Source organism: Blautia sp. AF17-9LB, from assembly GCF_003479185.1.
In the GTDB taxonomy this organism is placed as follows: Bacteria; Bacillota; Clostridia; order Lachnospirales; family Lachnospiraceae; genus Fusicatenibacter; species Fusicatenibacter saccharivorans.
On the sequence record NZ_QUGU01000001.1, the window covers coordinates 1 to 57,000 of the forward strand.

Here is a 57,000-nt window from a genome sequence, read left to right on the forward strand (position 1 = left end):
GGCAGAACCAACAGTTTTGCCCTTTTTAGGCTCAAGGAGGTTGCCTTGAAACACGTGAAATGCGTTTAAAAAAGCGGGAGATTACAGATCCTGAAATTTTAAGAGAAATTCTGGAAAGCTGCGAGGTTGTGCGGATCGGGGCGATGGATGAGGAAGGCATGTTTATCGTGCCGATGAATTATGGATATGATGTCCGGGAAGAAGATGGAACTCTTCACGTCTGTCTGTACCTGCATGGGGCAAAAGAAGGGCGGAAGGCGGCTGCATTTGCAGCGGATCCGCGCGTGGCGGTGGAGATGGATTACAACCATGAAGTGATTACAGGTGACTATACGTGTGCGTATTCCTATGCGTACCGCAGTATCATGGGAAACGGAACCATCACGGAGGTGACAGATCCGGAGGTAAAGAAGAAAGGCCTGGAAAAAATCATGGCGCATATCGCACCGGAGGCGAAGATCGCTTTTCTGCCGGAGATGGTGGAGCGCGTTGCCGTATGGCGCATAGACATCGATATATTTACCGGCAAAGAGCGCAGACGAAAATAGAGTGTTCGAAGCTCCGCAGGCTGCAGACGGAAAAAGACAGCAGAAAGGACAGCAGAAATGATTAAAATTGATCTGATTACAGGCTTCCTTGGCTCAGGGAAGACGACTTTTTTGAAACAGTACGCAAAGTATCTGATGGCACAGGGAAAGAACATCGGCATCCTGGAGAATGATTTTGGGGCAGTCAATGTGGATATGCTGCTTCTGCAGGAACTGCGCGGCGATCAGTGCGAGCTGGAGATGATTTCCGGCGGATGCGACAAAGAGACACACCGCAGACGATTCCGCACGAAACTGATCTCGATGGGCATGAGCGGCTACGACCGCATTCTCGTGGAACCGTCGGGGATTTACGATGTGGATGAGTTCTTTGACACGCTGTATGACGAGCCGCTGAACCGCTGGTATGAGGCGGGAAGCGTCATCACGATTCTGGATGCCGGGCTCGATGAGAAGCTGTCGGAGGAAGAAGAGTATCTGCTGGCTTCCGAGGCGGCGAACGCTGGTAAAATCGTGCTGAGCAAAGTACAGAATGTTTCGGAGGAAAAGAAAGAAGAAACGATTGCCCATCTGAACCGCACGCTCGAGCAGGCAGGCTGCAGAAGACAGTTTTCTGATGCAGAAATTTTACAGAAAAACTGGGATGATCTGACAGAGGATGATTTCAAAATGCTCTCCGAATGCAATTACCGTTCGGAGGATTACCGGAAGCTGGATTTCGGCGAGCAGCAGACATTTGATTCGCTCTGCTTTCTGGAGCCGAAGATTACGGAAGAAGCGCTGAAAAAGGCAGCAGAAGCAATCTTTGCGGATTCATCATGCGGCAATGTATTCCGGATCAAAGGAATTGTAAAGACGGGCGAAACTGTGTGGAGCGAAATCAATGCGACGCGGGAACAGATGACATTCCAGGCAGTGCCGGAGAGCCAGGAAGTGCTGATTGTAATCGGCGCGGGGCTTTCGAAAGAGCGGATTAGTGGAATTCTCGGAATTAAGTAAAAAATGGAGCATGACGGAAAGGGGTATTTTCCATCATGCTCCTGCTGGTTTGGCTAAATAGCAGTTACTGTAAAATGCGCTGCCGTTCTGACAGTGTGGGGAACGGAATGATTTTGGAATCCCGTGCATCATCCGGTGTACAAAGAGCAGTCAACGGTTGCGGCTGATTTTCCATGGTCTGGAAGGAGAGAATGCCATCTTTCCATAAAACGACATCATCCGGTGAATGGACGGCAAAATAGCGGTGCAGCACATCGAAAAGAGAGGATGGAACTGCCGCAAGATCGTGCTCGGGATCGCTGGAATATAGAAAGATCCGGCTTCCCGGAAAACGACGGGAATGGATACCGGCAGAGGGAGCGGTAAAATCCGGGTTTTCGGTAAAATATAAGGATCTTTCTGCGGGTCCGGAAAACGGAATAGACAGCGTTGTGGAAACAACTGGCGCTTCTTCTGCAAGGGCTGGCTGCTTCTGAAATTTGCACAGGAATGGGATATTTTGAAAAAATGTATATTTCTTTCTCATAAGACTCACCTTTCAGCCGGAAAAGATCTGGCATTTGGCAGGGTGGATGTTATCGTTTACTTTAATTTTATCTTATCAGAAGTGCAGAAATAACAGGGTTAAACATTTGTAAAAAGCGTGTAAAACATCTTAAAGAGAAAGAAAAGAGAGGGGAAATCATATGGAACAGGAAGTAATGCAGGCCATTCGGGCAGAACTGGAAAGCAATATAGATGCAAAATACCGGGAATTTCACAGCTCTCTTGTTCCGGGACAGAACTGTCGGATTCTTGGTGTCCGCATTCCGGTTTCGCGACGGATTGCAAAAGCGACAGCAAGAGACCATTATGAAGTTTATACCGAACAGTTTAATCCGGAAGTCTACGAGGAGCTTCTGATCCGCGGAATGATGATCGGCTACGGAAAGCTGACCCGTGAAGAACAGACGGCAGAACTGGACCGCTTCGTGCCGATGATCAACAGCTGGGGAATCTGTGACAGCTCCTGTGCAACGTGCCATTTTATGAAGAAAGACCAGGAGTATTGGTATGGATATCTGCAGAAATGGCTGAAAAGCAGCCGGGAATATGAAATCCGGTTTGGTGTTGTGTGTCTGCTGGACTTTTTTATCAACGAAGCGTATATCGATGCTGTGCTGGAGGAGATGAAAAAGATTCATCACGATGGCTATTACGTAAAAATGGCCGTCGCCTGGGCAGTATCGATCTGTTATATTCATTTTCCGGAAAAAACACAGAAACTGCTGAAAGAAAACAGTCTCGATGACTGGACACATAACAAAACAATTCAGAAAATCAGAGAGTCGCTGCGGATCAGCAAAGAAGAAAAAGAGATGCTGAAAACCTGGAAGAGATAAAAAGAAAACCGTATCGCCGCGTTTTGAATATCGCAGCAATACGGTTTTCTTTCTCTTTTTTGAACTTATTCGTCCCATCCCTCAAAAAGCCGGATGTTGACGGCAATATTTCTTGCAATTTCACCTTCGCTTTTCCCGAGATCTGCCACATCCGATACCGGCGGAAAATCAGGTTCTTCTTCCGTCAGTTCCAGAGAGATCCAGTCATAGGCGGAGTGAATGGCATCTTCCAGCGCCTCGTCGAGGGTATCCCCTTTTGCATAGCAGCAGGCGAGATCTGGAAAATAACCTTCGTAGGTTCCCTGTTCGGTTTTATGAAAAACGGCTGGATAAGTAAATTTCATAGTGTTTCTTCCTTCTTCCTTTTCTTTTTCACGGAAATTCTTTTTTATCGTAGCACTTTTTCTCAAAAGATACAATGCCTAAAATACAATTGATCGTATTTGTAATCTATGCTAGAATGAAAAACAGATAATTGGAAAATACAAATGAAACCAAGGGAGGATTTCTCTTTGATAAAAGTAATTTTGTGGGACATCGACGGAACACTTCTGAATTTTAAGATGTCGGAACGATATGCAATTGAGTACTGTTTCAACAAGTTTCATATGGGAACCTGCACGGACGAAATGCTGCAGCGCTACAGCGTGATCAACCGCGGTTACTGGGAGCGGCTGGAGACGGGAGAGCTTACGAGAGAACAGGTGATGCTTGGACGATTCCATGAATTTTTTGAATCGGAAGGACTGCCGACGGATCAGGTAAAGGTATTCAATGATGAATATCAGATCCGCCTCGGCGATAAGGCTTTCTTCTGCGATCACGGAGATGAACTGGTAAAACGGCTGAAAGCTACCGTAAAACAGTATGCAGTAACAAATGGAACCACTGTTGCACAGGAGCGTAAACTCCGCTTTTCCGGGCTTGATCAGCTTCTGGACGGCGTTTTTATCTCGGAACAGGTCGGTGTGGACAAGCCGCAGAAGGCTTTTTTTGATGCGGTATGGAACGAAATCGGAAGTTATGCACCGGATGAGGTTGTGATCGTCGGCGACTCCCTCACAAGTGATATCCGCGGCGGAAAAAATGCAGGAATCCTGACCTGCTGGTACAACCCGGATCATCTTCCGAACAAAATTGAAGTTACACCGGACTGTACCATCGACAATCTTCAGGATATCCTTTCGTATCTGGATGAAAGCAGGTGATTTGCTAATGAGAACACGCGTATTACAGGAAAAAAATTACGCGGAGCGGATGCAGAATGGTGTGGAGCCGTACCTCGCCGCTCATGCAGAAGAATTTTACTGGGAAAGGGAGAGCGGTCATCCGATTCATGTTCTTCGTTACCGCGCATTCCGCCCGAGAGGTGTTGTTGTAATCTCACACGGTTTTACGGAAAATGCAGAGAAATATAAAGAGATCGTGTATTATTTTATCAAAGAGCATTTTCATGTTTATCTGCCGGAACACTGCGGCCACGGAAAGAGCTACCGTCTGGTGGATGATCCGTCGCTTGTTTATGTCGATTCCTACCATCGTTATGTAGAAGATCTGCTCTTTGTTGCACGAAAAGCAAAAGCAGAGGCATGCGGTCTTCCGCTCGTTCTCTATTCTCACTCGATGGGCGGCGGAATCGCAGCAGCAGCGGCCGCCAAAGCGCCGCATCTGTTCCGGAAAGTGGTCTTGAGTTCGCCGATGATCCGTCCGCTGACCGGAAAAGTGCCGTTCGCCGATGCAAAACGGATCGCAGCTTTTGCCTGTGCCACAGAACGAGGCACACAGTATGTGGTAGGACAGAAACCATACCAGGGAATCGAAAGCTTTAAACAAAGTTCGTCCCTCTCCCGTCCGCGCTTTCTCTATTACCAGCAGAAGCGGGAAAAAGAGCCGCTGTATCACCTAAATGCCGCTTCTTACGGATGGCTCCATGCCGCCGCACATCTGTACCGCGATCTGATGCGGAGCGGATGGAAACGGATCGAGGCTCCTGTCCTTTTATTTCAGGCGGAGAACGATCATCTTGTGTCCAACCGTGCCCAGGAGCGGATGATCCGGAAAATGGCAGAACGCCGTCCCGGCATGGCAAAAATGGTAAAAGTACCGGGCGCAAAGCATGAATTGTTTGGAACCAGAGGGCGCATGCTCCAGACGTACTGGAATATGGTATTTGCTTTTTTTGAAAAAGATCTGTAACAAAAGAGAAGGGATGACAAAATGACACAGACAGAAATCGAAGAATATATTACCCAGTTTCCTATCTATCAGTATGCATTTGTAAAACCGGAGGACATCGAATTCAATGACCGGGTCCGCCAGATCTGCAAAAAGGAGTGCTCCCGCTACGGAGCCTCCTGGTCCTGCCCGCCGGCGGTCGGCACTGTTGAAGTCTGTAAGGAGCGTTGCATGAACTACGATCACGTTCTGTTCTTCTCCAGCATCGCAGAAGTGGACAACATCATGGATATGGATGAGACATTAAAAACAAAATCGGAGCACGAAAAAATCACACGCGAAATCGAGCAGCATTTAAAAGACAAAACCCTGCTCACCTTCGCCCTTTCCTCCGATTCCTGCCAGCTCTGTGATAAATGTACCTACCCGAGAGGCGGCTGCCGCCATCTTGAACTGATGCATCCATGCATCGAGAGCCACGGCATCGTTGTTGCAAACCTGATTGAAAAAAACATGATGGATTATTACCTCGGCGAGCATATGGTCATATGGTTCAGCATGATTTTCTATAAAGAATCGTAATCTGTGATGTAATTTTCCATTCTTTCAAACGTATTTATAATAGAGGATTTCGCTGTAAGAAATTCAGAAAATACACAGGAGGGGGAATGAAGCATCTGCGGAGTCTGTTTCCGTCAGCGCTACGGCAGAGCCGGCGAAAAAAGCGACGCCGACCGAAACACCAACACCGACAGCGACTGAGACACCAACTCCAACGGCTGCTCCAACCGAAACGCCGACCCCTGAGCCAACCATAGAAGCTGCGGCGGAAGAAACCGTTGAAACGCAGGCAGCGGAAGAAACGCAGCCGGCAGTGACTGCTGAAGAACCACAGGTAACGGAAGCTCAGATGACGAGAGAAAATGCAGAAGCCCAGGGGTATGAACCCTGCAAAAAATGTTTTTAAAAAAGAGAAATGAAACCCCGCAGCCTGATCGGGCAGGAAACCCCAGCGGCTGTGGGGTATTTTTGTGCTTTTTTCTGCATAAAATAGCGATAGAACAAAAAGCAGACCCGCAAAGCGGAGGAGGTTTTGGATGCGAAAAAAGAAAAAGCAGAAAAAATCACTCCATCCGCCGGGCGGGGAGCTGCTTTCGGCGATGCAGGTTCCGTCAGATCTTGCTTTTGGCGAGCCGGTTGTGACGTTTTACGGCGGGAGAGAAGTGCAGATTGAAAATTTCCGCAGGATTCTGGAATATAATGCGTGCCGCCTCTGTGTGCTTACACAATATGGCAGGCTGCTCCTTGTGGGAGAGGGAATCCGGATTGTTTCGTATTCCGGGGAGGAGATGCGGGTGGAAGGGAGAATCGATCAGGCGACGTTTCAATAAGTGTAATGATTCCAATCATTCCAATGCTGAAAAGGGGGTGTGCGTTTGCAGAGGGGAAAGGTTTTCTGGAAAGGCAGTGTGCGGATTCGTGTGACGGGCCGTGAACCGGAGCGTTTTTTCAATCTGTGCGGGCACCATAACATCACACTGTGGGACGTGACAGAACATCAGGGCTGCTTTGAGATGAGCCTTCTGCCGGAAGATTTTTTCCGCCTCCTGCCGATCCGCCGCAAGAGCGGTGTGCGCATCCGAATACAGAAAAAACAGGGACTGCCTTTCTTTTACCGGCGAAGTTTAAAAAGAAAGGCATTTTTTATTGGTATTTTTCTCTGCCTGGCGGGACTTTACACGCTGTCGCAGTTCATCTGGAATATTCATGTGGAAGGAAATTACGCGAACAGTACGCAGACGATCTTAAACAGCCTTGACGCGGCCGGGATTCATCATGGAAGCTGGAAAAAACGTGTGGACTGCAGCCAGACCGCATCGTATTTGCGGGAGCAGTTTCCGAATCTGACCTGGGTGTCCGCAAAAATAGAAGGGACGCAGCTTGTCCTTGCGGTAAAAGAAAACGTAGACGGCTATGTGATCGAAGAAAAAGCAGATGATCCGCAGAATCTTGTGGCGAAAAAAGAAGGGACGGTCGTGCGTATTATCACACGGAACGGCATTCCGCAGGTGCTCCCCGGTGATACATGTCAAGCGGGAGACATTCTTGTAAAGGGCGAGATTCCGCTTGTGAATGACAGTGGGGAAACGTATGATTATTCTTATGTTCACGCAGACGCGGATATTGACCTTGAGACGACGTGGTACTATTATGATACCTTTCCGCTTTCCCATACGGTACGGACATATCAGAAAGCAGAGAAAAAAACGCCGGTATTCCAGATTTCTGCTTACCGATTTTTCCTTGGAAATCTGCTGCCGGAGAATTTTGTGGAGAGTTTGCGGAGCATGACCGGAACGGCGGATCAGAAAACAGAGAAAAGGGAAAATGGAGCAGACGAGGAAGTGTCCCTTCAGCAGCTTTATCTGACAGAAAACTTTGCCCTTCCGTTTTATTTCGGCTACCGTCAGAAATTTCCTTTTGAAGTTCAGAAAGAAACCTACTCAGAACACGAGGCAAAAGAAAAAGCCTCGCAGAATTATCAGAAATTCCACAGAAATTTATCAGAAAAAGGACTTCAAATATCGGAGAATCATGTTACAATAGAACTTAACGATACGTCATGTATCACAAAAGGGACACTTCGCGTGATAGAACGGGCCGTAGAAGCACAGCCCTGCGAAATGCAGAAGATGTCGGATGGAAAGGAAACAATGGTAGATGAACAGCAATAACAACATGATAGAACTGCAGATGGAACTGCCCATCGAACATGAAAAGAAAGTATTCGGCCAGTTTGATGAACACATCAAAATCCTGGAGAGATCCCTGGCGGTTACGCTGATCTCCCGGGACGGCGTTTTAAAAATTGTGGGCCCGGCATCGAATGCAGCGCGCGCAAAGGAATGTCTGACACAGCTTCTGGAGCTCTCACGCCGCGGAAATGATATCAACACACAGAACGTCAATTATGCAATCTCACTTGTTATGGAGGACAGCGGAAGCAGCCTTGCTGAAATCGACAGTGACTGCATCTGCCACACGGTCGCAGGCCGTCCGGTCAAACCGAAAACACTCGGTCAGAAAGCGTACGTGGATGCGATCCGGGAAAAGATGATCGTCTTCGGCGTCGGCCCTGCCGGAACCGGAAAAACGTACCTTGCGATGGCGATGGCGATCACGGCATTCCGAAACGATGAGGTAGGCCGTATTATCCTGACGCGTCCGGCGATTGAGGCGGGTGAAAAACTCGGTTTCCTGCCTGGCGACCTGCAGAGTAAAATTGACCCGTATCTGCGGCCGCTCTACGACGCGCTGTATCAGATCATGGGAGCAGAGAGCTTCCAGAAAAACATGGAAAAAGGCCTGATTGAGGTTGCGCCGCTCGCGTACATGCGAGGCCGTACGCTCGACAATGCGTTTATTATCCTTGATGAGGCACAGAATACGACACCGGCGCAGATGAAGATGTTCCTGACCCGTATCGGTTTCGGTTCCAAAGTCATTGTAACCGGAGATGCCTCTCAGAAGGACCTTCCTTCCGGTACACGCTCCGGCCTTGATGTGGCAATGCAGGTACTGAAAAAAGTAGACGGAATTTCCTTCTGCGAGCTGACGAGCAAGGACGTTGTCCGTCATCCGCTGGTGCAGAAGATTGTACAGGCTTACGATGAATATGAAAAGAAAGCAAAGCCGGAAAATCACAGCGGCAGAGCAAAAAGTACGACGAGAAAACGGAGGGAAAATAAATGACACTGACGTTTGAAAATGAACAGGATTTTGACCTTGGATTTGATCCGGAAGAGGTTGCAGCAGCGGTAATCAATGGTGTGCTGGATCAGGAAGCGTGCCCGTATGAGGCAGAAGTAGAACTGATTCTGACTGATCCGGAAAATATCCGCACCATGAACCGGGAACACAGAAACATTGACCGGGAGACAGACGTGCTTTCTTTCCCGATGGTAGATTATCCTTCTCCGGCTTCGTTCGATTTTCTGGAGACGGAAGAGGGAGATGACTGTTTTAACCCGGACAGCGGTGAGCTGATGCTGGGTGATATTGTGATTTCTGTTGCGCGCGCAAGAGCGCAGGCGGAGGAATACGGTCATTCTTTAAGACGCGAATTTGCTTTTCTTGTTGCACACAGTATGCTGCATCTTCTGGGTTATGATCATATGACACCGGAGGAAGCAGCCGTGATGGAGGCAAAGCAGGAAGAGGTGCTGCAGCGTCTCGGTATCACAAGAGACTGATTGAAAGAAGAAAAGGAGGGGTCTTTATCAAAAAGAGAGGGTTTTACACATTGGGGATTGCTCTGCTGGGAAGCATGATGCTGTTCGGATGCCGGAAAATTGGGGAAACGGCACCGGAAACTGCATCGGCAGGAACTTCTTATGTCTCAGAAGAGACAGCAGGGGAAAGCAAGACAGAAACGAAAGCTACGGAACCACCGGCCCCGACCGAAGATCCGGCACCGGAACCGCTGGTTCCGGAAGCGATTGAGCCGACACCCGCGGAGGATGCGCTGCCGGAAGGTATGGTGAAAAGTTATCTGACAGGAGAACCTGTCGCCGAAGTACAGGGAAGAAGGCGCCCGGTGGCGGTTATGCTGAGCAATATCATCAGCGCCTGCCCGCAGAGCGGTATCAGCCGTGCGGGAGTGATCTATGAAGCGCCGGTCGAAGGCGGCATTACGCGCCTGATGGGGCTGTTTGAAAACTATGATGATCTCGAAAAGATCGGATCGGTGCGGAGTTGCCGCGAATATTATGTGTATCTGGCAGCGGGATTTGACGCTCTGTATTACCACTATGGACAGGCGGCGTATGCGATTCCGCTGCTCGAATCGGATCACATAGACAATGTGAATGGCATGGAGTATTCGGAACAGGTGTATTACCGGACGTCGGATCGTCCGTCGCCGCACAATGCGTATTTGGATGCGGCCGGGATTGCAGCGGGAATCGATCTCTGCGGCTACCGGACATCTTACAAAGACGGTTATGACGGATTTTTCCAGTTTGCATCCGAGACAGAACCGGAAACGCTGGAACAGGGACGAAATGCCGCCTATGTGGCACCGGGCGGATATTTCCACAATAATCCATGGTTTTCGTACGATGAGGCGAGCGGCACGTATTTGCGTTATCAGTTCGGGGAACCGCAGATCGATGAGATGACACAGGAACAGCTTGCGGTGAAGAACATTATCGTGCAGTACTGTTCCTGGAAAAAGTATGATGACAATGCGGAATATCTCGATATTGATGTGGTAAACGGCGGAATGGGAACGTATATCACAAGCGGAAAGGCCATCGACGTGACATGGAGCAAGGATGATCCGTGGGGTGTCACAAAGTACCGGGACAGCAATGGAGAGGAGATTAAACTGAATCTTGGAAAAACATGGGTTCTGATTGTTTTAGATAATTATGCAGATGAGACTGAAATCCGGTGATAAAGCTGGATTTCAGGATTTTTCTCAGATCGGCTGGACAGATCCTGTGTTTTGCGGTAAGATAAAAAGAAAATCCGGTCATTTAACCGAATCAAGCAAGTCCCTCGCTTCTAAAGCGGTGGGATGAATTGTTAAAAGAAACATAACGGTAGTGGCAGGCGGAGAGAAATCGGTATCCTCCACTGACATGAGGCGAGTCACAGTCGAACTATTTTCGACATGTCAGACTCTGTGAAAATACCGACTGTGAGTTGAAACAAAGGAGAAAAATACAGAAAATGGAAATTAATATACAGAGAATCAACGAACTTGCCCGCAAGGCGAAAGCAGAGGGGCTGACACCGGCGGAGAAAGAAGAGCAGCAGAAGCTGCGGAGAGAATATATTGCAGCCGTGAAAATGAACCTCCGTACCCAGCTCGACAATATTGATGTGCAGGAGAAAGACGGAACAATTGTAAATCTGGGGGAGCGCTATGGAAGCAAAAGGAAACATTAGAAAAGAAGTTTTTGCCCGAAGAAGAGCAGCCACACAGGAAGAAATTCAGGAAAAGAGCCGTATGATTTATGAAAAAATCACGGCTCTGCCGGAGTTTCTGGATGCGGACTGCTTTTTTGCGTATATGGACTTCAAAAAAGAAGTCATGACACGGGATCTGATCGAGAAGGCCCTGCAAATGGGAAAGACGGTCGCTGTGCCGCGCGTGGAAGGCGATGATATGGTTTATTATGAGATCAAAGATTTCTCCACGCTGAAATCCGGCTATTTTGGCATTATGGAGCCGGACGGCGGAAAGGTCTGCACGCGGGAAGAGGGCTTTCTGCTGGTACCCGGTGTGGCCTTTGATCCGGCGCGCCACAGAGTCGGATATGGAAAAGGATTTTATGACCGCTTTCTTGCTGCACATCCAGGGTTTACAACGGTTGCAGCGGCGTTTGAGTTTCAGCTGTTTGATGCGGTGCCGTTTGAAGAGACGGATGTTCTGCCGCAGATGCTGGTGACAGAGCAGAAGATTTACCGTTAGCAGCCAATCACGATAAGACAACACGAGGAGGAGACGAATATGATAAGTCTGGAAGAAATCGGAACAAGAGCCCGTTGGGCGGAACCTGTGCTTCGCATCATGGGGACAGAGACGAAAAACCGTGTGCTGAAAAAAGCAGCGGAAAATCTTGTGGCGGATGCCGATGCGATTATCGCGGCAAATGCGCTGGATATGGAGCATGGAAGAGAAAAAGGAATGTCCAAAGGTCTTCTGGACCGGCTGTTTCTGGATCAGAGTCGCATCGAGGCGATGGCGGAAGGTCTCTGTCAGGTATCCGAGCTGGACGATCCTATCGGGGAAGTTCTCGGTATGAAAAAACGGCCGAACGGTCTTCTGATCGGGCAGAAACGTGTTCCGCTTGGTGTTGTCGGAATCATCTATGAAGCACGTCCGAATGTAACAGCGGATGCGTTTGCACTCTGCTTTAAGACGGGAAATGTCGTGATTTTGAAGGGCGGAAGTGATGCGATCCACTCAAATATGGCGATTGTTGCCTCACTGCGGAAAACACTGAAGGAGGAGCAGGTGCCGGAGGATGCGCTGCTTCTGATCGAAGATACTTCACGTGAGACAACGGCACAGTTTATGAAGATGAACCGCTATGTCGATGTTCTGATTCCGCGCGGCGGTGCCGGACTGATCCGCACTGTAGTGGAAAACAGTACCATCCCGGTTATCGAGACGGGAACCGGAAACTGCCATATCTATGTCGATGAGACGGCAGATCTTTCGATGGCGGTTGATATTATTCTTAATGCAAAGACACAGCGTGTCGGCGTCTGCAATGCGTGTGAATCCATCGTAGTGCATGAAAACGTGCGTGAAAAACTGTTGCCGGTTCTCGCAGAACGATTGAAAGAGAAACAGGTGGAGATGCGCGCAGACGAGAAGGCAAGAGAATACATGCCGGGAGCAGAAGCAGCGACAGAAGAGGACTGGGGAAAAGAGTATCTCGACTATATCGTATCCATTAAAACGGTTTCCTCTATCGACGAAGCGATCGCGCACATCAACCGCTACAACACAAAACACTCCGAGGCGATCATCACCAACGACTACACCCACGCCCAGAAATTCCTGGACGAAATCGACGCAGCGGTGGTCTACGTCAACGCCTCCACCCGCTTCACCGACGGCTTCGAATTCGGCTACGGCGCCGAAATCGGAATCAGCACCCAAAAACTCCACGCCAGAGGCCCGATGGGACTGCTGGCGCTGACCTCGATTAAATTTGTGGTATATGGGAATGGACAGGTACGGTCATAGAAAGGAGACAAAAACATAATGACAGCAATGAGAGAAGAAGCATTTGAATTATTGGAAAAAATGCCAGAAGATAAACTAGTGTTTATTATTCAGATTATGCAGGGTGTAAACAGTCTTTATAATAGCGGTGCTGTTGAATCGAAAAAAGATGCTTTTTTACGAATGGAGCAAATAAGAAAAAAAGGAAATGTTCAGGATGACGATGCTGAATTGGCATCTTATAGAGAGGAAAAATAAATGCGTGCATTGCCGCACACTCTGTTTCTAATATGTTTTTTATTTTAAGAAAGACATATGATGTAAAAGAAAGAAGAGAACTTCTCCTTAGCTTATTTGAAATTTTTGATGTAGAAGGAATTGATTCAGAAAAACTAATGAAAGGCCTGAAAAATGAAACATTTTCAGATTTTGAAGACTGTTTGCAGATGGAATGTGCCGAATCATTTTGCGCACAATATATTGTTACAAGAAATACAGCAGATTATGTGACTTCAAACATACCTGCGGTTACTCCGACGGAATATTTGGAATCGGAACGGTAGCAGCTGCTTTTACGATGGGAAAAGGTATTGTGCTGATGGGAAAACTGCTGGATAAAAAGTTTGCGTTTGTCTCCGTTTTATCACCGGAAAGACCGTAAAATGCAGGGCTGATATTTGATCGTAAAAAATTAGAAAAAAATGTAAAATCCTCTTGAAACCAAGGGGATTTTACTATATAATGAGCAGGACAAAAACAACTGCAGAGTAAGTTCATATGCGTAAAGTGCTCCCGGGATAGAGAGTAGCCAGGGAGACGAAAAGAGAAAATCTTGCGGTATATGAATTGCATCTCGCTGCAACAGAAGATAGAGACAAGAGATTATCTCCTATTGTAGTCAGATATCTGTAAAGGAGGTAATTTTTTTATGCAGAAAAATGCAAATGAAACAGCAAAAGAAACAAAAAACATGTTTCTGCAGTCAGCAAAAGAGCTGAAAGCAGTCACAACCCTCGCAGCCTGTGCCATGTTCGCAGCGCTGGCGATGATTCTGAACCAGGTAGCATCGATTGACATCGGACCTTATGTCCGCATCGGATTTTCCGGAATCCCGAACCGCCTTGTCGATTACCTGTTCGGACCAGTGACAGGATGTCTTTTCTCCGGCATTCTTGATGTCGTAAAATACTTCCTGAAACCGAGCGGCCCGTTCTTCTTCGGATTCACCTTTAATGCGATGCTGGCATCTTTTATGTATGGATGCTTCTACTATCGCAAAAAACTGACCATCAAACGTGTGCTTGCAGCCAAGTTCATCGTTATGCTGACTGTCAACGTACTGCTGAACACCCTGTGGATCAGCATGCTGTATGGAAAAGGAATCATGGTGCTTCTTCCGGCACGTGCCTTAAAGAACCTGATTATGTGGCCGATCGATTCCATCATTTTCTATAGCCTGACGAAGTTGATCGAGCAGACCGGCGTCTTCCGCATGTTCCATGCAAGAACCGCTGCACAGGCACAGAGATAAAGAAAAATTCAGACACCATCAAAACGATACATTTACCAATCTGCAGAAAAGGTACTGTCCGCCAGAACAAAAAGGAAGCGGATGGGTTTTGTCGGAAAAGAAAAGCGAAAAAGAACTGCGGCAGGAACTTCCCCAAAAGGAAGCCTGCCGCAGTTCTTTTTGTATGAAAATCCCATCAGGCGGACAGCGATTTTACTGATATCCGTGATCTGACCAGTCCTGGTTTTTGATCCGCTCGTAATCCTCCTCTGTAATCGGAAGAATCGTTCCATGCTTGTAGCCGTATGGGAACGAGAAGGAAGCATCAGAACGAACAAATTTTCCGGAAGCAAGGCTGTCTGCAACAAACGGCACATATCCCTGGCCGGCACCCGGAACGCCGTCGTTGACAGCTTCCCAGTGGAAACCATCGCGGCTTATGCCGAAATAAACCTGTTCGCCGTCCGGTGTTGTTTTTTCCCGAAAATGAACAAATAAATATGCCTGTGCCATAAAATAAAACTCCTTTATGCATATGTTTGGATGAAAAATTCAGATGTTCTGTTTTTCAGGCCATACCTTATACGGTTCCATTATTTTGTAAGACGGATCACATTCCAGCTGTGTTTTCCAAGAACGGTGTGCATTTTTCCATTCTCCAGTTTGGTGGCATCGGAATGGGTCGGAGTAACGTGGTTCGGATCTGCTTCGGTGTTGACCGCTTTCATATCGTCGTTTGTCAGCACGATGTGCTCAGCCAGACGGCATCCTTCGAACTGACGCAGATCGCAGGAAACCTCCATATCCTCATCCAGACTCTTGTTGACTGCAAAAATGGTCAGTGCATCGTTTTCCTCATCCCAGATGCAGACAGAATCGAGATACGGAGCTTCGCCGTACGTTTTGCTCTCGTAAACCGGTGTCAAAACCTGTGTATTTAAGACGGTTCCGCGGCCGTGTACGCTTGCATGCATGTATGGATAGAAGATCGTCTGACGCCATGCACCGGTATCGGATGTCATGATCGGAGCGATAACGTTGACAAGCTGTGCGAGGCAGGCGATTTTGACACGGTCGGCGTGGCGCAGGAGTGTGATCAGCATGCTTCCGACGAGAAGTGCATCCTCAAAGTTGTAAACATCCTCAAGCTGATGCGGTGCGCGTACCCATTTCTCCAGCTTCTGATCCTGCTCATTGCTGTGATACCATACGTTCCACTCATCGAAGGAAAGGTTAATCTGCTTTTTGCCGTGTTTTTTCGCTTTGACTGCATCACAGATCGCAACTACACCGGAGATGAAATCATCCATGCCCTTGGAGCTTGCCAGGAAATCGACAGTATCATTTGCATAATTTCCGTAATACTGGTGTAAAGAAAGGTAATCCACCTCATCATAGCATTCGTCCAGAACCGTATATTCCCAGGAACCGAAGGTTGGCATCGTAAGATTGGAGCTTCCGCAGGCAACAGTTTCAATCGTCGGATCCATGAATTTCATCAGACGGGAAGTCTCTGCTGCAATACGTCCGTACTCAGAAGCGGTCTTATGTCCCATCTGCCACGGTCCGTCCATCTCATTGCCGAGGCACCAGAGTTTGATGTTGTGTGGATCTTTGTAACCGTGGGATTTTCTCAGATCACTGTAGTAGGTGCCGCCCTTGAAGTTGCAGTACTCCAGCACATTTTTTGCATCTTCCGGTCCGCGGGTTCCGAGATTGACGGCCATCATGATGTCACTGCCGGCTTTTTTCGACCAGTCCGCAAACTCATTCAGACCGAATTCGTTTGTCTCAATCACGCCCCAGGCAAGATCCGGTTTTGCAGGCCGTTTGTCTTTCGGACCTACGCTGTCTTCCCAGTGATAGCCCGAGACAAAGTTTCCGCCCGGGTAACGGACGATCGGTACCTGAAGCTCTTTGACAAGATCCAGGGTATCTTTTCGGAAGCCCTGCTCGTCGGAGAGAGCACTTCCTTCCTGATAGATGCCCTCGTAAACGGCGCGTCCCAGGTGCTCGATAAAGGAACCGAAGATTCGTTTGTCAACTTTTCCGGTAAGAAAATATTTGTCAATGATAATCTCTGCTTTTTTCATACTTAAAAATCCTCCTGTTAAAAGAAATGTTCGTTTTCAGACACGATCCAGAAAAACAAAGGATCACCGGCGTGTCTATGATTTTATTCCACCGTTTCGCTTTCGCTTTGGATAGTTTCAATTTTAGCAGGAAGATAGAAAAAAACCAGAGATTTTTGTCCGGCAAATTTGACTTTTTTTCCGGTTTTGCGGTAAAATAGGGAGAAGAAAAGAAAAGGGGAAACGAGAAGAATGGAATTTTCAGTTCATATTTGTGAATATAATAGATCCAACGCCGATTATGAGACGATATATCGGCCGGAGGGCAGCGGGGACTATCTGTTTCTGTTGTTTAAAACGCCGATGAAGGTGTATGACAGAACTGCGTTTTTCATTGCACAGGAAAATGCCTGCCTTTTTTACACGCCGGATCACGAGCAGCATTATCAGGCTGTTCAGAAGTTTCGCAACAGCTATGTCCATTTCTGGTGCGGTGAGAATCTGGGTGAAACGTATGGAATTCCGCAGAATACTGTTTTTTATCCGCAGAACACGGAAGCAATTGATGAGCTGATTCGCCTTTTGCAGAGGGAATACATTGTGAAAGATCCATACGCAGTGGAATATGAGGAAGCACTGGTTCGTCAGATGATGATTACGGCATCGCGTGGTATGCGGCTGTACAAGAAAGCGGCAGAGGAGCCGGCCGGACTGTATCAGGAATTCCAGGAGCTGCGCCTTAAGATGTTGAGCCATTATGAGAAAGACTGGACGACAGAAAAGCTTTGCCAGATGGCCAATATGGAAAAAAGCCAGTTTTATTCTTATTATAAACAGTTTTTCAGCAGCACCCCGCACAGCGATCTGATTGAAGTACGGCTCGACAAGGCGAAAAATCTTTTGACAAATCAGGCACTTTCCATCGGACAGACCGCGGAAATCTGCGGTTTTTCCAATCTGTCTCATTTCAGCCGCTATTTCAAACGCCACTGCGGATGTTCTCCGCGGGAATGGCAGCAGCAAGGCGGAAAAAGCATAAAATATAAAGTGAAGTTGCAGGAAGATGAGAAATGCTATAGCTTTTCCCAATAGCTTATGCTAAAATATTCAGAAGATGTTGGAGTCAAAAGGTACTTTGGCCATGATATCTTCAGAAAAAGTAAGAAAAAGGGAGAGCAGTATGAAAAAGAGAGAGTCATTTAACAGTCGGTGGGGATTTATCCTGGCCTGCATCGGTTCTGCAGTTGGAATGGGCAACATCTGGATGTTCCCTACCCGGGTTTCCTTGTACGGAGGAGGTTCCTTTCTGATTCCGTATTTCCTGTTCGTTGCACTGATCGGCTTTACCGGTGTGAGCGGGGAGATGAGTTTTGGCCGTGCCACAAGATCCGGTCCGGTTGATGCGTTCGGTTTTGCATGTGAAACGAAAGGAAAACGAAAAGCCGGAGAGGCGCTTGGTCTGATTCCGGTGCTGGGTTCCCTGGCAATGGCGATCGGTTATACGGTTGTCATGGGGTGGATTTTCAGGTATATGATCGGAACCTTTACCGGAAAGACACTGTCAGCTGTGAGCGTAGAGGATTTTGCCGGAGCGTTTGAATCCATGGCATCTGCGTTTGGAAACAATTTCTGGCAGATCGTAGCTCTTGTGGTTGCGATGGTCATTCTGGCATTTGGTGTTGGTAAGGGAATTGAGAAGGTCAATAAGGTGCTGATGCCTGTTTTCTTTCTCCTGTTTGTTGCACTTGGTATCTATGTTGCCTTTCAGCCCGGTGCAGCGGATGGATACCGTTATATTTTCCGTGTGGAACCAAAAGCACTTGCAGATCCGAAGACCTGGATTTTTGCACTTGGTCAGGCATTCTTTTCCCTGTCTGTAGCCGGAAACGGAACACTGATCTATGGTTCCTATTTGTCAGATGGAGAAAATATTCCGGCCGCCGCCGGAAGAGTAGCATTTTTTGATACGCTCGCTGCTATGCTTGCTGCGCTGGTTATTATCCCGGCGATGGCAACTACGGGAGCACAGTTAAATACAGGAGGACCTGGACTTCTGTTCATTTTCCTTCCGAATTTGATAAAGTCTATGCCGGGTGGCGCGCTGATCGCAATCGTTTTCTTTGTCGCTGTCTTTTTTGCCGGCCTTACCTCTCTGATTAACCTGTACGAAGCACCGATTGCAACGGTACAGGAAAAATTTCATCTCGGAAGAGTAGCAGCCTGCGGTGTGATCGGGGTTATCGGTGTGGTCGTATCTCTTCTGATCCAGGGCATTGTATCCCAGTGGATGGATGTTCTGTCGATCTACATCTGCCCGCTCGGCGCCGGCCTTGCCGGAGTCATGTTCTTCTGGATCTGCGGAAAGAAGTATGTGCAGTCCCAGGTAGACAAGGGAAGAAGCAGCAAATTCACGGATCTGTATTATCCGATCTGCAAATATATCTACGTGCCGATCTGTGTGCTGGTTCTGATTCTCGGAATCGTGCTGGGTGGAATCGGCTGAAACGATGTTGATAGAAAACGCGCCTGTCGTGCGGAAAAAAAATCCGGCGGCAGGTGCGTTTTTTGATAAAATTTTTCAAATATATAAATCCGATTGAAATACTCGGAAAAAAGGTCTACAATCGGAGGCGAAAACAGAGATTTTAACCTCGAAGCAAAATAAGGAGGATATCAATATGGGAAAAAATCTTTTAACAGTGAAAGATTTAACGGTAAATGTAGAAGAAAAAGAGATCCTGCACGGCGTAAATCTTACGATTGGAAAAGGGGAGACGCATGTGCTGCTTGGACCGAATGGTACCGGAAAGTCGACGCTTGGCAATACGCTGCTCGGCAATCCGAAATATAACGTGACACGCGGCGAAATCTGGTTCCAGGGAAAGAACATCACAGAAGAGCCGGTCAATGAACGCGCCAAAATGGGACTGTTTCTCTCGTTTCAGAATCCGCTTGAGGTGCCTGGCGTAACCTTAAGCTCTTTTATCCGCAGCGCCGTCGAGTTAAAAACCGGCAAACGGATGCGTCTGTTTGAGTTCCGGAAAGAACTGGAAAAAGCAATGGAAGTTCTGCAGATGGATCCGTCGTATGCAGACCGTGATCTGAATGTCGGATTTTCCGGCGGTGAGAAAAAGAAAGCCGAGATCTTGCAGCTTCTGATGCTCGAGCCGTCCCTTACCATTCTCGATGAGACCGACTCCGGCCTGGATGTCGATGCGGTCCGCACCGTTTCTGCCGGAATTGAGGCATACCGCAGAAAATGCGGAGGAAGTCTTCTGATCATCACGCACAGCACGAAGATTCTGGAATCACTGATGGTGGATCAGACCCACATCATGGTGGAAGGTGAAATCGTCAAAACCGGCGATGCATCTCTTGTAGAGGAGATCAACCGGGACGGATTTGGAAAATACGAAAAGTCACTGGCGTAAAACCGAAGGTACAGAAAGGATGAAAACGCTGTGAGAGAAAAAAGTTATGTAGAGGATATTGACCGAAGCATCTATGATTTCAAAGACGATGAAAAGGATGCCTATAAAGTAAAAGCCGGCCTGACGCCGGAAATTGTACAGAAAATTTCGGATGAGAAGAAAGACCCTGCCTGGATGCAGCTGTTCCGTCTGCGTTCTTTACAGATCTACAACCAGATGCCGATTCCGGATTGGGGTCCGTCGATTGAGGGTCTGAACATGGATGACATCGTAACGTATGTCCGCCCGAATACGAAAATGAAAGCAAAGTGGTCCGATGTGCCGGATGACATCAAAAATACGTTTGAGCGTCTTGGCATCCCGCAGGCAGAGCGGAAATCACTCGCCGGCGTGGGCGCACAGTATGATTCGGAGCTGGTCTATCACAACGTCCGCGCGGAAGTTGCGGCGCAGGGTGTTGTCTATACCGATATGGAGAGTGCGCTGCATGGTGAGTACGCGGATATGGTGCGGAAACACTTTATGAAACTGGTGAAACCGACCGACCACAAATTTGCCGCACTGCACGGAGCCGTCTGGTCCGGCGGTTCGTTTGTCTATGTGCCGAAGGGGGTTTCCGTGGAAATCCCGCTGCAGTCGTATTTCCGCCTGAATGCGCCGGGCGCAGGCCAGTTCGAGCATACGCTGATTATTGTCGATGAGGACGCGGACCTTCACTTTATCGAGGGCTGTTCCGCACCGAAATACAATGTGGCCAACCTCCATGCCGGATGTGTGGAGCTGTTTGTCGGAAAGAATGCAAGACTCCGTTATTCTACGATTGAAAACTGGTCGAAGAATATGTACAACCTGAACACGAAGCGCGCGCAGGTCGAGGAGGGCGGAAAAATCGAGTGGGTTTCCGGTTCATTCGGCTCCCACGTTTCCTACCTGTACCCGATGAGCGTGCTGAAAGGAAGAGGCGCAAAGATGGAATTTACCGGCATCACGTTTGCCGGTAAGGGCCAGAATCTCGATACCGGAGCGAAGGTTGTCCACAGCGCGCCGGATACGAGTTCCTATATTAACACGAAATCGATCTCGAAGGACGGCGGCATCAGCACCTTCCGTTCGTCAGTCTCTGTAACAAAAGCGGCAAAGAACACGAAATCAGCCGTTTCCTGCCAGTCTCTGATGCTCGATGATATCTCCCGGTCGGACACGATTCCGGCGATGGATATCCGTACAAAAGATGCGAACATCGGCCATGAAGCACAGATCGGAAGCATCAGCGATGAAGCCGTCTTTTATCTGATGTCGCGCGGCATGACGGAAGAGGATGCGAGAGCGTGCATCGTCAGCGGATTCGCGGATGATGTTTCAAAAGAACTGCCGCTGGAGTACGCGGTGGAGATGAACAATCTGATCCGCCTCGAGATGAAGGGCAGCATTGGATAAGGAGGCCAGACACATGGAAGAACAGAACAGCATGAAAATCAACCAGCTTCCATCGAAAACATGGTACTGGCTGGGATTAAATGATACAAAAGTAAAATGGGCGGCGGGTGCGCCGTGTGAAATCTGCGCGGAAGAGCCGTCTGCGGATGATGAGATAACGGGTTTTCCGGAAGCTATGAATACCGGGGCAGGAAAAGAGACGGATGTCCTTTTTGCACCGGAGCAGACGAAAAACTGGAATGTCTCTGCAAAGGAGGGGCAGACGAAACAGGTCACGCTTTCCATCGGACAGGGAAAAGAGACGGTTTCATCCGGAAAGATCCGCGCGGTGGCAGAAGAGGGAGCTTCCCTTACCGTTTTCGAGGTATTTGAACCGGCACAGGCAGCGGGACAGCTCGCGGTGCGGACAGAACTTTACGCGAAAAAAGACAGCCGCATCCGGCTCGTGCAGGTGATGATGCGCGGTGAGGGACAGGAGCTTTTAAATGATGTCGGATGCATCTGCGAGGAAAATGGTGCACTGGATCTTTTACAGGTCGTTGTCGGAAAAGGCGATGTCTATGACGGTATCTGGACCGAACTGCAGAAGGATCACGCATCACTGCAGGCAGAAATCGGCTATCTTCTGCAGAATCAGCAGAAATTTGATGTCAATCTGAATGTGCGCCACTTCGGAAAAGTAACCGAGAGCACGATCCAGGCAGACGGAACGCTGATGGATGCGGCGGAAAAGATCTTCCGCGGCACAATCGACTTTGTGCGCGGTTCGGCAGATTCCGTCGGAGCAGAGACAGAACAGGTATTGCTGCTCGGCGATGATGTAGTCAACAAGACGATTCCTGTGATCCTCTGTGCAGAGGAAAACGTACAGGGAAGCCACGGCGCGGCAATCGGAGAACTCGATGAAGAGACACTGTTTTACTTCGGTGCGCGCGGCATGGACCGTACACAGGCAGAAAATACGATGGCGCGGGCGAAACTGGAAGCAAAAATCCAGAAGATCGGCGATGCGGACATCGAACAGAAAGTAAAAACACAGCTTGCGGAGGTGCTTGACCGTGACAACAGATAACATCAGAAAAAATTTCCCGCTTCTGCAGCAAATGGACACGATCTATCTGGACAACGCGGCGACGGCACAGCGCCCGTCATGCGTTCTTGTTGCAGTACAGGAATTTTACGAACAGAAAAATGCAAATCCTCTGCGAGGATTCTATCCTTTAAGCCTGGAGGCGACGGAGAGCTATCAGGAGGCAAGAAAGACCGTACAGGAGTTTATTCATGCAGAAGAGCCGGAGGAGATTATTTTTACCCGGAATACAACGGAAAGCCTGAACCTTGTGGCATACAGCTATGGCCTGAACTTTTTAAAGGAAGGCGACGAGATCGCTGTAACAATCATGGAGCATCACAGCAATCTGCTTCCGTGGCAGATGGTGTCGCGTATGACTGGGGCGAAGCTCCATTATCTGGAATGTACCAGTGAGGGCGAGCTGACCGATGAGGAGCTCCAAAAGGGCATTAATGAGAGAACACGTCTTGTGGCTGTTACGCAGGTATCGAATGTGCTCGGCTGCGTGAATCCGATCCAGAAAATCACGGAGATGGCGCACCGCGTGGGAGCCGTTGTCGTTGTGGACGGCGCCCAGAGCGTTCCGCATATGCCGGTCGACGTACAGGCGCTGGATGCAGATTTTCTCGCCTTTTCCGGCCATAAGCTGATGGGCCCGATGGGAATCGGCTGTCTGTATGGAAAACGGGAACTGCTGGAAAAAATGCCGCCGTTTTTAACCGGAGGCGAGATGATCGATTCCGTTTACCGCGACGGAGCCGTTTTTGCACCGGTTCCGCAGAAATTTGAGGCGGGAACGGTAAATGCAGCCGGTGCGGTGGGGCTGGCCGCAGCGATCCGGTATCTGCAGGAAAAAGGATTTGATTATATCCAGAAAAAAGAGCTGGAACTGACGCAACGTGCTATGGAAGGACTCGGCGCGCTGCCGTACGTTCATATCCTCGGTTCCAAAGATCCGGCCAACCACACGGGCATCGTTTCGTTTACGATTGACGGCGTGCATCCGCACGATGTGAGCGAAATTCTTTCTTCTGACGGCATCGATGTGCGGGCAGGCCACCACTGTGCACAGCCGCTTCTGGAATATCTTGGCGTCCGAAGTTCGACAAGAGCCAGCATGATGTTTTATAATACACCGGAAGAGATTGATGCACTGATCGAAAGTGTATCCACAATCAGAAGGAGAATGGGCTATGGAGAGTAGAGGATTTTATAACGAAATTTTGACGGAGCACAATCTGCGTCCGGAATTCAAGCATGATCTGCCGGATGCGGACATCGTACTCGAGGGCGTCAACCCAAGCTGCGGCGATGATATCTGGCTGAAATTAAAAGTCGACGGCGATGTGATCACGGACGGTGCGTTCGTGGGCGACGGCTGTGCGATTTCGCAGGCATCGGCGGACATTATGCTCGGCATGATCATCGGAAAGACGAAGGACGAGGCACTGCGCCTGGGAAATCTGTTTCTGCGCATGATCAAAGGAGAAGCATCCGACGAGGAGATTGACGAACTCGAGGAGGCTGGTGCACTGAAAGATATCTCCCACATGCCGGCAAGAGTGAAATGTGCAGTGCTTGGATGGCATACGCTGGAAGAGGCATTTAAACAGGAAAAATAAGAACAGAAAAACTTTTTGCATTTCTGAGAAAAAGTATCACTTTACCCACTTGCAATTTTCAAAAAAATTAGTTATAATGAATTACAGTTAGTAAAGACTAACCAAAGCGAATCAATCATTGTTATCTCCCGTCTGCGGATCTTGGACACTTCGCAGGCGGGAAACTCCAGAAACAAACGAGAAAGGAGCACACGAAAAGTGAAGAGCCTGAAAATTGAGGAAGTAAAAGGAAGAGAAATTCTGGATTCCAGAGGAAACCCAACCGTAGAAGCTGAGGTTGTTCTTGCAGGGGGCGTTGTAGGGCGCGGCATGGCACCAAGCGGCGCATCTACCGGTGAGTTTGAGGCACTGGAATTACGAGATGGAGATAAAGCAAGATACCTTGGAAAAGGTGTGCAGAAAGCAGTAGAAAACATCAACACCGTCATCAACGATACCTTAAAAGGTATGGATGCATCCGATACCTACGCTGTAGACAAAGCCATGATCGATGCAGACGGAACAAAAGATAAATCCCGCCTGGGTGCAAACGCCATTCTGGCTGTATCCATTGCCTGCGCAAGAGCAGCAGCAAACGCACTTGAGATTCCGCTGTACCGCTTCTTCGGCGGCGTTTCCGGAAATCGTCTGCCGGTTCCGATGATGAACATCATCAACGGCGGATGCCACGCACTTTCTTCCGGCCTGGATGTACAGGAGTTCATGATCATGCCGGTTGGAGCATCTTCTTTCAAAGAGTGCTTAAGATGGTGCGCTGAGGTCTTCCATGCACTGGCTGCCATCTTAAAAGAGCGCGGACTGGCAACATCGGTTGGAGATGAAGGCGGTTTTGCACCGGCTCTGAAATCCGATGAAGAAGCCATCGAGACCATTCTTGAGGCAGTGAAAAAAGCAGGCTACGAGCCAGGCAGAGACTTCAAGATCGCGATGGATGCTGCTTCCTCCGAGTGGAAGACAGGAACCAAGGGTGAATACAAACTGCCGAAAGCCGGCACTGTATTTACTTCCAAAGAGCTGATCGCTCACTGGAAAGCACTGGTAGAGAAATATCCGATCATCTCCATCGAGGATGCTCTGGATGAAGAAGACTGGGAAGGCTGGAAAGAGCTGACCGCAGAGCTTGGCGGAAAAGTACAGCTTGTCGGTGACGACCTGTTTGTAACCAATACTGAGCGTCTGGCAAAAGGTATCTCCCTTGGCTGCGGAAATTCCATCCTGATCAAACTGAACCAGATCGGTTCTGTATCTGAGACCCTTGAGGCAATCAAAATGGCTCACAAAGCAGGCTACACCGCAATTTCCTCCCACCGTTCCGGTGAGACCGAGGATACCACCATCGCAGACCTGGCTGTTGCCCTGAACACCTGCCAGATCAAGACCGGTGCACCGAGCCGTACCGAGCGTGTTGCAAAATACAACCAGCTTCTCCGAATCGAAGAAGAACTTGGAACGGCCGCTGTATACCCTGGTGCAAGAGCATTTAATGTGACACAGGACTAAGCAGTAAATAACATAATACCATAAAAAAAGACAAGATCCTTCCTCTTAAAACCAACCATAAATAAGTGTCCCCGGGGCCGTTGAAAAACGTGTTTCCCGGGGATTCTTGCATGCGGGGGAGGGGTATATGAAAAAACACTTGACTTGAAGCGGACTTGAAGTGTTATCCTATCTAGGAAAATGTAAAAATAAGGGGGATATATCGAAATGAGCGAAAGATTATGGAATATTCTTCTGGATTCTTTCTGGAAAATCTTTCTGCCGGGCCTTAAGGTGACGATTCCGCTTACTGTAATCTCGTTTTCCATTGCACTTGTAATTGCGACGGCAATGGCTATGGTACAGTTTGCAAACATCAAAGGCCTTCGTCAGATTGCACGTTTCTATATCTGGATTTTCCGCGGAACCCCGCTTCTGGTCCAGCTTTTCGTTGTGTTTTACGGACTTCCGCGCGCCGGTATTCTGATCGATCCGTTTCCGGCGGCAGTTCTCGTCTTTTCCCTGAATGAGGGCGCCTACAGTGCCGAGACGATGCGTGCGGCCCTGGAAGCCGTTCCGGCAGGCCAGCTCGAAGCCGGCTACTGTGTCGGCATGTCGTATCTGCAGATCATGCGGAGAATTATCCTTCCGCAGGCGATGCGCACCGCTTTCCCGCCGCTTTCCAACTCTCTGATCGCCATGGTAAAGGATACTTCCCTTGCCGCAAATATCACCGTAACGGAGATGTTTATGGTAACGCAGCGGATTGTAGCGCGCACCCATGAGCCGCTGGCACTGTATATTGAAGTAGGACTGATCTACCTGCTGTTCTCCACTGTGCTCACGAAGCTGCAGGGAATCGGAGAGAAGAAACTGAGTACATATCAGAAAAAAGGGGAATAAGCCATGCTGGAAATTAAAGGATTAAAGAAAGCGTTCGGCAGCCTGGAAGTATTAAAAGGTGTAGATTTAAAAGTAAAACAGGGCGATGTTGTTGCAATCCTCGGTCCGAGTGGTTCGGGAAAAACGACGATGCTGCGCTGTGTCAACTTTCTGGAGCATGCGGACGGCGGCAGCCTGATCTTTGACGGGAAAGAATATCCGTTCCACAACATCAGCAAAAAAGATATCGCGGCGATCCGTCAGAAAACCGCATTTGTATTTCAGAACTATAACCTGTTCCTGAACAAAACAACCCTTCATAACGTAACCGAAGGCCTGATCATCGGCAGAAAAATGCCAAAAACCAGGGCGGAGGAAAAAGCGCGTGCAGCGCTTGAAAAAGTAGGCATGCTGGACCGTGCGGACTACTATCCGCATCAGCTTTCCGGCGGACAGCAGCAGAGGGTGGCAATCGCCCGTGCACTGGCAACCGATCCGGAAATTATCTATTTTGATGAGCCGACCTCAGCACTCGACCCGGAGCTGACCGGCGAGGTGCTTGGTGTTATGCGCCAGCTTGCCAAAGAGGGAATGACAATGCTCGTTGTCACGCATGAGATGGGCTTTGCAAGAAACGTTTCGAACAAAGTTGTCTTTATGGAAAACGGCGTTGTCGTTGAGGAAGGTCCGTCGAAGGAATTTTTCGCAGATCCGCGGGAAGAGCGGACGAGAACATTTTTGCAGAATATTGAACAGCATTACGAGTAAGGTATCCCGCAAAGCGGCAAATCCTGCCCGGAGCACGGAATCCGGACAGTTTGCAATAAAGAAAACAGAAGAAGCAAAGGCAGCTTCTTCCAGAACAAAACAAAAAAGGAGTGGCGAATATTATGAAAAAGAAAATGGCAGCAGTATTTCTGGCAGGTATCCTGACATCATCCTTTTTACTGACCGGATGCGGAAACAGCACGGCAGATAACAGCAGTGCTTCTTCCTCTTCATCAGCATCTTCTGCAAGTGCGTCTGGGGATCTTTTAGAGCAGATCCAGAGCAAGGGTGAGATCGTTGTGGCAATGGAAGGAACCTGGGCACCGTGGACGTATCACGATGAGGACGACAACCTGGTCGGCTATGACGTAGAAGTGGCACAGCAGATCGCAGAGAAACTCGGCGTGAAAGCAACCTTTGTAGAGGGTGAGTGGGACGGCCTTCTTGCAGGAATCGATTCCGGCCGGTACGATATCATGGTAAACGGCGTAGATATCACAGAGGAGCGCGCTGAGAAATACAGCTTTTCCGATCCATACGCATACAACCGCACCGCTGTTATCGTAAACTCTGCTAACGATGAAATCCAGTCCATGGAGGATCTCGACGGAAAGAGCACCGCGAACACCATTTCCAGTACGTATGCAGAAGTTGCCGAGAAATATGGCGCAGCCGTTACCGGTGTTGACGATCTGGAGCAGACTTTCGAGCTTCTCTTAAGCGGCCGTATCGATGCAACTCTGAACGCAGAGGTAACGTATTACGATTATATGAAAGCACACCCGGATGCAGAGATCAAAATTGCATGTCTCGATCCGGAATCCACAAAAGTCGGTATTCCGATGAAAAAAGGCGATGAGACCAAGACGCTGCTTGAGGCAGTCAACAAAGCACTTGGCGAGCTCGCAGAAGAAGGAACACTGACAGAGCTTTCGGAAAAATATTTTGGAACGGATATCTCCAAAGAAGCAGCAGAATAAGATACAAAATAAAGAAGGTTACAGATCATGATTGCAAATTATCATACCCATACATGGCGGTGCCGCCATGCGGACGGAACGGAGCGGGAGTATGTGGAGCGCGCGATTGAGGGCGGCCTTAAAATTCTCGGTTTTTCCGACCATTCGCCTTATCCGTTCCCGGACGGCTACGATTCCGGCATGCGGATGCGGCTCGATCAGGTGGAAGGCTATGTAGACACCGTGCTGGCATTGAAAAAAGAGTATGACAAGGATATTGAAATCCATCTCGGACTCGAAACAGAGTATTTCCCGAGATTCTGGGATCAGCTGATTGATTTTTTGTCGGACTATCCGTTTGAGTACTTTGTGCTTGGCCAGCACAGCCTGGGAAATGAGATCGAAAAGATTCTCTACAGCGGCCATGGAACAACAGACGGAAGCTACCTGAAACAGTATGTGGACCAGTGCCTGGCAGGCATCGATACCGGAAAATACCTGTATCTGGCACACCCGGATCTCTTTTTATTCAACGGCGACGAAGCAGTGTTCGACCGGGAATACCGGAGACTCTGCCGTGAGGTGAAAAAGAGAAACATTCCGCTGGAGATCAATTTCCTTGGTCTGATGGAAGAAAGATGGTATCCGAACGAGAAGTTCTGGAAGATCGCCGGCGAAGAAGGAAACACCGCCGTTTTCGGCTGTGATGCCCATACGCCGAAAGCCGTCTGGAATCCGGAGACGGAACAGAAGGCACTGCAGCTGGCAGCAAAATACGGTCTGAAAGTACAGGAAACCGTTCCGATGCCGAAGACATTTTAACAGAAGCAGAAAAAGCTGTTCTTTTCTGGTGAGAGTTTTGAAAACTCCGCGGAAAAGAACAGCTTTTTTGATATGAGATTTTTTATGCTTTTTTTGTGTGCATCAGCCGTACCGCCTCTTCCCGCTGTTTCAGAATCTTCTGAATCGAAGTCCAGTAAACAATCATTGAGACAACCGGCCCGATCAGGTCGGAAATAGGTTCCACGTAGAAGATGTTTTCCAGTGCAAAGAACCGCGGCAGAAGAAACAGAGCGGTAAAGTAGACGAATTTCCGGAAGAAGGAGAGTGCAAACGAATAGCGCACGCAGCCCATTGCAGTAAAGCCGTCTACAATCTCGTACTGAATGCCGAGCGGAATGACTGAGAGTGTCGAAATATGGATCGCGCGGACCACCATCGAGACGATCTGCGGATCGGAAGTAAAAAGCTGCGCAAACAGCGTTCCGGCGGCATTGGAGACGAGGAACATCAAGGTCGTAAATCCGGCACAGAGTGCGATGATGGTTTTCTGTGCCTCAAGAATACGCCCGGAATTTCCAGCTCCATAATTGTATGCGAGGATTGACTGCGTTCCGCCGCTGATTCCGCCGAGCGGTATCGTAATAATCAGCATAAAGCTCTGAACGATCGTTGCACAGGTGATGAAGCTGTCTCCTTGTCCGGCGGGTGCATACCGCTGCAGGACGGCGTTCATCGCAATGATCATCACATTGTCGATGGCAATGATTAGAAACGGAGTAAAACCGACTGTCAGAATGCGTTTCATGATCGCAAATGAATACCCGCCGAAGGTGATGCGGATCGGAATCGTCTTTCCGAACAGAATATGCAGCACATACAGACAGCTTGCGATCTGGGAGAGCACGGTTGCAATTGCTGCGCCACGCACGCCGAGATGCAGAACGAAGATAAACACAGGGTCCAGCAGCAGATTCAGGACGGCGCCTAGCAGAACAGATTTCATTCCCTCACTGGCAAAGCCCTGGCAGATCACAAACTGGTTCAGGCCGGTCGATAAAAGCGCAAACACAGAGCCGGAAACGTAGATCATAAAATAGGCTCTGGCGTAAGGATACGTAACGGTGCTGGCTCCGAATGCCATCAGCATCGGGCGGGTTAAAAAAAGCGCCGCGGCTGTCAGAACGAGAGACAGGGAAACAAGCATCAGAAACGCATTAGCCAGGATGCGGGATGCCTCTTTTTCATTTTTCTCTCCGAGCCGGATGCCGAGCAGCGGTGCGCCGCCGACCCCGATGAGGGAGGAGAACGCGCCGATCATGGTGAGAATGGGACCGCAGACGCCGACACCCGCGAGCGCCAGATCACCGACAGAGGCAATGTGGCCGATGTACATACGGTCTACAATGCTGTACAGAACACTCACGAACTGTGCCAGCATGCTCGGAAAAGCAATACGGGGAACCAGTTTTCCGATCGGGTCGGTTCCGAGATGGTTTACAGTTTTCATAGAAAAATACCTTGTCGTTTTTTAGGTTTGGGAACAGACAGCAAAAAACATGCCCGAAACAAAATCCGGAAGACTTTGTTTCGGACATGCCGCTTTTGGTCTGTTCTGATAGATCAGCTGACAGAAAAATTATTCAGCAAGAGTGGTCAGATCTACTTTGAAATCGTCAGATCCCTGTCCGTCTACGGTGTAGTAAGCGGCTCTCTGCTCTGCGTTCAGGTAGATTTTGATCTCGCCTTTTAATCCGTTTGCTTTTACTTCTTTTTTGATGACTGCTTCGAGGTCTTTCATAGATACTTTTGTCTCGAAGATCTCAAGAACGGTATCAGATACTTTTGTCATTTTACGTGGGGTTTTGGTTGCTTCTGCCATGGTTTCCGTGGTCTCCTTTTTTATTGTTTTTTTAACGGTTTCTTTTTTGGTTGCTTTTTTCGGCTCTTTTGCAGCTTCTGCTTTTCCTTCGGCTGCTTCTGTATGTAAGGTTTTTTCAGTCGTTGGTTTTACTTCTTTTGCCGGTGCCGCTGTCTTTACAACGGTTTCCGCTGTTTTTGCAGCTTCTGCAGCCTGCTGTTTCGCTTTGGCCATTTTTTTCATGGTTCTTTTATTCATTTTATTCACTCCTCTATGCGATATCTCTAATAAATTACCATGTTTTTTGCCTTCTGTCAAATTTAAATTCGAGAAAACAGCGGCTTTAGGATTGTACACGGCGGAGCACAGAAAAGATTTTTTCAGAATCCCAGATCTGCGGAACAGGGTAGGTGGGATTTGCTTCTTTTAAAGCACGGCGTGCTATTTCTGTGTAATCATTCGGCGAAAGGTGCGGCAGAGTGGATGGAATGTCAAACGAATCGCGCATAGCCTCGATAGCTGCAATCATCCGCTCAGCCTTTTCAGAAACGGTATCTCCGCCGAGAGAAAGCGCATCGGCGAGAACGGCAAGTTTAGGCGCAATGCAGGAACCGTATTCGCGCAGAACAGCAGGCAGCAGAACCGCGTTGGCTCTTCCATGCGGAATGTGGTACAGTGCGCCGACGGCGTGGGCAATGGCATGGACGTAGCCGACAAAGTTGTTGGTAAAAGCGAAACCGGCCAGGTACGATGCATGAAGCATTTCCTGCCGTGCAGCAAGATGGGTGCCGTCTCGCCAGACTTCGGGCAGGGCATGGAAATTTTCGCAGACTGCCTCGATGGATGCATTCTGCACGCTGCGGGAGGCGAAGAGGTTCAGAAAAGCTTCCATGGCATGGGTCAGGGCATCCATACCGGTATCTGCGGTCATAGAGGACGGGAGGCTGATCGTAAGACGCGGATCGAGAACTGCCGTATCCGGGATCAGACAGAGGTCATTGACGGCGTATTTGTATGGTTTCCCGTCGATACAGTCTGTGATGACAGCTGCCGCCGTTGTCTCCGAACCGGTTCCGGCTGTCGTCGGCACGGCAAACAGCGGCGGAAGTTTCCGACGGACTTTCAGGAGGCCCCGCATCGCAGGAACCGTCTTTTTCGGACAGCAGACGCGGGCACCGATCAGCTTTGCTGCATCGAGAACGGATCCGCCGCCGATGGCGAGGATAGCCTGCGCCTGAATCTGCTGATAAAGACGGAAACCCTGTTCCACGCTCTCAATCTGCGGATCCGGGGCGATTTCGGAGAAAATGGTGACGGAAATGTTTTCTTTTTTACAGCCATCCAGCAGAGACGTCAGTGTTCCGCGGCGGACAAAGCCGGGGGTAGTCACCAGGAGAATCCGGGAGATCCGGCGTTTCCGGAATAACGCGGGGAGCAGCAGAACAGCATCCGGTGCTGCAAGGAGTGTCTGTTTCTTATGCTCTGTCAGATGAAGAACGCGGCTCAACACCCACTGCCGGGTGCGGAACCAGAAAATGGAATGCATCAATCAAGTACCTCCATAAAAAATCGTGAGAATCGTATATCTCTTATTGTAACAGTGCACGGCAGGTTTTTCAATTCGTATAGGAATTTTGAATCTTCCGTGAAAAGAATTGACAGTGTGAAAAATGCGTGTTATAGTACGAATAGAACAGATAAAAAGAGCCAGGAATTGTTCACCTGGGAAATCAGGAAAAGGCTTGACTGGAGGTGCCTGATGATGGAAACAAAGAGAGATTATTATGAAGTATTAGGCGTCAGCCGGAATGCAGACGAGAAAGAAATCAAGCGTGAATACCGGAAACTGGCGAAAAAATATCATCCCGATACGAATGCGGGAAACCCGGATGCGGAAAAGAAATTTAAGGAAGTGACAGAAGCGTATTCTGTCTTAAGCGATCCGGAAAAGAAGAAAATGTACGATCAGTTCGGATTCGCGGCGTTCGACCAGGGAGCCGGCGCGTACGGCCAGCAGGGCGGTGGAAATCCGTACGGCAGTGCGTATGGAAACCCGTTCGGCGGAAGCGGAAACAACGGCGGCTATCACGAATTTCACTTTGAAGGAAACGCGGACGATATGTTCGGCGATTTCTTTGATCAGATGTTTCATGGCAAAAGCCGTGGATTCGGAAGCGAGCGGTATACGCGTTCGGGAAGTAGCAGACATCCGTTTGAGGATGCATTTTCCGGCCGCGGTACGGCAGAGGATCTCGATCTGCACGCTGAGGTTTCGATCCGCCTGGAGGAAGCGGCATCGGGCTGTGAAAAACAGATTACCCTGCGGAACCCGGATGGAACGACCAATACGCTGCTGGTTAAAATCCCGGCCGGTATCGAGAGCGGAAAGAGCATCCGTCTGCGCGGCAAAGGCCATACAGGATCAAACGGCCGCCGCGGCGATCTGATTTTGAAGGTCAATGTAGAAGAAAAGAAAGGCTTTGAACGGCGCGGAATGGACATCTACACGACGATTCAGATTCCATACACAACGGCAGTCTTTGGCGGTGAAGCGCGTGTCTCGACACTGTACGGAGATGTGGTCTGCAAAATCAAGGAAGGAACACAGTCCGGCAGTAAGCTCCGTCTGCGCGGCAAGGGCATGGTATCGATGAAAGATGCGAACGTGCACGGTGATCATTATGCGACGATTGAGATTGCTGTACCGCGCAGTCTGAACCGCACAGCACGCCAGAAACTGATGGAATATAAGGAAGCGTGCTGAAAATGTGAAGAAACTGTGAAATCGGAAAATCCGGGTTGACAAATCGTGTTTGTGGTATTATATTACATCTAGAACAAAGAAAAGGAATCAACAAGAAACCAATTCTTCCTTGCATGTTCCCAAACATCCTGTTCCAAGAAACTTATTCATAGCCACAAGGCAAAGCAAACTTAACACCCTTCACAAGATAAGAAGCCTGCTAAGAATCAGATTTTTGGAGGAAAAGGTAAATGAATACTTTAAAAGCTGAAAAGAGAAGTTTGGATGTAAAAGCAAAAAGACTTAGAAGAGAAGGATACGTTGTCGGCAATGTATTCGGCAGAGAGATGAAAGAATCCATTCCAGTTAAGATGGTAAAAAGAGATATCGAGAAACTGCTGAAGACAGACCACAAAGGCAGCCAGATTATGCTGGATGTCGACGGAACCGCATACGATGTCCTGATCAAAAATGTTGATTATAACCCGGTAGCCGGACAGATTGATTCGATCGAGTTCCAGGCACTGGTCAGCAACGAGAAAGTTCATTCCGTTGCAGAGATTGTCCTTGTAAACCATGAAAAGATCGCAGAAGGCGTTCTGCAGGAGGATCTGAACGAGGTTGCCTACATGGCATACCCGGCATCCCTGGTCGATCAGGTAATGGTCGATGTCGGAGAGATGAAGATTGGTGATGTCATCCGCGTCAAAGATCTGTCCCTGGCCGCTGACCCGGATATCACCATAAAGACCAATCCGGAATCCATTGTCGTAAGTCTGATGGCTTCCCACAACGTAGAAGCACCGGCAGAAGATACCGAAGAAGCAGAAGAGAAATAAACAGAATAAGCACATACAAAGAGATCCGAAGGCGTCAAAAACCTTCGGATTTTTTGCGTGAAAAATATGGTTTGAATCGATCAGATATAACTCATGAAGCCTTTTCCGATAATTTCGCTGCTCTTTGTGATCGCAATAAACGCGGTCGGCTCGGTATCATGAATAAACCGCTGAAGATAGACGGCCTGCTTGACATCCACAACCGTGAGAATGACTGTCCGCTGCTGGTCGGAGTAAGCGCCGACGGCGTCGTAAAGGGTTGCGCTGTGATTGAGATCCTTTGTGATGAAATCGCAGATCGGCTGCGGATTGTTGGAGATAATCGTAAAAAATTTATTCAGCTTCATCCGCTCAATCGTTTTGTCAATCAGCAGTGTTTTCGCTATCAGACCGAGAACCGAACAAAGTCCGGTTAAGGTATCGAAAATCAGGAAAGCAAGGATGACAACGATGAGGTCGGTCACCAGCAGGGCAGTGGAAATATTCATTGTAGAATATTTTTTAATAATCATGGCGATGATGTCTGTGCCGCCGCCGGAGGCATTCTCAAAAAACAGCAGTGCTGCCGCCAGTGCCGGAAGAATAATGGCAAAGCAGAGCTCCAGCATGATCTCATCGGTAAGCGGATGTGCCATCGGAAACAGCTTTTCAAAAATGTTCAGAAGAACCGAGGAAAGCACGGTCACGTAGGCTGTCTTGACGCCGAAGTTCCGCCCCAGCACAGCAAAACCAACCAGCAGAAGCAGCAGGTTGATAAAAAGGTTGATCTGTGAGGCAGTGAACGGAAGAAACCGGCAGATGACAACGGCCATACCGGATACACCGCCGAAAGAAAAATTATTGGGGAATTTAAAAACATAAATTCCAATGTCCATGATCAGAACAGCTGCGGTAATGACAGCATATTCTTTTAACGTTTGTAATGCAGGCTGCGATGCCTGTTCTTTTGTGTCCATTTTTTTGCTCCTTTATTTGAATTTGAGGCGACCTTTATTTTATTATAGAAGAAACTTTTTTGAATAACAGCTAATAATGTATCCCCCTCTTCAAACATAGCATGGCATATGGTAGTTTGTCCAGTTACATTTTCCTTATTTCCATTTTTCCGTTTTCCGATGGTTGTATCCAATTTATTTCTGTGGTATGATGAAGGGCAGGATCTTTTTTCGGAAAGAAAAAATCTGCAGTTTCTGTTTCAAAATGTTTCGAAAAAAGAAGAAAAAACAGAAACAAAAATGGAGGAAGAAACATGAAAAATACAAAGGTTTATGTTGATTTTATAACAGAGAAACTGAAAAAACTGCTCTCCATCGACAGCCCGACCGGCTACACGAAAGATGCCATTGCATGGCTGAAAGCAGAGTACGAAGCGATGGGCTATGCGCCGGTGATCACCACAAAGGGCGGCCTTCTGGTGCAGCTTGCCAAAGGCTGTGAAGGAAACGGCGGTGTCCTTGTGGAGACACATACCGATACGCTCGGCGGCATGGTAGCGGAAGTGAAAGGAAACGGCCGTCTTCGTCTCACCGCGCTCGGCGGTATGAATCCGAACAATGCGGAGACGGAAAACTGCGTTGTCATCACAAGAGACGGAAAACGGTACGAGGGCTGCTTCCAGATGAACAACCCGTCGATCCATGTCAACGGTTCCTACGACCAGCAGGACCGCACCTACGACAATATGGAGGTCGTTCTGGATGAGATGGTCTTCTCCAAAGAGGAGACAAAAGCGCTCGGCATCGAGACCGGTGATATCGTCTGCTTTGAGACGAGAACCCGCATCACCGAGAAGGGATACATCAAGAGCCGTTTTCTCGATGATAAACTGAGCGTTGCAATCCTGCTCGGCTATGCGAAGTATTTAAAAGAAGAAAATATCACACCGTCCCGTCCGGTTTATCAGCACATCACCGTGTACGAAGAAGTCGGCCACGGCGGATCTGCTTCCGTGCCGGAGGGTGTGACGGATATCCTTTCTGTTGATATGGGCTGTGTCGGCGACGGACTGGAGTGTAAAGAGCATCAGGTATCCATCTGCGTCAAAGACAGCGGCGGCCCTTACAGCTACGATTTTACCGGTGAGCTGATTGCGGCAGCAAAAGCAAACGGAATCGACTATGCGGCGGATGTTTACCCGCACTACGGCTCTGACGTGGAGGCAACGCTCCGCGGCGGCGCAGACGCACGCCATGCCCTGATCGGCGCCGGTGTGTACGCATCCCATGGATATGAGAGAAGCCATGTGGACGGCGTGAAGAATACGCTGGAACTGCTTGCGGCGTATCTGGACAAATAAAAATAAGAACAAGTGAGAGAATTGCATGAGAAAATTAGCATTGCCAGAAGAAGTGCTGCTCCAGATTGAGCAGCCTGCGCGATACATTGGAAATGAATTCAACAGTGTCGTAAAAGACAAAGAGAAAGTAGCCCTGCGCGGCGCATTCCTGTTCCCGGATGTGTATGAGATCGGTATGTCCCACCTTGGCATCCAGATCCTGTACGATATGTTCAACAAACGCGAGGACATGTGGTGCGAGCGAGTTTATTCCCCATGGCCGGATCTGGACCGCGTGATGCGTGAACAGAACATTCCGCTGTTCGGCCTGGAATCCCAGGAGTCGGTGAAAAACGAGGATTTCCTGTTCATCACCCTGCAGTATGAGATGTGTTATACAAACGTTCTGCAGGCGCTCGACCTTGCCGGAATCCCGCTGCATGCGGTGGAGCGTACCGGCGAGGACCCGATCGTCATCGGCGGCGGCCCGTGTACGTACAACCCGGAGCCGATCGCTCCGTTCTTCGACCTGTTTTACATCGGAGAGGGTGAGGTTGTGTACGACCAGCTTTTCGACACGTATCTGGAAAATAAAAAGAACGGCGGAACCCGTCTGGATTTTCTGAAAAAGGCATGCCAGATCCCGGGCATTTACGTACCGCAGTTTTATGAAGTAACGTACCACGAGGACGGAACCGTTGCAGCCTTTACGCCGTCCATCCCGGAAGCGCCGGAAAAGATCAAAAAACAGCTCGTCATGGATATGACCGAGGCAACGTATCCGGAGAAACCGGTCGTGCCGTTTATCAAGGCAACACAGGACCGTGTCGTTCTGGAGATCCAGCGCGGCTGTATCCGCGGCTGCCGTTTCTGCCAGGCGGGTATGGTGTACCGTCCGACAAGAGAGCGCGATGTGGAGAAGTTAAAAGAACTTGCGACCCATATGCTGCGCAATACCGGCCACGATGAGATTTCGTTGAGTTCTTTGAGCTCGAGTGATTACAGCCATCTTCCGGAGCTTGTCAACTATCTGATCGACAGCTGCCCGGAAAAAGGTGTCAATATTTCCCTTCCGTCTCTTCGAATCGACGCATTTTCCCTCGATGTCATGAGCAAGGTACAGGATATCAAAAAGAGCAGCCTGACCTTCGCACCGGAGGCGGGAAGCCAGCGGATGCGGAATGTTATTAATAAAGGTCTGACCGAGGAAGTCATTCTCGACGGAGCCGGAAAAGCGTTTGAGGGCGGCTGGAATAAAGTAAAACTGTATTTCATGCTGGGCCTTCCGACCGAGACCGAGGATGATATCAAAGGAATTGCGCATCTGGCGGAAAAGATCGCAGAGCGTTACTATGAGATTCCGAAAGACCAGAGAAACGGAAAATGCCAGATTACGGCAAGCTCCTCGTTCTTTATTCCGAAGCCGTTCACTCCGTTCCAGTGGGCACCGATGAACACGGAGAGGGAGTTTCTTGACAAAGCGGCGATTGTAAAGGCAGAGGTCCGCGCACAGCTGAATCAGAAGAGCATCCGTTACATTTATCATGAGGCAGATATTTCCCTTCTGGAGGGATTCCTTGCACGCGGTGACCGGAAATGTGCCGAAGTTATTGAAAAAGCGTACAGAAAAGGTGCTATTTTCGATGCCTGGTCCGAGTATTTCCGGAAAGATGCCTGGGAAGAAGCGTTTGCAGAGACCGGCATTGACGTTTCGTTCTATGCCTGCCGTAAGCGCAGCACCGATGAGATCCTTCCGTGGGATTTCCTTGATATCGGCGTGACGAAAAAATTCCTGATCCGCGAATGGGAGCGGGCACAGCAGGAAACCGTTACCCCGAACTGTAAGATGCAGTGTTCCGGCTGCGGAGCAAAATCATTCGGAGGAGGTGTCTGCTATGAAAATCAGAATTAAGTTTGCCAAAACAGGTGTGATGAAATTTGTGGGTCATCTGGATGTGATGCGTTACTTCCAGAAAGCAATCCGCCGTGCGGAACTTCCGATCGCTTATTCCGAGGGCTTCAGCCCGCACATGCTGCTGTCGTTTGCTTCTCCGCTCGGTGTCGGCATCAGCAGCACCGGTGAATATTTCGATATGGTGCTCGCGGAAGATATGAAAACCGACGAGATTGTAAAACGTCTGAATGCGACGATGGTTGAGGGAATGGAAGTGCTTTCCGCCCGCCATGTGCCGGATGGAAAAGCAAGCAAGGCAATGTCTCTCGTAGCAGGAGCCGATTATCTCGTGCAGTTCCGCGAGGGAAAAATGCCGGAGATTGATCTGGAAACGAAAGTACCGGTGTTTTTTGCACTTCCGCAGATTGAGATCATGCGAAAGACAAAACGAAGCGAAAAGCTGACCGATATCCGCCCATGGATTTACGATATGAAAGCAAAGAAAAGCGGTGTCTGGATGCAGCTCTCCACCGGAAGTGTTTCGAACCTGAAACCGGAGCTCGTGATGGAAGCGTTCTGCAAATGGTGCGGGGTTGAACTGCCGCCGTTTGCATACACGATTCTGCGCGAGGAAGTTTACGCAGACATCGGAACGGAAGAAGAGCGAAAGCTGGTTCCGCTGGAAGCATTAGGAGAAGAAGTTGAGTAAACGAGTTGTCATTGCCCATCTGCCGTGGGAGGGAAAAGATTACCTGGTACACACGCTGGTGGAAGGAGAAAGACCGGTCGAACTGACGGCCCTCTGCAGGGAGAAGGAAACGCTGCTTGGCAATATCTATGTCGGCCGGGTGGAAAAACTGGCGCCCGGGATCCGCGGGGCATTTGTCTCGTTTGCGGAGCAGCAGAGCTGTTTTCTTGATCTGTCCCGTGTAAAAGAAGGGTATCTTCTGAAAAAAGCACCGGGAACGGAACTGCATGTCGGAGATGAAATTGTCGTGCAGATCCAGCGGGAAGCGCAGAAAACGAAGCTTCCGTCGGCGACAGCAGAACTTTCTCTTTCGGGAAGTGCCCTGGCGCTCTATTATGGAAAGCCGGAAATCTCATGCTCGGGACGCCTTCTGCCGGAGCAGAAAAAACGGTTAAAAGAACTGGGAAGCCGGATGTTTCCAGAGCTTTCCGGCGGAAGCCTTCCGTTTGGCGTGATCTTCCGCACCGCATCCGCTGATGCTTCGGAAGAAGAGATCCGGCAGGAATATCTCGAGCTGTCCGAAAAACTCGCGCGGATTGTCCAGTATGGAACGATGCGGAGCCTGTACTCCTGCCTGTATCGGGCGTCAGATGCCGTGCCGGAGCTCGTCAAACGGTATGCACCGTCAGTTTCAGAACTTGTGACAGATGACAGAGAAACGTATGAGATCTGCAGAGAATATCTGGAGCGCCATGATTTTCACGACTGCCGCCTGACCTGGTATGAGGATCAGCTTACCACACTGACAAAGAAAGAAAATCTCGAAAATCACGTAAAACAGGCACTCGACAAACGTGTGGATCTGCCTTCCGGCGGATTCCTCGTGATCGAACCGACCGAAGCGCTGACCGCGATCGATGTGAACAGCGGAAAGCAGCTCGGCGGACGGAAAAATACGTTTCTGTACAGCGTAAACCAGGAGGCAGCCCGCGAAATCGCCCGCCAGATCCGCCTGCGCGGGATTTCCGGTCTGATCCTGGTTGACTTTATCAACATGCCGGAAAAAGAGCAGGAGGAGCGCCTTCTCGGCTTCCTGCAGGGTCTTGTGCGGGAAGATCCCGTCCAGACCAAAGTTGTGGATATGACGGCGCTTCATCTCGTGGAACTGACGAGAAAGAAAATCCGCCGGCCGCTGGCAGAACAGATGAAATGACGGTGACCTTACAAAGGAGGAATGAATATGGAACCACAAAAGAAACCGATTCACCTCAATGAAAATGATACCCCATATCTTTACGAACCCTTTCGAAACCAGATGCCGGCAAAACGGCCGCATCCGGCGGAAAAAGAAAAGATACTGAAACCATGGCAGGGCCTGCTGGTGTTTGCCTTTCTGATGGTTCTTTTTAATCTCGCCGGAATCCCGCTGGTTCTTGCAGGCGGGATGTATGGAAATGCGCTGGACGAGATCATTGTATTCCTGATCGGATCCATTCTCGTCGTACGGGCACTTCATATTCCGTTAAAAGAAGTGTTCCCATTAAAAAAGCCGGATGGAGCCGGAATCCTCGGAACCATTCTGATGTGGTATGTGACGTACCGCGGTGTGCTTGCCCTTTTCCTTCTGATGGAATGGATTTTCCCGCAGGAATACGCAAGCCTCTCGGAATCCATGGACAGCAGTATGGCGGGCCTTTCCTATTTCGGCGAGCTGCTTGTCGTTGCGCTGACACCGGCCATCTGTGAAGAAGCACTGCACCGCGGTCTTCTGCAGTACAGCCTGCGCGGAATCAAAAAGAAATGGGTGATGCTGCTTCTGATGGGCGTTTATTTTGGCGCTTTCCACATGAGCATCGTCCGTTTTCTTCCGATGATGATGATGGGAATCGTTCTCTCGTATGTTCGGATGAAGACCGACAACATGTTTTACAGCTCGCTGTTTCATTTCGTCCATAACGCATCGACGATTGTGGCGAGCATTGCGGCAAGCTTCCTCTATATGTTCTCGCAGGGGAACGCAGCAGCAGGCAGCGGATACGCAGCGGAAACGTACATCGGCATGTATCTGATCGAAGCGGCGCTGATGCCGATCGGTCTTTATATGGGAAGCCGTCTTCTGATGTACCAGCAGACAAAAAGCGATGGATTTTTCCCGAAGGAGAGAAGAAAAAAGACCATTGCAAAAATCGTAATTCCGACCATTCTGCTGATCCTTGGCGGACTGTTTTTTCTTGGTATTGGTATGATGTAAAAAGAATCAAAAGCAGTTTGAGCAATTTTGCAGAAATGTCCAAGCCGGGTAGAAAACAGGTACGATTTATGATAGAATAACAGCAAATCAAGCGTTACACGATATTACAGAAAGGAAAAGCTGTTTCTCTAAAAAGAGACAGCAGGAATAAGAACTATGGCAAGAACAGCTATTGCTACCGACAGCAACAGCGGTATTACACAGAGTCAGGCGAAAGAGCTGGGCGTTTTTGTCCTTCCGATGCCTTTCTTCATGCGCGGAAAAATCCAGTTTGAGGATATCGACCTGACACAGGAACAGTTTTACGAGATTCTGGCAGAGGATGCGGCTGTTTCCACATCTCAGCCGTCTCCGGGAGATCTGATGGATTTCTGGAACAAAATTCTCGAAGAGTACGATGACATTGTTTACATTCCGATGTCAAGCGGCCTTTCCACCTCCTGTGATACAGCGACCGTGCTGTCCGAGGACTATGAAGGAAAAGTGCAGGTTGTCAACAACCAGAGAATCTCCGTTACGCAGCAGCAGTCTGTTCTGGATGCAAAGAAAATGGCAAACCGCGGCGTGGCAGCAAAAGACATCAAAGCAATTCTGGAAGAGGATGCGCTGGATGCAAGTATCTATATTATGGTAGATACGTTAAAATACCTGAAAAAAGGCGGCCGCGTTACGCCGGCAGCAGCCATGATCGGAACCGTTTTAAATATCAAACCGGTGCTGACGATCCAGGGAGAGAAGCTTGACGCGTTTGAAAAAGCGCGCGGTGTGAAACAGGCAAAGAAAGCCATGATCAAGGCTATGAAAAAAGATATGGACAAACGCTTCGCAAAAGAGCGTGCAGCCGGCATCATGGGACTTCACATTGCCTATACCGCAAACGACAAAGAAGTAATCGATGGATGGATTGTCGAAGTAAAAGAAGCCTTCCCGGATTTTGAAGTCGATGCGCATCCACTGTCCTTAAGCGTTGCCTGCCACATCGGACCTGGCGCACTGGCAATTGCATGTGAAAAAAAATCTGCAATTTCCTGAAAAATACTATTGACAAACAGCAGACGTGATGATATATTGTAGAAGTATGCCGCACAGAGAGGTAAAAGAGTCGAAAGACCACCGAATCTGGCGAGTAATTGATAGGGAGGTGCCATATGTACGCAATTATTGCAACAGGTGGTAAACAGTACAAGGTAGCTGAAGGCGATGTTATCCGAGTAGAGAAACTTGGCGTTGAAGCTGGAGAAACCGTAACTTTTGATCAGGTACTTGCAGTAAGCAATGACGGACTGAAAGTTGGCGAGGACGTTAAAAATGCATCCGTAACCGCATCTGTAGTTGGAAACGGTAAAGGCAAAAAAGTTATCGTTTACAAGTATAAGAGAAAAACTGGTTATCATAAGAAAAACGGTCACAGACAGCAGTACACTGAAGTGAAGATTGAAAAAATCAACGCTTAAGTCTTATGATTTGTATAACCGTAACAGAGTCTGACGGCGAGTACATCTCCGTGGAGTCAAACGGTCATGCAGGCTATGCAGAGGAAGGGCAGGATATCATCTGTGCCGCTGTCTCCGCATTGATTGTAAACACCGTAAATTCCGTGGAAACATTGACAGAGGATCTGATTATAAGTGAGGCTGGAGATGGATACGTGTATTTTTCATTCCCGAATGGGTATTCTGAAAGTACCGCACTTCTTGTAAAATCACTTTTGCTGGGCCTCGAAAGTATCCGCCGCGATTATGGAGCACAATACTTAGAGATCGCATTCAAGGAGGTGTAATACCATGTTAAATATGAACCTTCAGATTTTCGCTCATAAAAAAGGAGTTGGTTCTACCAAGAACGGTAGAGATTCCGAGTCCAAGAGATTAGGAGCAAAAAGAGCTGACGGACAGGTTGTAAAGGCTGGAAACATTCTTTACAGACAGCGTGGAACCAAGATTCATCCAGGCGTGAACGTAGGAATCGGAAAAGACGATACCTTATTCGCTATGGTTGACGGACGCGTAGCTTTCGAAAGAAAAGGACGTGACAAAAAACAGGTTTCCGTATATCCGGTAGCAACAGAAGAGTAAGACAAAGGTGCGGCTTCAAATCTTAAGAGGTTTGAAGCCGTTTTTGTTAATAATAATTAAAGGTCCAGCAGACCGATTGGGATTTAGATAAAACAAGACAGGAGAATACCATGTTTGCAGACAGAGCAAAAATTCTGATCCGCTCCGGTAAGGGCGGAGACGGACATGTCAGTTTCCGCAGAGAGCTTTTTGTACCGAACGGCGGGCCGGACGGCGGCGATGGCGGCAAAGGCGGAGACGTTATTTTTGAAGTTGACGAAGGACTGAATACACTGGTTGATTACCGCCACAGAAGAAAGTTTTCTGCTACCGACGGCGAGCCGGGCGGAAAACGCAGATGCCATGGCGGAAACGGCGCAGATATTGTCCTGAAAGTACCGGAAGGAACCGTCATTATGGACGCTGCGAGCGGAAAAGTCATCGCAGATATGTCCGGTGAAAACCGCCGTCAGGTTGTATTAAAAGGCGGAAAAGGTGGAAACGGAAATATGCATTACGCAACCGCTACCATGCAGGTTCCGAAATACGCCCAGCCAGGCCAGCCGGCACAGGAGCTGGAAGTAAGAATGGAACTGAAAGTCATCGCGGACGTCGGACTCGTCGGTTTCCCGAACGTTGGAAAATCGACCCTGCTTTCCCGCGTGACAAATGCAGAACCGAAAATTGCAAATTATCACTTTACCACACTTTCCCCGAACCTCGGTGTCGTAGACCTTGAGGGCTGCAGCGGATTTGTTATCGCAGATATCCCGGGACTGATCGAGGGTGCATCGGAAGGAGTCGGCCTCGGCCATGAATTCCTGCGCCACATCGAGAGAACCCGCGTGATGATCCATGTAGTAGACGTTGCATCGACCGAGGGAAGAGATCCGGTGGATGATATCAACAAGATCAACAAAGAGCTCGAAGCCTATAACCCGGAGATCGCAAAACGCCCGCAGATCATCGCGGCCAATAAGACCGATGCGATCTATGTAGAAGAGGGCGAAGAGGATCCGGTGGAACGTCTGAAAAAAGAGTTCGAGCCGAAAGGCATCCCGGTTTATCCGATTTCTGCCGTCAGCGGAAAAGGCTTAAAAGAGCTTTTATATGCCGTACAGAAAAAACTCGATGAGCTTCCGAAAGAGCGTATGGTCTTCGAGCAGGAATTCTTCCCGGAGGATATGCTTCTTGCCGAGAACCTGTCGTACACCGTCGAGCAGGACCCGGAGGACGAGCACCGCTTCATCATCGAGGGACCGAAGATCGAGAAAATGCTCGGCTACACCAATCTGGATTCCGAGAAAGGTTTTGCTTTCTTCCAGCGGTTCTTAAAAGATACCGGTATCTTAGACGAACTCGAGCAGGCCGGCATCCAGGAAGGCGATACCGTCAAGATGTATGGATTTGAATTTGATTATTATAAATAGAACGAATAAATAACGAAGGAGGAGACGTATGACCAGCAAGCAGAGAGCATACCTGAAAGGCCTTGCCATGACCATGGAACCGATCCTGCAGGTAGGAAAAAGCAGCATCACGCCGGAGCATACCGCTGCTGTAGCAGAGGCACTTGAGGCGAGAGAACTAATTAAAATCAATGTACTGCAGAACTGCCTCGATGATCCAAGAGAGATCGCAGAAGTTCTGGCAGAACGCACCAATTCCCAGGTCGTACAGGTGATCGGCAAAAAGATCGTGCTGTACAAAGAGGGCAAAAAAGAGAAAAAGAAAATTCAGCTTCCGAAATAATCCGCAGGAAAGAACCGCCGGGACCGGAGCATACCGCTGCAGTTCCGGCGCTTTTTGAGGAAAACGTATGGAAAAGAAAAACAGAAAAATTGGCATTATGGGAGGCACATTCGATCCCATTCATATCGGTCATCTGATCCTTGGCGAGGCGGCGTACGAGCAGTTCGGGCTTGATGAAGTCTGGTTTCTTCCGGCCGGAAATCCGCCACATAAGCGGAACCGGGCGGGACAGGCAAAGGATGCACAGCGTGTCGAGATGGTGCGCCGTGCCATCGCATCCAATCCGCATTTTGTGCTCTGCACCAAAGAGATGAAAGATGAGGGCTATACCTACAGTTATCGGACGCTTGAGGCGATGCGGAAGGAACATCCGGGCACGGAGTTTTACTTTATCATTGGAGCGGATTCCCTGTTCTATTTTGATGAGTGGAAAAATCCAGAGCGGATCTGCGCCGCGGCAAAGATCCTTGTGGCGACCAGGGATCGGGCAAAAGAGGAAGAGCTTCTGGCCTGTATGGAACGAAATGCAGAAAAACTTCACGGTACCTTTCTGAAACTCGACACACCGAATCTGGATGTTTCTTCCCACGAACTGCGGGAATGGATCCGGGAAGGAAAATCCGTGAAATACTATCTGCCGGATTCTGTGATTTCCTACATTCAGGAGCAGAAAATCTATCAGGATTAGAGGAAGAGCAGGATGGAACAGTACGATTTATGGAAACTGGACAAAAAACTCCAGAAGGAAGTCGATGAAGACCGCTATCATCACACGCTCGGTGTGATGTTTACCGCATCATCCATGGCGATGGTATGGGGCGAGGATCTCGAAAAAGCCCGTGTCGCGGGACTGCTTCACGACTGTGCAAAATGCATTCCGAATAAGAAAAAAATCACCATGTGTGAGAAAAATAAGATTGAAATCACTGAGTTTGAGCGGAACAATCCGTTTTTGATCCATGCCAAGCTCGGTGCATTTCTGGCGAAGGACAAGTATAAGGTGGAAGATCCGGAGATCTTAAGCGCCATCACCTGGCATACGACAGGAAAAGAAGATATGACATTGCTGGAGAAGATCATCTATATCGCAGATTATATCGAGCCGGCACGAAACAAGGCGCCTCATCTTACCCGCCTTCGGAAGCTGGCATTCACCGATATCGACGAATGCATGTATGAAATTTTAAAAGACAGTATGGCGTATCTGTCGGAAAACCCGAAGACGATGGACCCGATGACGGAGCAGGCATATCAGTTCTATGAGGCACTGCACCGGGAACGGACGGCAAAGGAGGAAGTATAAATGAGCGAAGCAAAACAGACTGCAAAACTTGCACTGGAAGCACTGGAAGATAAAAAAGCAATGGATGTCCGCATTCTGGACATTACCCATGTTTCTACCCTGGCAGATTATTTCATGATCGCCAGCGGAAGCAACCGTAACCAGGTGCAGGCAATGGCAGACAACGTGGAGGAGGTACTCGGAAAGGCCGGCGTACATCCAAAACAGATCGAAGGCTATCAGACCGCAAACTGGATTCTGATGGACTACGGCGATGTTGTCATCCACATCTTTGATGAGGAGAACCGCCTGTTCTACGATCTGGAGAGAATTTGGAGAGACGGTAAAGTCGTAGAAAAAGAAGAGATTATGTAAGTTAGGTGGAAAAAGGCGCAGAAAATCCGGAACCGTGCAGAGAAAGGCGGACGGGTTCTCTGCGCCTTTCTGGTGTTTGGAACGCATATGATAAAGAAAAAGGGGAATATCACACGATGAAAAAAATAGAAAGCGGATCGCTTGCTGTGATGCTCGATGAAGAGACGCTGGGACTTAGGATCGAAAAAGACGGCGTTGTCTGGAATACGGATCCGAAAAAGACACCGGAACTGATTTTTGCAGAGGGAACATACCGTTTCCTGGATGCAGAGGAGATTTCCCATGAGGTCTATTCCTTCGGCGTCGGATGCGGCATCCGGAGCCGTTATGCGGGATTTGCGGGAACACCGTATGCCTTCGAGACGATTATCTGGATCGAAGCTGTGGATGAAACATTTTGGATGGAGTGGATTCCGCTCTGCGAGGAGGGACTGCATCCGGTAAAGGTGCTGTGGCCGACGGCAATGGAGTTTACAAACGGGCGCGATGACTGGTATACACTCCTTACCGAGGGACAGGGACTTCTGATTCCGAATACCTGGAAGACGGAACTTGGAAAGCTTTCGTTTGACGGCAGATTTGAGACCTCCGGCGGCTATATGCCGTGGTTTGGCCAGGTGAAGGAAAGATGCGGCTATACAGCGATCTGTACAACACCGTGGAACGTCGGTTATCAGGCAGAGCACCCGGCAGGCGGCCCGTATACCAGCGTGGGGGCATGGCTGGAGCCAAGCCTTGGAACAATGAATTACCGCCGCGTATTCCGTTATACGTTTTTAAATAACTGCGATTATAACGACCTCTGCAAAACATACCGTCAGTATGTACGGGAACAGGGCCATCTGCGCACTTTGAAAGAAAAGGCAGTACAGAATCCGTCCATTCACGATCTTGTGGGAACGTGTTTTGTTCATACGGGAATCAAGACGGTTGTGCAGCCGGAGTCCGGCTTTTTCGATCCGCAGAATCCGGAGAAAAATAACCGCGTAGTGCCGTTTTCCGTGCGCGAACAGCAGATCCGCGAAATTCATGATCTCGGCGTAGAGAAAGTCTATCTTCATCTGGACGGCTGGGCAGAACCGGGGTATGACAACCAGCATCCGGACTACACACCGGCATGCCAAGCGGCCGGCGGATGGGAAGACATGAAATCGCTTGTCGATACGATGCATGATTTCGGCTACAAATTCGGTATTCACGACCAGTACCGCGATTATTACCATGCAGCGCCGAGCTACGATGAAAATTATGCCTGCCGCCTTCCGGATAGAACGATACCGGGACACAGTTACTGGGCGGGCGGACCGCAGAGCTATCTCTGTGCAACGCAGGCACCGTTCTATGTGAAACGGAATTTTGCCGAGCTGAAGAAAAACGGAATCCGGCTTGACGGTGCATACCTCGATGTGTTTACGTGCAACGAGGGCGACGAGTGCGCAAATCCGGAGCATGTGATGACGAGAAGAGACTGCTATACGTACCGCGGAAACTGCTTCTCCTGGCTGCTATCACAGGGGATTCTCTCAAGCTCCGAGGAGGTCAGCGACTGGGCCGTTCCGTATCTGGTATTCTGCCATTATGCGCCGTACGACTTTATGCTGCGCCCGGCAGAGACACCGAAAAAAGGAATCCCGGTGCCGCTCTTTAATCTTGTGTATCATGACTGTGTGATCGAGCCGTGGATGATGGACCGTGTTTCAAAAGACGAGGACTATATGCTGTATGCGCTTCTTGCAGGCGGTGCACCGTATCTTGTACGGGACGGCGCATATCCGAATACAGATGGTGCATTTGACGGGGAGAAAATCAGTCTGGAAGAGATGACAGAAAGATGCCGCGTTGTAACGGAGCTGCATGAAAAAACGGCACTCCTGGAACTGGTACGCCACGAGTGTATGACGGTGGACGGAAGCGTACAGAAGAGTGAATTTTCCGATGGAACATATGTTATTTGTGACTTTGCAGAGCAGATATATGAAATCGGATACGGGGCATAAAAGAAAAGCGCCACATGTAGATTTTGTTCTTATAAAAATACAAGATTTTGTGGTTTTCCTTGTATTTTTTCAAGTGCATATCTTGCGCGGAAAGCAGAGATTTGTTATATTATGCATGCGGAGGTGTTCATGCCCGGTGCAAAGAAGATGCCGGAGCGTGACGAAACAAAATAACACCAGAAAGGAACAAAGCAAATGAGAGAATTTGAACAGTGGGATGGCTTTACCGGAAGACTCTGGAAAGAAGGCATCGACGTACGTGACTTTATTCAGAACAACTATACTCCATATGACGGAGATGAGAAATTCCTGGAGGGACCAACAGAGGCTACAGACCGTCTGTGGGGCAAATTACAGGAACTCCAGAAAGAAGAGCGTGCAAAAGGCGGCGTTCTGGATATGGAGACAGACGTTGTAAGCGGAATCACAGCTTACGGCGCAGCATATATCGATGACAGCATGAAAGATCTGGAGCAGGTAGTTGGTCTTCAGACAGACAAACCGCTGAAACGTGCATTTATGCCGTATGGTGGAATTAAAATGGCTGAGCAGTCCTGCGAGACTTACGGCTACAAACCAAGTGAGAAGCTTCATGAAATTTTCACTAAATATCACAAAACACATAACCAGGGTGTATTCGACATCTACACACCAGAGATGATGAAAGCCCGTCATAATAAAATCCTGACCGGTCTGCCGGATACCTATGGCCGTGGCCGTATCGTAGGCGACTACCGTCGTGTTGCTCTGTACGGTATTGATTACCTGATCGAGCGCAAAAAAGCAGACTTCGCTGCAACAAATCGTCAGGGAATGCGTCGTGGTGACTTCCAGTTAAGAGAAGAGATCGCTGACCAGGTCAGAGCACTGCAGGATATGAAAGTTATGGCACAGTCCTATGGCTATGACATTTCCGAGCCGGCTAAGAACGCAAGAGAAGCTGTTCAGTGGCTGTACTTCGGATACCTTGCAGCTATCAAAACTCAGAACGGTGCTGCAATGAGCGTTGGCCGTGTATCTACTTTCCTTGACATCTACATCGAAAGAGATATCGAAAAAGGAATCCTGACCGAGAAAGAGGCTCAGGAGCTGATCGACCATCTGGTAATGAAATTCCGTATGGTTAAATTCGCAAGAATTCCGTCTTACAATCAGCTGTTCTCCGGTGACCCGGTATGGGCTACTCTGGAAGTTGCCGGTATGGGAATCGACGGACGTTCTATCGTTACAAAGAACGATTTCCGTTTCCTGCATACACTGGAAAACATGGGACCGTCCCCAGAGCCGAACCTTACTGTTCTGTACTCTGAGAATCTTCCGGAAGCTTTCAAGAAATATGCAGCTCATATTTCTGTACAGACAAGCTCCATCCAGTATGAGAACGATGATGTAATGCGTCCGGTATGGGGCGATGATTACTCCATCTGCTGCTGTGTATCTGCTACCGAGACCGGTAAGGAGATACAGTTCTTCGGCGCTCGTGCAAACCTTGCAAAATGCCTTCTGTACGCGATCAACGGCGGTAAAGACGAGAAGACAAAACAGCAGGTTGCTCCGGAATATCAGCCGATCACTGCTGAGTATCTGGACTATGATGAGGTTATGAAGAAATACGACGTTATGATGGACTGGCTGGCTCATCTGTACGTTGGAACTCTGAACATGATCCACTACATGCATGACAAATACTACTATGAGGCAGCAGAGATGGCTCTGATCGACACCGATGTAAGACGTACCTTTGCAACCGGTATCGCAGGATTCTCTCACGTAGTAGACTCCTTAAGCGCAATCAAATACGCTAAAGTTAAAGTTATCCGTGACGAAGAAGGAATGGCTGTTGACTTCGAGACAACCGGCGACTTCCCAAGATACGGCAACGACGATGACAGAGCAGACGAGATCGCTGTATGGCTGCTTCGTACCTTCATGGACAAACTGAAATACTGCCATACCTATCGTGATTCTGAGCCGACTACCTCTATCCTTACCATTACTTCCAACGTTGTATATGGTAAAGCAACTGGTTCTCTGCCGGACGGAAGAAAAGCCGGTGAGCCTCTGTCTCCGGGAGCTAACCCGTCTTACGGCGCAGAGAAGAGCGGACTTCTTGCTTCCCTGAACTCTGTAGCAAAACTGCCGTATGAGGACGCTCTGGACGGAATCTCCAACACCCAGACCATCAACCCGGGCGCACTTGGCCACAACGACGAAGAGCGTACCGAGAACCTGGTACACGTTCTGGACGGATACTTCGAGCAGGGTGCACATCACCTGAACGTAAACGTATTCGGAACCGAAAAACTGATCGACGCAATGGAGCACCCGGAGAAACCGGAGTATGCAAACTTCACAATCCGTGTATCCGGCTATGCAGTTAAATTCATCGACCTGACAAAAGAGCAGCAGATGGACGTAATTGCACGTACCTGCCACGATCATATGTAATTTCTGAAAATGTTATTTCTAAAGCCCCCGCGGCCGCAGCAATGCGGCTGTGGGGGCTTTTTGTATATCGCTGCTTGAATTCCAGTAAAATCCACTTGATTTAGAGTACATAAAATGAGAAAATTTATCAGATGCAGAACGCTAATTGAAAAACTTTTATCAAGTAATTCATAGCGTAAGTTACGAGTTAATGTTATAATACCAAAGTTAGGATTTCCTAACATAAGAAAAAATGGAGTTTTATTTATGAAAAAGAAAATTGTTGCAGCATTTTGTCTTGCCATGGTGATGACGGTCGGCGGATGTTCCGGTGCGGGGACAGCAGCGCAGCCGGAGAGCAGTGAAAGTCAGACACAGCCGGCGTCTGTTTCGGAGTCTTCGAGCAGTTCTGACGCTTCGGAAGAGAATTCCACGCAGAAATCCGCATCATCCACAGCTTCTTCCGATGCCGCAGATGCATCGAGCAGCCGAGATATTTTTGCGATGGATACGTACATGACGGTCACTGCCTATGGTCCGAATGCAGAAACGGCGGTGGATCAGGCGCAGCAGGAGATTGAGCGGCTGGATGCACTTCTGTCGACCGGAGAGAAGACGAGTGAAGTAGCGCAGATCAATGCAAACGGCGGCGGAACCTTATCGGAGGATACCACCTATCTGCTGGAACGCTCGCTGGATCTGTATGACAGCACAAACGGCGTTTTCGACATCGCAATTTATCCGATCATGGACGCCTGGGGTTTTACAACCGGAAATTATACGATTCCTTCGGATGAGACGATCGAAAGCCTCCTTCCGCTGACCGATGCCAATGATATCCTATACGACAAGGACAGCGCATCCATCAGCTTTGCCAAGGACGGCATGAAAATTGACTTCGGCGGAATCGCAAAGGGCTATACCTCCGGCAGAATCGCCGATATTTACCGGGAATGCGGTGTGACGAGCGGGCTCATCAACCTCGGCGGAAACGTTCAGGTTGTCGGCACGAAAACGGACGGCAGTAAATGGCGCGTTGCCGTGCAGAGTCCGGAGGCAGAGGATGATTATCTCGGCATTCTCTCGACGGCCAACCGGGCGGTTATTACTTCTGGCGGCTATGAGCGGTATTTCGAACAGGACGGCATGAAATATCATCACATCATCGATCCATCGACCGGTCATCCGGCAAATAACGGTCTGGTGTCGGTGACGATCGTAAGTGCTGACGGAACACTGGCGGATGGCCTTTCTACTTCTCTTTTCATCATGGGGAAGGACAAGGCGGCCGAATACTGGCGTGCACACAGCGATGAATTTGACACCATTCTGGAGGATGCGGACGGCGTTCTGTATGTAACCGAAGGAATTGCTGACGATTTCACATCCGATCACGAGACAAACATTATCAGGAAAGACGGTGATACATAACCATGGGAAAATGGAAAAAACTGACAGCATTTGCACCGGCTCTCGCGGCAGTTATCGTAGCAGCCTGTGCCGGTATTTCGCTGAACGGCTACACTGCACCGGTTTACGCCGTAGAGCAGCCGGAGGCACTGGTGACACCGGAGCCGGAACAGGATACCGATGCAGCGGAAAAGAAAGATGATACAAAAAAGAAGGACGATACCAAAAAGACAACCGATACCGAAGCAGAACTTGTCGCAGCCGTCGGTTCCGGCAGCTTTGAGCTGGCGGACGGAACGTACGAAGGAAGCGGAACAGGTTTTGGCGGTACGATTACAGTCTCTGTCGTATTGAAAGACAAAACGATTCAGTCGATCTCGATTGTAAGCGCTCCCGGCGAGGACGCAGCTTTCCTGAACCGTGCGAAGGGAGTTATCGACCGTATCATCGCATCCCAGAGTGTGGATGTGGACACGGTTTCCGGTGCAACTTTCAGTTCAAAAGGTATCCTTGCAGCCGTGAAAAATGCACTGACCGGTCAGGAGGACACTTCAGAACCGGCATCCGCATCAGGAGCGGCAGGCGGCGGAGCCTCTGCCGGCGGAACCGTTACAGTATCTAAAATCGAAGAACCGGCTGCCTACCGGGATGGAACGTATTACGGAACCGGAACAGGATTTGGCGGCACAATGAAAGTCTGCGTTGTTGTCAGCGGCGGAAAAATTGCTTCGATTGATATTGTGGAAAACAGCGATACGCCAAGCTACCTTTCCAGTGCTTCCTCTCTGATTTCGACGATTATCTCAACACAGAGTACGAATGTGGATACGGTCTCCGGCGCGACATACAGCTCCCGCGGTATTATTGAAGCTGTGCGGAGTGCCTTAAGTCAGGCGGCAGTGAACGGGTCTTCCAGTACAAACGGAGGAAGCCAGAGCAATACAAACAACGGAAACAACAGCCAGAATAATAATCAGAACAATAACAATTCGTCTGCATCCAAGGGAAGTTTCCCTTATCAGGACGGAATTTATTACGGCACGGCCGCCGGTTTCCAGGGAGACATCAAAGTGGCGGTAGCCCTGCAGGATCAGACGATCAAAGCGGTACTGATTCTGGAAAACGAAGATGACGAGACATTCTTCAACCGTGCCAAAGTCGTAGCGGACCGCATCGTAGACGGACAGAAAACCGATGTGGATCTCGTATCCGGCGCAACGTACAGCTCCCGCGGCATCCAGAACGCAGTAAAACAGGCGCTGGAAAATGCGAAGAAGGCAACAAACGGCGAGACCGTTCCGGATAACGGAACGAGCAGCGGCGGAACCACAACGATTCCGGAAGGAAAATTCCCATACGAGGAAGGCATTTACTACGGAACCGGCGAGGGCTATCTGGGAGACATTACAACGGCAGTTGTCATTCAGGATGAGACGATCAAGGCAATTCTCGTGACCGAGAGTGAAGATGACGAAGCATTCTTAAAACGCGCAAAACAGACAGCAAAGGACGTTGTGAAAAACCAGACACTGGAAGTTGACACCGTTTCCGGCGCAACCTACAGCTCCAGGGGAATTCTTGCGGCAATCGAGGAAGCTTTAAAAGAGGCAGAACGCGTAACTGAGGAAAAGAAAAATCCAACCCCGACACCGACGGAAACACCAACCCCGACCGAAATCCCGGAGCCAACTGAGACGCCAACACCAACCCCGACGGAAACTCCGGAACAAAAGATCTATCAGGACGGCGAATACACAGCGATTGCCGTCTGCGAGCCGGATGAAGATGAAGATTTTACCGCTTATCAGCTTTCTGTGACGGTAACAATTGAAAACGATAAAATCGTAGCGTTAAGCAACATCACCGGTGACGGAGACAGTCAGAATGCCTCCTACATCCGCCGCGCATCCGAAGGAACCTCCAAAATCAAAGGCGTTTCCGCTCAGATTCTGGAAACCGGAACGCTTGAAAACATCGACACCGTTTCCCGTGCAACCTGCTCCTCAAAAGCCATTCTTGAGGCATGCCGGAATGCGCTGGATGCTGCGAAAGTAACGCAATAAAGGGGAAAACAGATGAGACAATTGATTGTTCGTTTTTTGAATGTCGCTGTCATTGCTGCTGTTCTGATCGGCTACAATACCGTACTCGATAAAAGAGACAAAGAGGATCAGATCGCGCGGCTCTCGGCAGAGCTTGAGACGACCCAGCTTCAGAAGGAAAATCTGCAGGCCGCAGCAGCTGCATCCAACACGGCGGATACGGCCGCAAGTGAAGCAGCAGAAGCAGAAGGGCAGTACGTGGACGGTACGTATGACGGTGAAGCTGACGGCTTCGGCGGCACCATTGCAGTTGAAGTAACCGTAGAGGGCGGCCAGATTACCGATCTTGCCATCACATCCGCCGACGGCGAGGACAGTGCGTATCTGTCAAACGCGGAGGCGATCATTCCAAAGATTATTGAGGCACAGTCCGCCGATGTTGATACGATCAGCGGAGCAACATTCAGCTCCACCGGTATCAGAAATGCGGCGCAGGAAGCAATAGAAAAGGCGGAGAAATAACATGAAAAATTTAGATCTATCCACATTACCGGCAAAGAAGAGAAAACAGATCGTTTCCTGCCTGCGTGCCGGAATCCAGCTTTTATATTTCCTGTTTCTTCCGTCAGTATTTACCGCTGCATTTAACGGAGTGAAATACATTTTTACGCAGCTTGGACAGGGTGAAAAAATTGAGATGACCGCGTTTGTGTCGGCTCTGCTTCTTGTCTGTGCATTTACGATTGTTTTCGGCAGATTTTTCTGCGGTTTTGCATGCGCTTTTGGAAGTCTGGGGGATGCAATGCACGCAATTTATGGTATAATCTGTAAGAAACGTAAAAAGAATCCCAGATGCATCAAACCGGAGCTGGCAAAAAAACTGGCGCTGGTCAAATACGGCATTCTGCTTCTGATTGCTCTTTGCTGCTTTGCAGGAGTTTATCAGAAAGCAAGAGGAACAAGCCCGTGGGATGTCTTTTCCATGCTGCATGCGGGAAATTTCCGACTTTCCTCTTATATTCCAGGCATTGTTCTTCTGGTGCTGATCCTGGTCGGCATGTTCTTTGAGGAGCGCTTTTTCTGCCGTTTCCTGTGCCCAATGGGAGCTGTCTTTTCTCTGCTTCCGATCCTGCCGTTCTTTACTCTGCACCGGAAACGCGAAAACTGCATCCGCGGCTGCAGCGCCTGCACGAGACAGTGCCCGTCAGCGGTGGAACTGCCATCCGATGGATACGTGGAGATCTCCGGCGACTGTTTCCAGTGCCAGAAATGTATTGATACGTGTCCGAAAGGTAATATCCGCTGCGGGGTAAAGGAATTTCACGGAAATGAAATCCTCTTTACGCTGTTCCGTGCTGTATTCCTGCTGACACTGCTGTTATGGGCTGGCATCTGATTCAGAATAAGGAAAACTATATGAAGAAAAAAGATCTGATTCTGGCAGGCGCCGTTCTGCTCTTGGCTGGAATCCTTGCCCTGGCACTTCGGCTGCCGAAAACGGAAAATGGAAATACCATGAAAGTCACGGTGGACGGCGAGGTCTACGGAACGTATTCACTCGCAGAAAATCAGACCGTGAAAATTCAGACGGGTCACGGAACGAATGTCCTGGTGATCGAAAACGGAAGTGCCCATATGGAAGAAGCTGACTGCCCGGACGGCTACTGCAAAAGACAGGGTACGATTTCCCAGGTAAATGAGACGATCGTGTGCCTGCCGCATAAGCTGGTTGCGGAGGTAGAAAGTGACGGATCCACAACGGACGACGCCGACGATGCGCCGGATGTGATTGTAAAATAATACCAGCTTAGAAGAAAGGAATTGGAATTTATGAGAGACAGCCGCACTGCAAGCAGAAAAATTGCCTTATGCGCCATGCTGATGGCACTTGCCATGATCTTCAGTTATGTGGAGGTACTGATCCCGATCAACCTCGGTGTTCCTGGAATCAAACTCGGCATTGCCAATCTGGTTGTAGTCGTCGGCCTCTTTTTCCTTCCGGCAGGGGAAGTCCTGATGATTTCCGTCGCCCGCATTCTTCTGATGGGGTATCTGTTCGGAAATGGAATGTCCATCCTTTACAGCCTTGCCGGCGGGCTTTTGAGCTTTCTTGTGATGCTTCTGCTGAAACACATCAAGGGCTTTAGTATCACCGGCGTAAGTATTGCAGGAGGCGTGACGCACAATGTCGCGCAGATCTGCGTGGCGGCTCTCGTGGTGCAGAACCGCAAACTGTTCTATTATCTG

The 57,000-nt window shown here is 49.1% G+C and carries 62 protein-coding genes and 1 riboswitch (1 of these 63 only partly in view); of the genes, 54 read left to right on the plus strand and 8 right to left on the minus strand.

Translation table 11 applies throughout. The annotated features are described in order from the left end of the window. Positions 1-59 precede the first annotated feature (59 nt). Positions 60-548, plus strand: a complete 489-nt coding sequence (locus DWX00_RS00005) for a pyridoxamine 5'-phosphate oxidase family protein (protein ID WP_118594417.1) — start codon at positions 60-62, stop codon at positions 546-548. Between the two features lie 57 nt (positions 549-605). Beyond that, entirely contained in the window at positions 606-1,547 is a 942-nt protein-coding gene (locus DWX00_RS00010; protein WP_117812765.1) for a GTP-binding protein, read from the plus strand. A gap of 64 nt (positions 1,548-1,611) precedes the next feature. Here the strand turns inward: DWX00_RS00010 and DWX00_RS00015 are convergent, their stop codons facing one another. After that, positions 1,612-2,073: a hypothetical protein gene (locus DWX00_RS00015; RefSeq protein ID WP_117812766.1), complete on the minus strand. Its 462-nt coding sequence runs from the start codon at positions 2,071-2,073 to the stop codon at positions 1,612-1,614. Between the two features lie 160 nt (positions 2,074-2,233). Here DWX00_RS00015 and DWX00_RS00020 point away from each other — a divergent pair, with 160 nt between their 5' ends. Beyond that, on the plus strand, positions 2,234-2,929 hold the full coding sequence (locus DWX00_RS00020) for a DNA alkylation repair protein (protein ID WP_022462562.1): 696 nt from the start codon (positions 2,234-2,236) through the stop codon (positions 2,927-2,929). 65 nt (positions 2,930-2,994) lie between these two features. Here the strand turns inward: DWX00_RS00020 and DWX00_RS00025 are convergent, their stop codons facing one another. Further along, positions 2,995-3,273 (minus strand): type II toxin-antitoxin system HicB family antitoxin, encoded by a 279-nt coding sequence (locus tag DWX00_RS00025; protein ID WP_055228190.1) that lies wholly within the window; start codon positions 3,271-3,273, stop codon positions 2,995-2,997. 168 nt (positions 3,274-3,441) lie between these two features. On the opposite strand from DWX00_RS00025, the gene DWX00_RS00030 reads away from it, so the two are divergent. From DWX00_RS00030 to DWX00_RS00090, 15 genes are all read left to right on the plus strand, one after another. Continuing rightward, entirely contained in the window at positions 3,442-4,137 is a 696-nt protein-coding gene (locus DWX00_RS00030) for a YjjG family noncanonical pyrimidine nucleotidase (RefSeq protein WP_158564995.1), read from the plus strand. 7 nt (positions 4,138-4,144) lie between these two features. Then, entirely contained in the window at positions 4,145-5,125 is a 981-nt protein-coding gene (locus DWX00_RS00035) for an alpha/beta fold hydrolase (protein WP_118594418.1), read from the plus strand. Positions 5,126-5,146: 21 nt separating this feature from the next. Then, positions 5,147-5,686 (plus strand): DUF2284 domain-containing protein, encoded by a 540-nt coding sequence (locus tag DWX00_RS00040; protein WP_055217961.1) that lies wholly within the window; start codon positions 5,147-5,149, stop codon positions 5,684-5,686. A 515-nt stretch (positions 5,687-6,201) separates the two neighbouring features. After that, complete coding sequence (locus DWX00_RS00045) at positions 6,202-6,495, plus strand: YabP/YqfC family sporulation protein (protein WP_055267857.1); 294 nt, start codon at positions 6,202-6,204, stop codon at positions 6,493-6,495. Between the two features lie 45 nt (positions 6,496-6,540). Then, positions 6,541-7,839 (plus strand): sporulation protein YqfD, encoded by a 1,299-nt coding sequence (locus DWX00_RS00050; RefSeq protein WP_055267859.1) that lies wholly within the window; start codon positions 6,541-6,543, stop codon positions 7,837-7,839. Continuing rightward, the gene (locus tag DWX00_RS00055; protein WP_055267861.1) at positions 7,826-8,857 is read left to right on the plus strand and encodes a PhoH family protein; all 1,032 of its coding nucleotides are present in this window, start codon (positions 7,826-7,828) and stop codon (positions 8,855-8,857) included. Before DWX00_RS00050 ends, DWX00_RS00055 begins: the two co-directional genes overlap by 14 nt. After that, complete coding sequence (ybeY, locus tag DWX00_RS00060) at positions 8,854-9,357, plus strand: rRNA maturation RNase YbeY (RefSeq protein WP_055228185.1); 504 nt, start codon at positions 8,854-8,856, stop codon at positions 9,355-9,357. The genes DWX00_RS00055 and ybeY overlap by 4 nt, the downstream gene beginning before the upstream one ends. Before the next feature lie 50 nt (positions 9,358-9,407). After that, positions 9,408-10,562 carry a DUF3048 domain-containing protein gene (locus tag DWX00_RS00065; RefSeq protein WP_055267863.1) on the plus strand — a complete coding sequence of 385 codons (1,155 nt, stop codon included), beginning with the start codon at positions 9,408-9,410 and terminating at the stop codon, positions 10,560-10,562. A gap of 278 nt (positions 10,563-10,840) precedes the next feature. Next, the gene (locus DWX00_RS19780) at positions 10,841-11,059 is read left to right on the plus strand and encodes a DUF896 domain-containing protein (RefSeq protein ID WP_055267865.1); all 219 of its coding nucleotides are present in this window, start codon (positions 10,841-10,843) and stop codon (positions 11,057-11,059) included. Next, positions 11,037-11,585 (plus strand): 5-formyltetrahydrofolate cyclo-ligase, encoded by a 549-nt coding sequence (locus DWX00_RS00070; protein WP_055228183.1) that lies wholly within the window; start codon positions 11,037-11,039, stop codon positions 11,583-11,585. The genes DWX00_RS19780 and DWX00_RS00070 overlap by 23 nt, the downstream gene beginning before the upstream one ends. A 42-nt stretch (positions 11,586-11,627) precedes the next feature. After that, entirely contained in the window at positions 11,628-12,872 is a 1,245-nt protein-coding gene (locus tag DWX00_RS00075) for a glutamate-5-semialdehyde dehydrogenase (protein WP_442857803.1), read from the plus strand. Between the two features lie 18 nt (positions 12,873-12,890). Then, complete coding sequence (locus tag DWX00_RS00080) at positions 12,891-13,109, plus strand: UDP-N-acetylenolpyruvoylglucosamine reductase (RefSeq protein ID WP_117508967.1); 219 nt, start codon at positions 12,891-12,893, stop codon at positions 13,107-13,109. 32 nt (positions 13,110-13,141) lie between these two features. Continuing rightward, entirely contained in the window at positions 13,142-13,414 is a 273-nt protein-coding gene (locus tag DWX00_RS20485) for a PIN domain-containing protein (protein ID WP_118594420.1), read from the plus strand. Beyond that, positions 13,327-13,512 (plus strand): DUF6198 family protein, encoded by a 186-nt coding sequence (locus DWX00_RS19445; RefSeq protein ID WP_334294721.1) that lies wholly within the window; start codon positions 13,327-13,329, stop codon positions 13,510-13,512. The genes DWX00_RS20485 and DWX00_RS19445 overlap by 88 nt, the downstream gene beginning before the upstream one ends. A 100-nt stretch (positions 13,513-13,612) precedes the next feature. Beyond that, positions 13,613-13,712, plus strand: a riboswitch (THF riboswitch). A gap of 67 nt (positions 13,713-13,779) precedes the next feature. Beyond that, entirely contained in the window at positions 13,780-14,382 is a 603-nt protein-coding gene (locus DWX00_RS00090) for a folate family ECF transporter S component (protein WP_022461732.1), read from the plus strand. Positions 14,383-14,574: 192 nt separating this feature from the next. Here the strand turns inward: DWX00_RS00090 and DWX00_RS00095 are convergent, their stop codons facing one another. After that, positions 14,575-14,874: a hypothetical protein gene (locus tag DWX00_RS00095; protein ID WP_118594421.1), complete on the minus strand. Its 300-nt coding sequence runs from the start codon at positions 14,872-14,874 to the stop codon at positions 14,575-14,577. 80 nt (positions 14,875-14,954) lie between these two features. Further along, entirely contained in the window at positions 14,955-16,454 is a 1,500-nt protein-coding gene (gene arfA / locus DWX00_RS00100) for an arabinosylfuranosidase ArfA (RefSeq protein ID WP_118594422.1), read from the minus strand. 231 nt (positions 16,455-16,685) lie between these two features. On the opposite strand from arfA, the gene DWX00_RS00105 reads away from it, so the two are divergent. The 12 genes from DWX00_RS00105 (at position 16,686) to DWX00_RS00160 (ending at position 28,905) form a co-directional block, all read left to right on the plus strand. Then, positions 16,686-17,525 carry a helix-turn-helix domain-containing protein gene (locus DWX00_RS00105; protein WP_055217931.1) on the plus strand — a complete coding sequence of 280 codons (840 nt, stop codon included), beginning with the start codon at positions 16,686-16,688 and terminating at the stop codon, positions 17,523-17,525. 88 nt (positions 17,526-17,613) lie between these two features. Beyond that, a complete protein-coding gene (locus DWX00_RS00110) occupies positions 17,614-18,936 on the plus strand; it encodes a sodium-dependent transporter (protein ID WP_055217929.1) in 1,323 nt (440 codons plus the stop codon). 175 nt (positions 18,937-19,111) lie between these two features. Continuing rightward, positions 19,112-19,864, plus strand: coding sequence for a Fe-S cluster assembly ATPase SufC (sufC, locus tag DWX00_RS00115; protein ID WP_055217927.1), 753 nt, complete (start codon positions 19,112-19,114; stop codon positions 19,862-19,864). Positions 19,865-19,894: 30 nt separating this feature from the next. Next, positions 19,895-21,301 carry a Fe-S cluster assembly protein SufB gene (gene sufB, locus DWX00_RS00120; protein ID WP_117761483.1) on the plus strand — a complete coding sequence of 469 codons (1,407 nt, stop codon included), beginning with the start codon at positions 19,895-19,897 and terminating at the stop codon, positions 21,299-21,301. Between the two features lie 13 nt (positions 21,302-21,314). Further along, a complete protein-coding gene (locus tag DWX00_RS00125; RefSeq protein WP_117761484.1) occupies positions 21,315-22,373 on the plus strand; it encodes a SufB/SufD family protein in 1,059 nt (352 codons plus the stop codon). Then, on the plus strand, positions 22,360-23,577 hold the full coding sequence (locus DWX00_RS00130) for an aminotransferase class V-fold PLP-dependent enzyme (protein ID WP_118594423.1): 1,218 nt from the start codon (positions 22,360-22,362) through the stop codon (positions 23,575-23,577). Before DWX00_RS00125 ends, DWX00_RS00130 begins: the two co-directional genes overlap by 14 nt. Next, the gene (gene sufU, locus DWX00_RS00135) at positions 23,567-23,995 is read left to right on the plus strand and encodes a Fe-S cluster assembly sulfur transfer protein SufU (RefSeq protein ID WP_055217922.1); all 429 of its coding nucleotides are present in this window, start codon (positions 23,567-23,569) and stop codon (positions 23,993-23,995) included. The genes DWX00_RS00130 and sufU overlap by 11 nt, the downstream gene beginning before the upstream one ends. Before the next feature lie 198 nt (positions 23,996-24,193). Continuing rightward, complete coding sequence (gene eno / locus DWX00_RS00140) at positions 24,194-25,495, plus strand: phosphopyruvate hydratase (RefSeq protein WP_055217920.1); 1,302 nt, start codon at positions 24,194-24,196, stop codon at positions 25,493-25,495. A 207-nt stretch (positions 25,496-25,702) separates the two neighbouring features. Further along, complete coding sequence (locus DWX00_RS00145; protein ID WP_022462789.1) at positions 25,703-26,377, plus strand: amino acid ABC transporter permease; 675 nt, start codon at positions 25,703-25,705, stop codon at positions 26,375-26,377. A 3-nt stretch (positions 26,378-26,380) separates the two neighbouring features. Then, positions 26,381-27,124, plus strand: coding sequence for an amino acid ABC transporter ATP-binding protein (locus tag DWX00_RS00150; protein WP_118594424.1), 744 nt, complete (start codon positions 26,381-26,383; stop codon positions 27,122-27,124). Positions 27,125-27,246: 122 nt separating this feature from the next. Further along, positions 27,247-28,104, plus strand: a complete 858-nt coding sequence (locus DWX00_RS00155) for a transporter substrate-binding domain-containing protein (RefSeq protein ID WP_055217916.1) — start codon at positions 27,247-27,249, stop codon at positions 28,102-28,104. A 27-nt stretch (positions 28,105-28,131) separates the two neighbouring features. Continuing rightward, positions 28,132-28,905 carry a histidinol-phosphatase gene (locus DWX00_RS00160; RefSeq protein ID WP_055217914.1) on the plus strand — a complete coding sequence of 258 codons (774 nt, stop codon included), beginning with the start codon at positions 28,132-28,134 and terminating at the stop codon, positions 28,903-28,905. Positions 28,906-28,987: 82 nt separating this feature from the next. Here DWX00_RS00160 and DWX00_RS00165 read toward each other — a convergent pair whose 3' ends face one another. The 3 genes from DWX00_RS00165 to DWX00_RS00175 all read right to left on the minus strand — a co-directional run bounded on the left by DWX00_RS00165 (position 28,988) and on the right by DWX00_RS00175 (position 32,270). Further along, complete coding sequence (locus tag DWX00_RS00165) at positions 28,988-30,373, minus strand: MATE family efflux transporter (RefSeq protein ID WP_055267881.1); 1,386 nt, start codon at positions 30,371-30,373, stop codon at positions 28,988-28,990. 129 nt (positions 30,374-30,502) lie between these two features. Then, on the minus strand, positions 30,503-30,982 hold the full coding sequence (locus DWX00_RS00170) for a DUF6465 family protein (RefSeq protein ID WP_022462784.1): 480 nt from the start codon (positions 30,980-30,982) through the stop codon (positions 30,503-30,505). An 85-nt stretch (positions 30,983-31,067) separates the two neighbouring features. Beyond that, complete coding sequence (locus DWX00_RS00175) at positions 31,068-32,270, minus strand: iron-containing alcohol dehydrogenase (RefSeq protein WP_022462783.1); 1,203 nt, start codon at positions 32,268-32,270, stop codon at positions 31,068-31,070. A 216-nt stretch (positions 32,271-32,486) separates the two neighbouring features. Here DWX00_RS00175 and DWX00_RS00180 point away from each other — a divergent pair, with 216 nt between their 5' ends. Both DWX00_RS00180 and DWX00_RS00185 read left to right on the plus strand, forming a co-directional pair. Continuing rightward, positions 32,487-33,488 carry a DnaJ C-terminal domain-containing protein gene (locus tag DWX00_RS00180; RefSeq protein WP_055267919.1) on the plus strand — a complete coding sequence of 334 codons (1,002 nt, stop codon included), beginning with the start codon at positions 32,487-32,489 and terminating at the stop codon, positions 33,486-33,488. Between the two features lie 230 nt (positions 33,489-33,718). Continuing rightward, positions 33,719-34,306, plus strand: coding sequence for a 50S ribosomal protein L25 (locus DWX00_RS00185; RefSeq protein WP_055267887.1), 588 nt, complete (start codon positions 33,719-33,721; stop codon positions 34,304-34,306). An 80-nt stretch (positions 34,307-34,386) separates the two neighbouring features. On the opposite strand, the gene DWX00_RS00190 is transcribed toward DWX00_RS00185, so the two are convergent. Beyond that, entirely contained in the window at positions 34,387-35,262 is an 876-nt protein-coding gene (locus DWX00_RS00190) for a YitT family protein (protein ID WP_055267889.1), read from the minus strand. 293 nt (positions 35,263-35,555) lie between these two features. On the opposite strand from DWX00_RS00190, the gene DWX00_RS00200 reads away from it, so the two are divergent. The 22 genes from DWX00_RS00200 to DWX00_RS00305 form a co-directional block, all read left to right on the plus strand. Then, positions 35,556-36,602, plus strand: coding sequence for a M42 family metallopeptidase (locus DWX00_RS00200; RefSeq protein WP_117509152.1), 1,047 nt, complete (start codon positions 35,556-35,558; stop codon positions 36,600-36,602). A gap of 25 nt (positions 36,603-36,627) precedes the next feature. Beyond that, positions 36,628-38,493, plus strand: coding sequence for a TIGR03960 family B12-binding radical SAM protein (locus tag DWX00_RS00205; protein WP_118594425.1), 1,866 nt, complete (start codon positions 36,628-36,630; stop codon positions 38,491-38,493). Next, complete coding sequence (locus tag DWX00_RS00210) at positions 38,477-39,184, plus strand: TIGR03936 family radical SAM-associated protein (protein ID WP_117508951.1); 708 nt, start codon at positions 38,477-38,479, stop codon at positions 39,182-39,184. Before DWX00_RS00205 ends, DWX00_RS00210 begins: the two co-directional genes overlap by 17 nt. Then, the gene (locus tag DWX00_RS00215; protein ID WP_118594426.1) at positions 39,177-40,376 is read left to right on the plus strand and encodes a ribonuclease E/G; all 1,200 of its coding nucleotides are present in this window, start codon (positions 39,177-39,179) and stop codon (positions 40,374-40,376) included. The genes DWX00_RS00210 and DWX00_RS00215 overlap by 8 nt, the downstream gene beginning before the upstream one ends. A 27-nt stretch (positions 40,377-40,403) precedes the next feature. Continuing rightward, a complete protein-coding gene (locus DWX00_RS00220; protein ID WP_158578713.1) occupies positions 40,404-41,414 on the plus strand; it encodes a type II CAAX endopeptidase family protein in 1,011 nt (336 codons plus the stop codon). 156 nt (positions 41,415-41,570) lie between these two features. Next, positions 41,571-42,446, plus strand: coding sequence for a DegV family protein (locus DWX00_RS00225; RefSeq protein ID WP_055267903.1), 876 nt, complete (start codon positions 41,571-41,573; stop codon positions 42,444-42,446). Between the two features lie 116 nt (positions 42,447-42,562). Further along, entirely contained in the window at positions 42,563-42,868 is a 306-nt protein-coding gene (rplU, locus tag DWX00_RS00230; RefSeq protein WP_022462906.1) for a 50S ribosomal protein L21, read from the plus strand. Between the two features lie 5 nt (positions 42,869-42,873). After that, entirely contained in the window at positions 42,874-43,194 is a 321-nt protein-coding gene (locus DWX00_RS00235) for a ribosomal-processing cysteine protease Prp (RefSeq protein ID WP_055228163.1), read from the plus strand. Positions 43,195-43,198: 4 nt separating this feature from the next. Next, a complete protein-coding gene (rpmA, locus tag DWX00_RS00240; protein WP_022462904.1) occupies positions 43,199-43,489 on the plus strand; it encodes a 50S ribosomal protein L27 in 291 nt (96 codons plus the stop codon). A 110-nt stretch (positions 43,490-43,599) separates the two neighbouring features. After that, positions 43,600-44,898 (plus strand): GTPase ObgE, encoded by a 1,299-nt coding sequence (gene obgE / locus DWX00_RS00245; protein WP_118594428.1) that lies wholly within the window; start codon positions 43,600-43,602, stop codon positions 44,896-44,898. A gap of 28 nt (positions 44,899-44,926) precedes the next feature. Beyond that, a complete protein-coding gene (yhbY, locus tag DWX00_RS00250; protein ID WP_022462902.1) occupies positions 44,927-45,220 on the plus strand; it encodes a ribosome assembly RNA-binding protein YhbY in 294 nt (97 codons plus the stop codon). Positions 45,221-45,287: 67 nt separating this feature from the next. Beyond that, entirely contained in the window at positions 45,288-45,908 is a 621-nt protein-coding gene (gene nadD / locus DWX00_RS00255) for a nicotinate-nucleotide adenylyltransferase (protein ID WP_117801119.1), read from the plus strand. 12 nt (positions 45,909-45,920) lie between these two features. After that, positions 45,921-46,523 (plus strand): bis(5'-nucleosyl)-tetraphosphatase (symmetrical) YqeK, encoded by a 603-nt coding sequence (gene yqeK, locus DWX00_RS00260; protein ID WP_117801121.1) that lies wholly within the window; start codon positions 45,921-45,923, stop codon positions 46,521-46,523. After that, positions 46,524-46,877 carry a ribosome silencing factor gene (gene rsfS / locus DWX00_RS00265; RefSeq protein WP_022462899.1) on the plus strand — a complete coding sequence of 118 codons (354 nt, stop codon included), beginning with the start codon at positions 46,524-46,526 and terminating at the stop codon, positions 46,875-46,877. It abuts the gene before it with no gap. Positions 46,878-46,993: 116 nt separating this feature from the next. Beyond that, entirely contained in the window at positions 46,994-48,874 is a 1,881-nt protein-coding gene (locus DWX00_RS00270) for a DUF5696 domain-containing protein (protein ID WP_055267920.1), read from the plus strand. A gap of 195 nt (positions 48,875-49,069) precedes the next feature. Beyond that, entirely contained in the window at positions 49,070-51,322 is a 2,253-nt protein-coding gene (gene pflB, locus DWX00_RS00275; RefSeq protein WP_117508947.1) for a formate C-acetyltransferase, read from the plus strand. A gap of 246 nt (positions 51,323-51,568) precedes the next feature. Further along, on the plus strand, positions 51,569-52,732 hold the full coding sequence (locus DWX00_RS00280; RefSeq protein WP_117804979.1) for an FAD:protein FMN transferase: 1,164 nt from the start codon (positions 51,569-51,571) through the stop codon (positions 52,730-52,732). Between the two features lie 2 nt (positions 52,733-52,734). After that, on the plus strand, positions 52,735-54,774 hold the full coding sequence (locus DWX00_RS00285) for an FMN-binding protein (protein WP_117761495.1): 2,040 nt from the start codon (positions 52,735-52,737) through the stop codon (positions 54,772-54,774). A 12-nt stretch (positions 54,775-54,786) separates the two neighbouring features. Further along, the gene (locus DWX00_RS00290) at positions 54,787-55,275 is read left to right on the plus strand and encodes an FMN-binding protein (protein WP_055228158.1); all 489 of its coding nucleotides are present in this window, start codon (positions 54,787-54,789) and stop codon (positions 55,273-55,275) included. A gap of 1 nt (position 55,276) precedes the next feature. Continuing rightward, positions 55,277-56,149, plus strand: a complete 873-nt coding sequence (locus DWX00_RS00295) for a 4Fe-4S binding protein (RefSeq protein WP_118594429.1) — start codon at positions 55,277-55,279, stop codon at positions 56,147-56,149. 20 nt (positions 56,150-56,169) lie between these two features. Continuing rightward, positions 56,170-56,553 carry a NusG domain II-containing protein gene (locus tag DWX00_RS00300; protein ID WP_117804978.1) on the plus strand — a complete coding sequence of 128 codons (384 nt, stop codon included), beginning with the start codon at positions 56,170-56,172 and terminating at the stop codon, positions 56,551-56,553. A 30-nt stretch (positions 56,554-56,583) separates the two neighbouring features. Beyond that, positions 56,584-57,000 carry the 5' portion of a Gx transporter family protein gene (locus DWX00_RS00305; protein WP_055266099.1) on the plus strand. 108 nt of this gene lie beyond the right edge of the window, so only the first 417 of its 525 coding nucleotides appear in the window; it begins with the start codon at positions 56,584-56,586; its stop codon lies off the right edge, out of view.

Bases quoted from the DNA above. Each gene is read 5' to 3' on its own strand.
- DWX00_RS00270 (WP_055267920.1), top strand. From the start codon at position 46,994: ATGAAAAAAATAGAAAGCGGATCGCTTGCTGTGATGCTCGATGAAGAG.
- DWX00_RS00285 (WP_117761495.1), top strand. From the start codon at position 52,735: ATGGGAAAATGGAAAAAACTGACAGCATTTGCACCGGCTCTCGCGGCA.
- DWX00_RS00055 (WP_055267861.1), top strand. From the start codon at position 7,826: ATGAACAGCAATAACAACATGATAGAACTGCAGATGGAACTGCCCATC.
- DWX00_RS00185 (WP_055267887.1), top strand. From the start codon at position 33,719: ATGAATACTTTAAAAGCTGAAAAGAGAAGTTTGGATGTAAAAGCAAAA.
- DWX00_RS00080 (WP_117508967.1), top strand. From the start codon at position 12,891: ATGACAGCAATGAGAGAAGAAGCATTTGAATTATTGGAAAAAATGCCA.
- DWX00_RS00005 (WP_118594417.1), top strand. From the start codon at position 60: ATGCGTTTAAAAAAGCGGGAGATTACAGATCCTGAAATTTTAAGAGAA.
- DWX00_RS00110 (WP_055217929.1), top strand. From the start codon at position 17,614: ATGAAAAAGAGAGAGTCATTTAACAGTCGGTGGGGATTTATCCTGGCC.
- sufC (WP_055217927.1), top strand. From the start codon at position 19,112: ATGGGAAAAAATCTTTTAACAGTGAAAGATTTAACGGTAAATGTAGAA.
- DWX00_RS00235 (WP_055228163.1), top strand. From the start codon at position 42,874: ATGATTTGTATAACCGTAACAGAGTCTGACGGCGAGTACATCTCCGTG.
- DWX00_RS00015 (WP_117812766.1), bottom strand. From the start codon at position 2,073: ATGAGAAAGAAATATACATTTTTTCAAAATATCCCATTCCTGTGCAAA.
- rsfS (WP_022462899.1), top strand. From the start codon at position 46,524: ATGAGCGAAGCAAAACAGACTGCAAAACTTGCACTGGAAGCACTGGAA.
- DWX00_RS00010 (WP_117812765.1), top strand. From the start codon at position 606: ATGATTAAAATTGATCTGATTACAGGCTTCCTTGGCTCAGGGAAGACG.
- DWX00_RS00280 (WP_117804979.1), top strand. From the start codon at position 51,569: ATGAAAAAGAAAATTGTTGCAGCATTTTGTCTTGCCATGGTGATGACG.
- DWX00_RS19780 (WP_055267865.1), top strand. From the start codon at position 10,841: ATGGAAATTAATATACAGAGAATCAACGAACTTGCCCGCAAGGCGAAA.
- DWX00_RS00170 (WP_022462784.1), bottom strand. From the start codon at position 30,982: ATGAATAAAAGAACCATGAAAAAAATGGCCAAAGCGAAACAGCAGGCT.
- DWX00_RS00125 (WP_117761484.1), top strand. From the start codon at position 21,315: ATGGAAGAACAGAACAGCATGAAAATCAACCAGCTTCCATCGAAAACA.
- DWX00_RS00180 (WP_055267919.1), top strand. From the start codon at position 32,487: ATGGAAACAAAGAGAGATTATTATGAAGTATTAGGCGTCAGCCGGAAT.
- DWX00_RS00210 (WP_117508951.1), top strand. From the start codon at position 38,477: ATGAAAATCAGAATTAAGTTTGCCAAAACAGGTGTGATGAAATTTGTG.
- DWX00_RS00175 (WP_022462783.1), bottom strand. From the start codon at position 32,270: ATGCATTCCATTTTCTGGTTCCGCACCCGGCAGTGGGTGTTGAGCCGC.
- DWX00_RS00145 (WP_022462789.1), top strand. From the start codon at position 25,703: ATGAGCGAAAGATTATGGAATATTCTTCTGGATTCTTTCTGGAAAATC.
- DWX00_RS00155 (WP_055217916.1), top strand. From the start codon at position 27,247: ATGAAAAAGAAAATGGCAGCAGTATTTCTGGCAGGTATCCTGACATCA.
- rpmA (WP_022462904.1), top strand. From the start codon at position 43,199: ATGTTAAATATGAACCTTCAGATTTTCGCTCATAAAAAAGGAGTTGGT.
- rplU (WP_022462906.1), top strand. From the start codon at position 42,563: ATGTACGCAATTATTGCAACAGGTGGTAAACAGTACAAGGTAGCTGAA.
- yqeK (WP_117801121.1), top strand. From the start codon at position 45,921: ATGGAACAGTACGATTTATGGAAACTGGACAAAAAACTCCAGAAGGAA.
- DWX00_RS00220 (WP_158578713.1), top strand. From the start codon at position 40,404: ATGGAACCACAAAAGAAACCGATTCACCTCAATGAAAATGATACCCCA.
- yhbY (WP_022462902.1), top strand. From the start codon at position 44,927: ATGACCAGCAAGCAGAGAGCATACCTGAAAGGCCTTGCCATGACCATG.
- DWX00_RS00190 (WP_055267889.1), bottom strand. From the start codon at position 35,262: ATGGACACAAAAGAACAGGCATCGCAGCCTGCATTACAAACGTTAAAA.
- DWX00_RS00070 (WP_055228183.1), top strand. From the start codon at position 11,037: ATGGAAGCAAAAGGAAACATTAGAAAAGAAGTTTTTGCCCGAAGAAGA.
- DWX00_RS20485 (WP_118594420.1), top strand. From the start codon at position 13,142: ATGTTTTTTATTTTAAGAAAGACATATGATGTAAAAGAAAGAAGAGAA.
- DWX00_RS00025 (WP_055228190.1), bottom strand. From the start codon at position 3,273: ATGAAATTTACTTATCCAGCCGTTTTTCATAAAACCGAACAGGGAACC.
- DWX00_RS00150 (WP_118594424.1), top strand. From the start codon at position 26,381: ATGCTGGAAATTAAAGGATTAAAGAAAGCGTTCGGCAGCCTGGAAGTA.
- nadD (WP_117801119.1), top strand. From the start codon at position 45,288: ATGGAAAAGAAAAACAGAAAAATTGGCATTATGGGAGGCACATTCGAT.
- DWX00_RS00035 (WP_118594418.1), top strand. From the start codon at position 4,145: ATGAGAACACGCGTATTACAGGAAAAAAATTACGCGGAGCGGATGCAG.
- pflB (WP_117508947.1), top strand. From the start codon at position 49,070: ATGAGAGAATTTGAACAGTGGGATGGCTTTACCGGAAGACTCTGGAAA.
- DWX00_RS00225 (WP_055267903.1), top strand. From the start codon at position 41,571: ATGGCAAGAACAGCTATTGCTACCGACAGCAACAGCGGTATTACACAG.
- DWX00_RS00300 (WP_117804978.1), top strand. From the start codon at position 56,170: ATGAAGAAAAAAGATCTGATTCTGGCAGGCGCCGTTCTGCTCTTGGCT.
- DWX00_RS00045 (WP_055267857.1), top strand. From the start codon at position 6,202: ATGCGAAAAAAGAAAAAGCAGAAAAAATCACTCCATCCGCCGGGCGGG.
- DWX00_RS00020 (WP_022462562.1), top strand. From the start codon at position 2,234: ATGGAACAGGAAGTAATGCAGGCCATTCGGGCAGAACTGGAAAGCAAT.
- DWX00_RS00095 (WP_118594421.1), bottom strand. From the start codon at position 14,874: ATGGCACAGGCATATTTATTTGTTCATTTTCGGGAAAAAACAACACCG.
- arfA (WP_118594422.1), bottom strand. From the start codon at position 16,454: ATGAAAAAAGCAGAGATTATCATTGACAAATATTTTCTTACCGGAAAA.
- DWX00_RS00160 (WP_055217914.1), top strand. From the start codon at position 28,132: ATGATTGCAAATTATCATACCCATACATGGCGGTGCCGCCATGCGGAC.
- ybeY (WP_055228185.1), top strand. From the start codon at position 8,854: ATGACACTGACGTTTGAAAATGAACAGGATTTTGACCTTGGATTTGAT.
- DWX00_RS00290 (WP_055228158.1), top strand. From the start codon at position 54,787: ATGAGACAATTGATTGTTCGTTTTTTGAATGTCGCTGTCATTGCTGCT.
- DWX00_RS00090 (WP_022461732.1), top strand. From the start codon at position 13,780: ATGCAGAAAAATGCAAATGAAACAGCAAAAGAAACAAAAAACATGTTT.
- DWX00_RS00200 (WP_117509152.1), top strand. From the start codon at position 35,556: ATGAAAAATACAAAGGTTTATGTTGATTTTATAACAGAGAAACTGAAA.
- DWX00_RS00295 (WP_118594429.1), top strand. From the start codon at position 55,277: ATGAAAAATTTAGATCTATCCACATTACCGGCAAAGAAGAGAAAACAG.
- DWX00_RS00205 (WP_118594425.1), top strand. From the start codon at position 36,628: ATGAGAAAATTAGCATTGCCAGAAGAAGTGCTGCTCCAGATTGAGCAG.
- DWX00_RS00105 (WP_055217931.1), top strand. From the start codon at position 16,686: ATGGAATTTTCAGTTCATATTTGTGAATATAATAGATCCAACGCCGAT.
- obgE (WP_118594428.1), top strand. From the start codon at position 43,600: ATGTTTGCAGACAGAGCAAAAATTCTGATCCGCTCCGGTAAGGGCGGA.
- DWX00_RS00040 (WP_055217961.1), top strand. From the start codon at position 5,147: ATGACACAGACAGAAATCGAAGAATATATTACCCAGTTTCCTATCTAT.
- DWX00_RS00165 (WP_055267881.1), bottom strand. From the start codon at position 30,373: ATGAAAACTGTAAACCATCTCGGAACCGACCCGATCGGAAAACTGGTT.
- sufU (WP_055217922.1), top strand. From the start codon at position 23,567: ATGGAGAGTAGAGGATTTTATAACGAAATTTTGACGGAGCACAATCTG.